This is a genomic window from gamma proteobacterium SS-5, from assembly GCA_009497875.2.
Taxonomy (GTDB): domain Bacteria; phylum Pseudomonadota; class Gammaproteobacteria; order Chromatiales; family Chromatiaceae; genus Magnetovirga; species Magnetovirga frankeli.
The window spans coordinates 3,639,228-3,696,898 of the sequence record CP032508.2; the positions used below are offsets into that span (position 1 = coordinate 3,639,228).

General features: G+C 63.8%; 52 protein-coding genes (2 of these 52 cut by a window edge). 19 read left to right on the plus strand and 33 right to left on the minus strand.

Annotation, left to right across the window (positions count from 1 at the left end):
- Positions 1 to 134: the 5' end (the start) of a DUF1538 domain-containing protein gene (locus tag D5125_04945; protein QFY88874.1), read on the minus strand. 604 nt of this gene lie to the left of the window's left edge; 134 of the gene's 738 nt are visible here — the first part of the coding sequence; it begins with the start codon at positions 132 to 134; its stop codon lies off the left edge, out of view.
- Between the two features lie 542 nt (positions 135 to 676).
- Here D5125_04945 and D5125_04950 point away from each other — a divergent pair.
- The 7 genes from D5125_04950 (at position 677) to D5125_04980 (ending at position 8,533) form a co-directional block, all read left to right on the plus strand.
- Positions 677 to 1,675, plus strand: coding sequence for an ankyrin repeat domain-containing protein (locus D5125_04950; GenBank protein ID QFY88875.2), 999 nt, complete (start codon positions 677 to 679; stop codon positions 1,673 to 1,675).
- 361 nt (positions 1,676 to 2,036) lie between these two features.
- The gene (locus D5125_04955; protein ID QFY88876.1) at positions 2,037 to 2,717 is read left to right on the plus strand and encodes a TIGR00730 family Rossman fold protein; all 681 of its coding nucleotides are present in this window, start codon (positions 2,037 to 2,039) and stop codon (positions 2,715 to 2,717) included.
- 8 nt (positions 2,718 to 2,725) lie between these two features.
- Positions 2,726 to 4,303 carry a 2,3-bisphosphoglycerate-independent phosphoglycerate mutase gene (locus D5125_04960; protein ID QFY88877.1) on the plus strand — a complete coding sequence of 526 codons (1,578 nt, stop codon included), beginning with the start codon at positions 2,726 to 2,728 and terminating at the stop codon, positions 4,301 to 4,303.
- Between the two features lie 224 nt (positions 4,304 to 4,527).
- A complete protein-coding gene (gene ovoA, locus D5125_04965; protein QFY88878.1) occupies positions 4,528 to 6,684 on the plus strand; it encodes a 5-histidylcysteine sulfoxide synthase in 2,157 nt (718 codons plus the stop codon).
- A 23-nt stretch (positions 6,685 to 6,707) separates the two neighbouring features.
- A complete protein-coding gene (locus D5125_04970) occupies positions 6,708 to 7,106 on the plus strand; it encodes a phosphate-starvation-inducible PsiE family protein (GenBank protein ID QFY91059.1) in 399 nt (132 codons plus the stop codon).
- A gap of 387 nt (positions 7,107 to 7,493) precedes the next feature.
- Entirely contained in the window at positions 7,494 to 7,826 is a 333-nt protein-coding gene (locus D5125_04975) for a sulfur globule family protein (GenBank protein ID QFY88879.1), read from the plus strand.
- A gap of 155 nt (positions 7,827 to 7,981) precedes the next feature.
- The gene (locus D5125_04980; GenBank protein QFY88880.2) at positions 7,982 to 8,533 is read left to right on the plus strand and encodes a cell wall hydrolase; all 552 of its coding nucleotides are present in this window, start codon (positions 7,982 to 7,984) and stop codon (positions 8,531 to 8,533) included.
- A 19-nt stretch (positions 8,534 to 8,552) separates the two neighbouring features.
- Here D5125_04980 and D5125_04985 read toward each other — a convergent pair whose 3' ends face one another.
- The 7 genes from D5125_04985 to D5125_05020 form a co-directional block, all read right to left on the minus strand.
- The gene (locus D5125_04985) at positions 8,553 to 8,972 is read right to left on the minus strand and encodes a DedA family protein (GenBank protein ID QFY88881.2); all 420 of its coding nucleotides are present in this window, start codon (positions 8,970 to 8,972) and stop codon (positions 8,553 to 8,555) included.
- A 42-nt stretch (positions 8,973 to 9,014) separates the two neighbouring features.
- Positions 9,015 to 9,689, minus strand: coding sequence for a gamma-glutamyl-gamma-aminobutyrate hydrolase family protein (locus D5125_04995; GenBank protein QFY88882.1), 675 nt, complete (start codon positions 9,687 to 9,689; stop codon positions 9,015 to 9,017).
- Positions 9,662 to 10,657, minus strand: a complete 996-nt coding sequence (locus tag D5125_05000; protein ID QFY88883.1) for an amidoligase family protein — start codon at positions 10,655 to 10,657, stop codon at positions 9,662 to 9,664. Before D5125_05000 ends, D5125_04995 begins: the two co-directional genes overlap by 28 nt.
- Positions 10,658 to 10,903: 246 nt before the next feature.
- Positions 10,904 to 11,722, minus strand: coding sequence for a class I SAM-dependent methyltransferase (locus tag D5125_05005; protein QFY91060.1), 819 nt, complete (start codon positions 11,720 to 11,722; stop codon positions 10,904 to 10,906).
- Between the two features lie 630 nt (positions 11,723 to 12,352).
- Positions 12,353 to 13,411, minus strand: a complete 1,059-nt coding sequence (locus D5125_05010) for an AI-2E family transporter (protein ID QFY88884.1) — start codon at positions 13,409 to 13,411, stop codon at positions 12,353 to 12,355.
- Entirely contained in the window at positions 13,389 to 13,976 is a 588-nt protein-coding gene (locus tag D5125_05015; GenBank protein QFY88885.1) for a CDP-alcohol phosphatidyltransferase family protein, read from the minus strand. The genes D5125_05010 and D5125_05015 overlap by 23 nt, the downstream gene beginning before the upstream one ends.
- Positions 13,977 to 13,982: 6 nt before the next feature.
- On the minus strand, positions 13,983 to 15,092 hold the full coding sequence (locus D5125_05020; protein ID QFY88886.1) for a DUF2066 domain-containing protein: 1,110 nt from the start codon (positions 15,090 to 15,092) through the stop codon (positions 13,983 to 13,985).
- A gap of 97 nt (positions 15,093 to 15,189) precedes the next feature.
- Here D5125_05020 and purM point away from each other — a divergent pair, with 97 nt between their 5' ends.
- Positions 15,190 to 16,245 (plus strand): phosphoribosylformylglycinamidine cyclo-ligase, encoded by a 1,056-nt coding sequence (gene purM, locus D5125_05025; protein QFY88887.1) that lies wholly within the window; start codon positions 15,190 to 15,192, stop codon positions 16,243 to 16,245.
- Positions 16,245 to 16,946: a phosphoribosylglycinamide formyltransferase gene (gene purN / locus D5125_05030; protein ID QFY88888.1), complete on the plus strand. Its 702-nt coding sequence runs from the start codon at positions 16,245 to 16,247 to the stop codon at positions 16,944 to 16,946. Before purM ends, purN begins: the two co-directional genes overlap by 1 nt.
- Positions 16,947 to 16,967: 21 nt before the next feature.
- Here the strand turns inward: purN and D5125_05035 are convergent, their stop codons facing one another.
- From D5125_05035 to D5125_05045, 3 genes are all read right to left on the minus strand, one after another.
- Positions 16,968 to 19,028, minus strand: coding sequence for a response regulator (locus D5125_05035; GenBank protein QFY88889.1), 2,061 nt, complete (start codon positions 19,026 to 19,028; stop codon positions 16,968 to 16,970).
- Complete coding sequence (locus tag D5125_05040) at positions 19,029 to 19,778, minus strand: substrate-binding domain-containing protein (protein QFY88890.2); 750 nt, start codon at positions 19,776 to 19,778, stop codon at positions 19,029 to 19,031. It abuts the gene before it with no gap.
- A gap of 194 nt (positions 19,779 to 19,972) precedes the next feature.
- Entirely contained in the window at positions 19,973 to 20,539 is a 567-nt protein-coding gene (locus D5125_05045) for a dCTP deaminase (GenBank protein ID QFY88891.1), read from the minus strand.
- A gap of 254 nt (positions 20,540 to 20,793) precedes the next feature.
- Here D5125_05045 and D5125_05050 point away from each other — a divergent pair, with 254 nt between their 5' ends.
- The 7 genes from D5125_05050 (at position 20,794) to D5125_05080 (ending at position 30,840) form a co-directional block, all read left to right on the plus strand.
- Positions 20,794 to 21,819 carry an ABC transporter substrate-binding protein gene (locus tag D5125_05050; GenBank protein QFY88892.1) on the plus strand — a complete coding sequence of 342 codons (1,026 nt, stop codon included), beginning with the start codon at positions 20,794 to 20,796 and terminating at the stop codon, positions 21,817 to 21,819.
- Positions 21,816 to 24,515, plus strand: coding sequence for an EAL domain-containing protein (locus D5125_05055; protein ID QFY88893.1), 2,700 nt, complete (start codon positions 21,816 to 21,818; stop codon positions 24,513 to 24,515). The genes D5125_05050 and D5125_05055 overlap by 4 nt, the downstream gene beginning before the upstream one ends.
- Positions 24,516 to 24,671: 156 nt before the next feature.
- Positions 24,672 to 25,781 carry a response regulator gene (locus D5125_05060; protein QFY88894.2) on the plus strand — a complete coding sequence of 370 codons (1,110 nt, stop codon included), beginning with the start codon at positions 24,672 to 24,674 and terminating at the stop codon, positions 25,779 to 25,781.
- 307 nt (positions 25,782 to 26,088) lie between these two features.
- Positions 26,089 to 27,699 carry a methyl-accepting chemotaxis protein gene (locus D5125_05065; GenBank protein QFY88895.1) on the plus strand — a complete coding sequence of 537 codons (1,611 nt, stop codon included), beginning with the start codon at positions 26,089 to 26,091 and terminating at the stop codon, positions 27,697 to 27,699.
- A gap of 186 nt (positions 27,700 to 27,885) precedes the next feature.
- Entirely contained in the window at positions 27,886 to 28,248 is a 363-nt protein-coding gene (locus D5125_05070) for a hypothetical protein (protein QFY88896.1), read from the plus strand.
- A 558-nt stretch (positions 28,249 to 28,806) separates the two neighbouring features.
- On the plus strand, positions 28,807 to 30,024 hold the full coding sequence (locus tag D5125_05075) for a hypothetical protein (protein ID QFY88897.1): 1,218 nt from the start codon (positions 28,807 to 28,809) through the stop codon (positions 30,022 to 30,024).
- 3 nt (positions 30,025 to 30,027) lie between these two features.
- Positions 30,028 to 30,840: a mechanosensitive ion channel gene (locus tag D5125_05080; GenBank protein QFY88898.1), complete on the plus strand. Its 813-nt coding sequence runs from the start codon at positions 30,028 to 30,030 to the stop codon at positions 30,838 to 30,840.
- Between the two features lie 70 nt (positions 30,841 to 30,910).
- Here the strand turns inward: D5125_05080 and D5125_17370 are convergent, their stop codons facing one another.
- Complete coding sequence (locus tag D5125_17370; protein ID QPB72213.1) at positions 30,911 to 31,072, minus strand: hypothetical protein; 162 nt, start codon at positions 31,070 to 31,072, stop codon at positions 30,911 to 30,913.
- A gap of 165 nt (positions 31,073 to 31,237) precedes the next feature.
- Here D5125_17370 and D5125_05085 point away from each other — a divergent pair, with 165 nt between their 5' ends.
- Positions 31,238 to 31,633, plus strand: a complete 396-nt coding sequence (locus D5125_05085; protein QFY88899.1) for a hypothetical protein — start codon at positions 31,238 to 31,240, stop codon at positions 31,631 to 31,633.
- Between the two features lie 119 nt (positions 31,634 to 31,752).
- The gene (locus D5125_05090; GenBank protein QFY88900.1) at positions 31,753 to 32,817 is read left to right on the plus strand and encodes a glycosyltransferase; all 1,065 of its coding nucleotides are present in this window, start codon (positions 31,753 to 31,755) and stop codon (positions 32,815 to 32,817) included.
- Between the two features lie 9 nt (positions 32,818 to 32,826).
- Here the strand turns inward: D5125_05090 and D5125_05095 are convergent, their stop codons facing one another.
- From D5125_05095 to D5125_05125, 7 genes are all read right to left on the minus strand, one after another.
- Positions 32,827 to 33,549 (minus strand): methyltransferase domain-containing protein, encoded by a 723-nt coding sequence (locus tag D5125_05095; GenBank protein ID QFY88901.1) that lies wholly within the window; start codon positions 33,547 to 33,549, stop codon positions 32,827 to 32,829.
- Positions 33,546 to 34,262 carry a class I SAM-dependent methyltransferase gene (locus D5125_05100; GenBank protein ID QFY88902.1) on the minus strand — a complete coding sequence of 239 codons (717 nt, stop codon included), beginning with the start codon at positions 34,260 to 34,262 and terminating at the stop codon, positions 33,546 to 33,548. The genes D5125_05095 and D5125_05100 overlap by 4 nt, the downstream gene beginning before the upstream one ends.
- Positions 34,247 to 35,314 (minus strand): glycosyltransferase, encoded by a 1,068-nt coding sequence (locus tag D5125_05105; protein QFY88903.1) that lies wholly within the window; start codon positions 35,312 to 35,314, stop codon positions 34,247 to 34,249. Before D5125_05105 ends, D5125_05100 begins: the two co-directional genes overlap by 16 nt.
- Positions 35,314 to 36,087, minus strand: coding sequence for a glycosyltransferase family 2 protein (locus D5125_05110; protein QFY88904.1), 774 nt, complete (start codon positions 36,085 to 36,087; stop codon positions 35,314 to 35,316). Before D5125_05110 ends, D5125_05105 begins: the two co-directional genes overlap by 1 nt.
- Entirely contained in the window at positions 36,084 to 37,304 is a 1,221-nt protein-coding gene (locus D5125_05115; protein QFY88905.2) for an O-antigen ligase family protein, read from the minus strand. Before D5125_05115 ends, D5125_05110 begins: the two co-directional genes overlap by 4 nt.
- The gene (msbA, locus tag D5125_05120; protein ID QFY91061.1) at positions 37,297 to 39,045 is read right to left on the minus strand and encodes a lipid A export permease/ATP-binding protein MsbA; all 1,749 of its coding nucleotides are present in this window, start codon (positions 39,043 to 39,045) and stop codon (positions 37,297 to 37,299) included. Before msbA ends, D5125_05115 begins: the two co-directional genes overlap by 8 nt.
- A gap of 402 nt (positions 39,046 to 39,447) precedes the next feature.
- Positions 39,448 to 40,023 (minus strand): hypothetical protein, encoded by a 576-nt coding sequence (locus D5125_05125; protein QFY88906.1) that lies wholly within the window; start codon positions 40,021 to 40,023, stop codon positions 39,448 to 39,450.
- 196 nt (positions 40,024 to 40,219) lie between these two features.
- Here D5125_05125 and D5125_05130 point away from each other — a divergent pair, with 196 nt between their 5' ends.
- Positions 40,220 to 41,437 (plus strand): SPOR domain-containing protein, encoded by a 1,218-nt coding sequence (locus tag D5125_05130; protein ID QFY88907.1) that lies wholly within the window; start codon positions 40,220 to 40,222, stop codon positions 41,435 to 41,437.
- Positions 41,438 to 41,649: 212 nt separating this feature from the next.
- Here the strand turns inward: D5125_05130 and D5125_05135 are convergent, their stop codons facing one another.
- The 14 genes from D5125_05135 to hscB form a co-directional block, all read right to left on the minus strand.
- Positions 41,650 to 42,513 (minus strand): DUF3108 domain-containing protein, encoded by an 864-nt coding sequence (locus D5125_05135; protein QFY88908.1) that lies wholly within the window; start codon positions 42,511 to 42,513, stop codon positions 41,650 to 41,652.
- Positions 42,514 to 42,515: 2 nt separating this feature from the next.
- On the minus strand, positions 42,516 to 43,907 hold the full coding sequence (gene der, locus D5125_05140; GenBank protein ID QFY88909.1) for a ribosome biogenesis GTPase Der: 1,392 nt from the start codon (positions 43,905 to 43,907) through the stop codon (positions 42,516 to 42,518).
- A gap of 5 nt (positions 43,908 to 43,912) precedes the next feature.
- On the minus strand, positions 43,913 to 45,100 hold the full coding sequence (gene bamB / locus D5125_05145) for an outer membrane protein assembly factor BamB (protein ID QFY88910.1): 1,188 nt from the start codon (positions 45,098 to 45,100) through the stop codon (positions 43,913 to 43,915).
- Entirely contained in the window at positions 45,097 to 45,726 is a 630-nt protein-coding gene (locus tag D5125_05150) for a tetratricopeptide repeat protein (GenBank protein QFY88911.1), read from the minus strand. Before D5125_05150 ends, bamB begins: the two co-directional genes overlap by 4 nt.
- Positions 45,727 to 45,910: 184 nt before the next feature.
- Positions 45,911 to 47,188, minus strand: coding sequence for a histidine--tRNA ligase (gene hisS / locus D5125_05155; GenBank protein ID QFY88912.1), 1,278 nt, complete (start codon positions 47,186 to 47,188; stop codon positions 45,911 to 45,913).
- Between the two features lie 11 nt (positions 47,189 to 47,199).
- Positions 47,200 to 48,600: a DUF4115 domain-containing protein gene (locus D5125_05160; GenBank protein ID QFY88913.1), complete on the minus strand. Its 1,401-nt coding sequence runs from the start codon at positions 48,598 to 48,600 to the stop codon at positions 47,200 to 47,202.
- On the minus strand, positions 48,597 to 49,385 hold the full coding sequence (gene pilW, locus D5125_05165; protein QFY88914.1) for a type IV pilus biogenesis/stability protein PilW: 789 nt from the start codon (positions 49,383 to 49,385) through the stop codon (positions 48,597 to 48,599). The genes D5125_05160 and pilW overlap by 4 nt, the downstream gene beginning before the upstream one ends.
- Positions 49,382 to 50,476: a 23S rRNA (adenine(2503)-C(2))-methyltransferase RlmN gene (gene rlmN / locus D5125_05170; protein QFY88915.1), complete on the minus strand. Its 1,095-nt coding sequence runs from the start codon at positions 50,474 to 50,476 to the stop codon at positions 49,382 to 49,384. The genes pilW and rlmN overlap by 4 nt, the downstream gene beginning before the upstream one ends.
- Positions 50,477 to 50,781: 305 nt before the next feature.
- Positions 50,782 to 52,896: a bifunctional (p)ppGpp synthetase/guanosine-3',5'-bis(diphosphate) 3'-pyrophosphohydrolase gene (locus D5125_05175; protein ID QFY91062.1), complete on the minus strand. Its 2,115-nt coding sequence runs from the start codon at positions 52,894 to 52,896 to the stop codon at positions 50,782 to 50,784.
- 100 nt (positions 52,897 to 52,996) lie between these two features.
- Positions 52,997 to 54,241, minus strand: coding sequence for a DUF1015 domain-containing protein (locus D5125_05180; protein QFY88916.1), 1,245 nt, complete (start codon positions 54,239 to 54,241; stop codon positions 52,997 to 52,999).
- Between the two features lie 312 nt (positions 54,242 to 54,553).
- The gene (gene iscX, locus D5125_05185; GenBank protein ID QFY88917.1) at positions 54,554 to 54,754 is read right to left on the minus strand and encodes a Fe-S cluster assembly protein IscX; all 201 of its coding nucleotides are present in this window, start codon (positions 54,752 to 54,754) and stop codon (positions 54,554 to 54,556) included.
- Between the two features lie 117 nt (positions 54,755 to 54,871).
- Positions 54,872 to 55,210 (minus strand): ISC system 2Fe-2S type ferredoxin, encoded by a 339-nt coding sequence (gene fdx / locus D5125_05190; GenBank protein QFY88918.1) that lies wholly within the window; start codon positions 55,208 to 55,210, stop codon positions 54,872 to 54,874.
- Positions 55,211 to 55,394: 184 nt separating this feature from the next.
- Positions 55,395 to 57,266: a Fe-S protein assembly chaperone HscA gene (gene hscA, locus D5125_05195; protein ID QFY88919.1), complete on the minus strand. Its 1,872-nt coding sequence runs from the start codon at positions 57,264 to 57,266 to the stop codon at positions 55,395 to 55,397.
- Between the two features lie 236 nt (positions 57,267 to 57,502).
- Positions 57,503 to 57,671, minus strand: partial view of a Fe-S protein assembly co-chaperone HscB gene (gene hscB / locus D5125_05200; GenBank protein ID QFY88920.1) — the 3' portion only. It continues 374 nt past the right edge of the window; 169 of the gene's 543 nt are visible here — the last part of the coding sequence; its start codon lies off the right edge, out of view; its stop codon occupies positions 57,503 to 57,505.

The following is a 57,671-nucleotide window of genomic DNA, read 5'->3' on the forward strand; positions in this document are numbered from 1 at the left end:
GCCAGCTCCAGCAGGTTGGGGATGGGCTGGCGCAGCACCAACAACTCGAACACCCCGATCACCAGGACGATGGGCAACAGGTCCCGACCGCTGTCCAGCAGGGATTTAAGGGCATTTTTCAGCAGCTTGGTCACAAGGGTTCAGTGGCTTTGATTTTTGGGATTCGGGACTTGGCCGCCCCTGAGCCGATCCCTATTGTGAACCTATATTCCTCAGTTAAGCCACAGAGACACAGACCACAGAGTTGTTTCAAAGAGTTACATATCAGACCAGGCTCACCTGGAAGGTGTTGAATGCGTGCTTTCCAACACATTGATTTTTCTCTGCGCGCTCGGCTCTGGCTCCAGGCTTCGCCCTACCTCCTCCGTCGGGCCTACAGGGAGGTAGGTCATGCCAAACCGATGACTGGATCATCGGTGGCCCTGGAGTCGTCTGTGGCTCTGTGGCCAAATGCCCTTTTTAGGGTGAAGATACAGGGGACACCAAGAAGCGCAGAGGCCACAGCGTAAGAACCAGCCAAAGCGACAACTCCCAGGCCGGAATTAGACCCTCACCCCCAGATCATTGCAAGGGGCCAGTGAGGGCCATGGGGCCGGGGTCGCAAAAAAGTCATCCACTCCGCCGCCCGGTTCCAGTAAAGTACGCCCCTGTTCACGGATTCAAAGGAGCAGCAAAGGTGTCGGTAGATTGGCTATCCAAGGGTGTCTGGTTTTTGCTCGTGCTCATGCTGGCAGGTCAAGGGCAGGCCCGCTGTCTGGGCGGCGAGCCTGAACCCCCCCGTTTTCTCATCCCCCTCAACTCCGCCACTACCCTGATCCAGGTGCAGCAGGCGCTCAAGGCCAAGGGCCTGTATCAGGGCGAGACCCAGGGGCAGGCGGACGAGGCCAGTCAGGCGGCAATCAAGGCCTTTCAGAAAAAAAACCGCCTGTTTGAGGATGGGCAGATCTCCGAGGCCCTGCTCGCCCTGCTGATCTACCAGCCCCAGGCCGAGGCAGACAGCCTGTTCGCCCAGGCCGGCCAGGCCAGGGGAAATTTCAAGCCGGCCCAGCTGAGCGATGCGCAGCAGGTCAACCAGACCGACGCCCAGGGCTGGACGCCGCTGCATTACGCCAGCCTGACCGGCTCGGTCCAGCGCGTGGCCAGCCTGCTCAAGGCCGGGGCCGAGGTGGATGCCGCCAGCCACTACGGCACCACGCCACTGATGCTGGCGGTACGCATGAACCGGCCCGATGTTTTGCGTGAACTGCTCAAGCACTGGCCCTGGCTGGACCGGCGCGATTACCAGGGCGAGATCGCCGAGGAGATCGCCTTTCGGCAGAACCGCCACGGCCTGCTCAACCGCTTCCGCCGCCAGCGCTACGCCATGCTGGATGCCCGCCTGCCGCGGCTGCCGCCGTTTCGCCTGCGCATGGTGACCTGGGACGATCAGGAGTGCTACGTGGCGCGCAAGAGCCGCCTGCCGGTGGACTGTGATGTCCAGCCCGACTGCCGCTTGCAGCGCAACCAGGTGGTTCTCTGTGACGCCAAGGGCGAAAGGCACCTGCAACGCATCGCCCAGGTGGTACGCAAGACCTGGGGCGGCCGGCCGGAGATAGTGGATGGTCGCAGCCAGGACGGCGAAGCCCCCCTGGGCTGCGGCCCCGAGGATGTGATGCTGATCGGCGTACGCCACTAAGGGAGGTAGAGAATCGGCCTCCCCCTTTGCAACAGGGGGATTGAGGTTATCCTCCCCCTTTGTAAAAGGAGGATTGAGGTTATCCTCCCCCCTTGTAAAAGGGGGATTGAGGTTATCCTCCCCCCTTGTAAAAGGGGGGTTGAGGTTATCCTCCCCCTTTGCAAAAGGGGGATTGAGGGGGATTCCCGGACGCTGGCAGTTACGCGGGCACTGAAGCCCCCCTACCCCCCTTTGATAAAGGGGGTGGAATTTGACTCTCTTTTCTTCCGGGGTGGTGCTCTCCACTCCATGTCAGTTAGTTTATCCCCCAGGCCGGTATCGCCCGCGCCATGGGCCTTGCAATCAACTGGTGACCGACCCGATGGAAGACCTACAGGCCTCTGAAACCTGGCGTATTTTTCGCATTCAAGCGGAGCTGATCGATGGTATTGAGACGCTCAACGGGCTGGGCCCGGCGGTGTCCCTGTTCGGCAGCGCCCGCACCCCGCCCGACAGCCCCTGGTATCGCCTGGCCGAGGAGGTTGCCCGGGGCCTGTCCGACAGGGGCCTGAGCGTCATCACCGGTGGCGGTCCGGGCATCATGCAGGCCGGCAACCAGGGTGCCCAGGCCGGTAGGGCCAAGGCGGTAGGGCTGAATATTCGCCTGCCCCACGAGCAACATGCCAACCCCTTTCAGGATCTGAGCATCGACTTTCGTTATTTCTTCGTGCGCAAACTGATGTTTGTCAAGTATGCCGTGGCCTACGTCATCTTTCCCGGCGGCTTTGGCACCATGGATGAACTGTTTGAGTCCCTGACCCTGATCCAAACGGGTAAAATACGCCGCTTTCCCGTGGTCCTCATGGGCTCGGCCTACTGGTGCGGTCTGGTGGACTGGATGCGCCAGCAGATGCTGGCCGAGGGCAACATTGCCGAGGAGGACTTTGACCTGTTTCACCTGGCCGATACGCCGCAGCAGGCACTGGAGGTCATCGATGACTTTTGCCGTGAGCTGGAATCGACCGACACCAATCTGCGCCGTATGACCGATCAAACACCCTAGGAAACCCCATGGCAGAAGAACATGGCGCCCCGCGCCACCCCGTCGTACTCATTATTCTGGATGGCTTTGGCGTCAACCCCTCCAAGCTGAACAACGCCGTGCAACTGGCCAAGACCCCCAATCTGGATTACTTCATGGCCAGCTTCCCGCACACCACCCTGGACGCCTCCGGTCTGGCGGTGGGCCTGCCGGTGGGGCAGATGGGCAACTCCGAGGTGGGCCACCTGACCCTGGGCGCGGGCCATGTGGTGCGCCAGGATCTGGTGATCATCGACGACTCTATCCGCGACCACAGCTTCGAGCGCAACCCAGTGCTGCTGGATGCCATCAAGCAGGCCGCCAGCGAGGGCCGCCCCATGCACCTCATGGGTCTGGTCTCCGATGGCGGGGTGCACAGCCACATCCGTCATCTGTTCGCCCTCATCAGTCTGTGCAAGCAGCACGGCGTCAAGCCCTTGTTGCACCTGATCACCGATGGCCGCGACACCCCGCCAAAGTCGGCCCTGGATGGCTTGAAGTCGGTCTGCGAGCGCATGGAGCAGGCCGAGGGCAAGGTGGCCACGGTGACCGGTCGCTACTTCGCCATGGACCGCGATCGGCGCTGGACGCGCACCGAGAAGGCCTGGCGTGCCGTGGTGCTGGCCGAGGGCGAGCGTGCCCAGACCCCGCGCGAGGTGATCGAGCAATGCTACGCCAAGGAGGTACACGACGAGTTCATCCCGCCCACGGTGATCGGCGACTATGCCGGGCTTGCCGATGGTGAGCACATGATCTTCTTCAACTTCCGCAAGGACCGACCGCGGCAGATGGTCACCGCCCTGTATCGCGAGGACTTCGAGGACTTCGAGCGGCCGCGCTTTCCGCGCATCAACCTCACCTGCATGATGGCCTACGACCGCCAGTTCGGCTTGCCCTTCGCCTTCGCCCCCGAGCAGCCTCGCGCCAGCCTCAGCCAGATCATCGCCGATGCCGGCATCCGCCAGTTCCACTGCGCCGAGACGGAAAAATACGCCCACGTTACCTACTTCTTCAACGGCGGACGCTCCGGCAAGCTGCCTGACGAGGTGCACGAGCTGATCCCCTCGCCGCGGGTGGGTACCTACGACCTGATGCCGGAGATGAGCGCCCAAGCGGTGGCCGATACCGTCGAACAGGCCATCCGCAGCGATGAATACGGCTTCATCGTGGTCAACTTCGCCAACGGCGATATGGTCGGCCACACCGCCGTGCGCGAGGCGGTGATCCAGGCGGTGGAGACCCTGGATCGGGCCGCCGGTCAGGTGATCCAGGCCGCCATCGAATGCGATTACTCGGTGCTGCTCACCGCCGACCACGGCAACTGCGAGGAGCTGATCGACCCGGTGACCAAGGCACCGCACACCCAGCACACCGCCTACCCGGTGCCCTGCCTGATCATCGACTCACGCAACTGGCAGCTGGCCACCGGCGGCGGCCTGGTCAACATCGCCCCCACGGTGCTGCAGCTGATGGGCCTGGGCAAGCCGCCGGAGATGGTCGATTCCCTGCTGCTGCGCCCCCTGGGCAAGATCGACCTGAGCACGGTGAACAAGCCCAGCTCGACTTAATCCGGACGCAGAGGGCGCGAAATCCGGACGCAGAGGGCGCAAAGGAGCGCAGAGAACGCGGAGTTTCTCTATTTCTACTCGCAGGCCAAGGCTCCTCTCTCCCCAACCCCTCTCCACTAAGGGGCGAGGAGCTTAAGATTCGCGCTAAATTATTTCTCCGCGGTCTCTGCGCTCCTCAGCGCCCTCTGCGTCCTGCTTTACTCAACCAACCCAAAGGAGCTGCCATGCACCCGCTAAGAAGCCGCAGCGTTTTGCTGACAGGCAACGACCCGGAAGCCAAGCGCCAGGAACTTCACGATTACTTTCAGCGTACCTCTGACATCTACCAGGACCTGTTCCGTCTGCTGCCGGACGATCAGGCCTTCTACCAGCGCCCCGAGCCCCTGCGCCATCCGCTGATCTTCTACTTCGGCCACACCGCCACCTTTTTCGTCAACAAGCTGATCCTGGCCAAGGCGATCCCGGCGCGGATCAATCCCCGCTTCGAGGCCATGTTTGCCATCGGCGTCGATGAAATGAGCTGGGACGACCTCAATCAGGCCCACTACGACTGGCCGCCAGTGGCCGAGGTGCGCGCCTATCGCAACCAGGTGCGCGTGGCGGTACATCAGGCCATCGACCGGCTGGAGCTGAGTCTGCCGATTCGCTGGGAGGATCACCCCGCCTGGGCCATCCTCATGGGCATAGAGCACGAGCGTATCCATCTGGAGACCAGCTCGGTGCTGATCCGCCAGCTGGATATCCGCTGGCTTGAGCCCCTGCCCCAGTGGGCGCCTTGCTCAGATGGGGGCGAAGATACCGGCGAGGCCCCGGCCAACCCGCTGCAGCCAGTACCTGCCGGCCAGGTGCAGCTGGGCAAGGCCCGCGACAGCCGCCTCTACGGCTGGGATAACGAATACGGACCCCACGCGGTCGATCTGGCCGAGTTCCAGGCCAGCCGCCACCTAGTGAGCAATGGCGAGTATCTCGGCTTCATCCGGGCCGGCGGCTACCAGCGGCCCGAGCTCTGGACGGACGAGGGCCAGCGCTGGCTGGCCTACAGCCAGCGGCAGCTGCCCCTGTTCTGGCGAGCGCAGGGCGAGGACTACCGCCTGCGCTGCCTGGCGCAAGAGATCCCCATGCCCTGGAACTGGCCGGTGGAGGTCAACTATCTGGAGGCCAAGGCCTTCTGCAACTGGCAGGCAGAACAGACCGGCCAGCCGATCCGCCTGCCCACGGAGGAGGAATGGTACCGGCTGCACGATTGGCTGGAGATCGCCGACGAGCCCGAGTGGCCTGCTCTGCCGGGGCAGGTGGAATGGAACATCAACCTGGAGCACGGCGCCTCCTCGGTGCCGGTGGATCGCTTCGGCAAGGGCGGCTTCTTCGATGTCATCGGCAATGTCTGGCAGTGGACCGAGACGCCGATCCACGGCTTCGATGGCTTCGAGGTGCACCCCATCTACGATGACTTCTCCACCCCCACCTTCGACAACCAGCACAACCTGATCAAGGGCGGCAGCTGGATCTCCACCGGCAACGAGGCCACCCGCGATGCCCGCTACGCCTTTCGCCGGCATTTTTTCCAGCACGCCGGCTTTCGCTATGTCGCCGGCGCCGAGTTGCCGCCGCTGAAGGAACTGCCCAACCAGAGCTACGAGACCGATGCCGCCGTGGCGCAGTACTGTGAATTCCACTACGGCCCCAGCTACTTTGGCGTGGCCAACTTCCCCCTGGCCCTGGTGGAACTGGCGCTGGCCGCCCATCAGGGTCCGCGCCGCAGCGCCCTCGACCTGGGCTGCGCTGTCGGCCGGGCCAGCTTTGAGCTGGCGCGCCATTTCGACCAGGTCAGCGGCATCGACTTCTCCGCCCGCTTCATCCGCCAGGCCATTGGCCTGCAGGAGAACGGCCAGCTCAGCTATGCCATCAGCAGCGAGGGCGAACTGACCGAGAAGCGCGAACTGAGCCTGGAGCAGCTCGGCTTTGCTGGTCTGGAGACCAAGCTCAGCTTCTGGCAGGGGGATGCCCACAACCTCAAGCCGCAGTTCAGCGGCTACGATCTGGTCATAGCCGCCAACCTCATCGACCGCCTCTACCAGCCGCAGCGATTTCTCGACGAGATACCCAAGCGGATCAACCCCGGCGGCACCCTGCTCATCGCCTCACCCTACACCTGGCTGGAGGAATACACCGAACGGGCCAACTGGCTGGGCGGCTTCGAGCGCGATGGCCGGCCGCTGCGCACCATCGAGAGCCTGCGGCAGCTGCTGGCGGAGCAGTTCGAGCCCATCGGCGAGCCGGTGGACCTGCCCTTCGTCATCCGCGAAACGGCACGCAAATACCAGCACAGCCTGAGCCAGGTCAGCCTGTGGCGGCGCAAGGATCAGGCCGGAGCGATTTGATGTCTTACCCAAGCCCCAACCCCATGCGCAGCAAGCTGCGCCAATCCAGCCATCAGATCATCGCCTATGCCGAGGATCTGGGGCTGCTCATCATCGCCCTCTCCACCCTGATCGCGGTGGGCTTTGAGATAGCGCACATGATCAACTCCCGCACCGTCACCCTGGCGGACCTGCTGCTGTTGTTCATCTACCTGGAGGTACTGGCCATGGTGGCGGCCTATCTGGAATCGGGCAAGCTGCCGGTGCGCATGCCGCTGTACATCGCCATGGTGGCGCTGGCCCGCTATATGATTCTGGACATGAAGAACCTGGACACCTGGCGTCTGCTGGGCATAGCCGCCGCCCTGCTGGTGATCGCCATAGCGGTACTGGCGCTGCGCTACGGCCATAACCGCTTCCCTTACCGGGAGAGCGACAACTAGGAGCCTGTCGGGTTTAGGTGCCCGTAGCGAGCAAGGTGGGAGAACGAGAACAAATTTTCACGATTTTGAGGCGCATAGTTTCCCTACGCAACGAAAAATCGGGGCCAATGTTTAAAACAATTCTGGGCCGTTCTTCCCACCGGCGCAGTAGGAGCATCCTAAATCCGACAGGCTCCTAGGGGTGCCTGATGACCTACAAATCTCAGCCAATCGAATAGGGCGGCCCGTGGCCGTCGGCTGGTCTTGACTGTCGCGGGCAAACGAACACTTTGCGACTCAAGTGAAAATAGGCCTTGCTTTTATTAGAAATCGCTAATAAACTTATCCCCGATCTGCAGCCATTGGGATCCCAAACCCAGACCTCCTCCATCTTAGGAAATCATGAATATGAAAAATCTGATCAAAGCCGCCTCCATCGCCGCCCTGCTTGCCGCTTCCGCTTCCGCCAGCGCTTGGGGCCCTTGGGGTGGCAACAATGGCTACAACGACGGCAGCTGGTTCGGCGACGGCTTCGGCGACTTCAGCATGAACATGAGCGGTCGCGGCAACGGCCGTGGCAATGGCTACAACTACTACCAGCCCTACAACTACGGTCCTTACGGCTACGGCTACCCGGCCTATGGCGCACCCCAGGGTGCAGCCCCTTACGGCGCCCCCGGCCCGCGTGGTCCTTACGGCGCGCCCATGGCCCCGCAGGCCCCGGCTCAGCCTGCCAACTAAGATCCCCTTGGATCTTCATGGCGCAGGGAGGCGCCAGCAACCCGCTTCGGCGGGTTTTGTTTTGTCCGTGGCTAAATGAACTTATTTGCCTAACGGACATGGAGCGGACAGCGACACCCTTGAACATGAAACCTATTACTACAGAGGAATTGCCCATGCCTTTCCGAGCAATCGCCCTCGCCGCCGCCCTTGGCTGCGGCCTGCCCACCAGTCTTCAGGCCTCCTTCATCGATGCCGACCTGATTTACTCCAGCGGCAAGTCCGCCGCGCCGAAAAAGACCCAGCGCCATCGGTCGGCGCGGGCACGGGCGCGGCCCAAGTCTGAGCTGGAATGCATGGCACGCAACATCTATTTCGAGGCCGGGGTGGAGGACGCCAAGGGCAAGATCGCCGTGGCCAATGTCACCATGAATCGGGTCAAATCCAAACACTACCCCCGCTCCGTCTGTGGCGTGGTATTTCAACGCGGGGGCAAGAGCTGCGCCTTCAGCTGGACCTGCGACGCCAAGGGCAACAGGCCGCCGCGCAACAAGCTCTATCGACAATCGCTGCAGATCGCACGGCTGGCCCTGTCTGGGGCGCTGAAGGATGTCACCGGCCAGGCCGACCACTACCACGCCGACTATGTGCGCCCCGGCTGGCGCAAGCCCGACAAGCTCAGCGCCCGTATCGGTCGGCATATCTTCTACAAGATGCTGGACGGTTGAGCCCACCGGCCCGGGTCGGCTACCAGCTGGCCAGATAGACCACCGAGATATAGCGCAGCGCCTTACCCCCGCCCACCAGCAGCAAAAACAGCCAGAGACGCACCTTCATGATACCGGCGATCAGGGTCAGGGCATCGCCCCCCACCGGGGCCCAGGCCAGCAGCAGGGACCAAAAGCCGTAACGCTGAAACCAGGCCTGGGCCCGCTCGATCTGCGCCGGGCTGAAATAGAACCAGCGGCGCTGCTGAAAATGTAACAGATAGCGCCCCAGATACCAGTTGACCACCGCCCCCAGGGTGTTGCCCAGGGTAGCCACGGCCACCAGTAGCACCGCATCACCCCCCTCGCGCAGCAGGGCGAACAGCACCACCTCGGAATAAAAGGGCAGCAGGGTAGCGGCAAGAAAAGCGGAGCCGAAGAGAAGCAGGAGATCCATGATTCAGAGGACAGAAGACAGAGGACAGAGGACAGAGGACAGAGGTCAGAGGTCAGGGGTCAGAGAGCCGAGCAGCCAGCGAAACAGCCGCATCTGCGCGGGCAGGTAGAACAGGTATTCCGGGTGCCACTGCACCCCAAGGATACAGCGCCCGTCCTCCGCCTCTATCGCCTGGGTGATCTCATCCCGGTCTCGGCCGACCACCCGCAGCCCCTGGCCGGGCCGGTCCACCGCCTGATGATGCAGGCTGTTGACCCAAAGCCTGCGCCGATTACAGATCGCGGCCAGGCGCGAAGCCGGTTCCAGCCGTACACCCTTGGTGGGCAGCAGGCCGGGGCGATTGTGGGTATGCAGGCGCAGGTGGCGTATATCCTGATGCAGGCTGCCGCCAAGGATGACGTTGATCAGCTGCGCCCCGCGACAGATCCCCAGCAGGGGCAGCCCCTGCTCCAGGGCGGTGCGAATCCAGTGGATCTCCAGCTTGTCCCGCTCCGGGTCCAGCTTCACCTTGGCGTTGATGTCGCCGCCATAGTGCTCCGGGCCGATATCGTTACCGCCGCCGATGACCAGGCCCTGTAGCGGCGCGCCACTGGGCGCGTGACGCAGACTGATGCGCTCAGGGATGGCCCCCGCCAGGCGCAGGGCCAGCGCGGTACACCACCAACTGGGTGCCCAGCGCCGCTGGTTGCCGGTCACGCCAATGCGTGGTCGCGCAGCCATGAATCGATAAACGCCAGCCAGTCCTTGCGATTGATCCCCAGCAGGGGCCGCCCCGCGTGCAGGAATCTATCCCCCAGCTCGGCCAGCTCATCGGGCCTGGCCGCCAGCGCTTCCACCACGCACCAGGTATTCCAGGAGTCGGACAGGGACCAGTCGGCCCGTTCGATCTGACAATTGGGCAGCCGGTAATGGAAGGCCGGGCGGGGTTTGATCTTGGCGTCATCGATGCGCTCGCGCACCCGCTTCTCATCGATCTCGGCCAGCAGGGGCAGCAGGTCCAGGGCGCGGTTGCGGCTCGGGTTGTGCTGCAAATAATCGGCGAAGATATCATCCAGGCCGGGGTGGGCGCGGGAGAACAGCTGGCGCACATAGGCCTCGGGGTAGAGGTCCACATAGGGGCTGATCTTGCGTGCCAGATCCACCTCATGGGCATCCACCAGCCACCACTGCAACAGGGCAAAGGCACGCAGGTAGGCTGCCAGGGTGGCGGCATCCAGACGCGGGATCTCGGCGTTGATATGCACCCCATAGGCGGCAATCAGCGACTCCTCGGTGCCCTGGGCACCGGCCCGACGCAGGGCCTCGACCATGGCGTCCAGGCGGGGTAGCTGGCTCAGCGCCAGGGGCGGGCAGACCACCTCTACCGGCACCAGCAGGGCGGCGGCCTCGCTCAGGGGCTTGACCCAGCCCTCGACCTGTTCACCCCCGGCCTGGCGCTTGAGAAAGGCCCAATCCAGCTCGACATTGAACCGACCCAGGTCGGCCACCTCCACACCCAGCTCGGCCGCCGATTGGGGCTCTATCTGCCCCCCCAGGGCACCGCTCAGGGCGGCCCCGGTCTGCTCCAGGGAGATACCGGAGAACTCCAGCTCAAAGCCCACCCGGCGCTCTTCACCAGCGGCATTGTGGGAAACGGTGGGGGTACAAAAGCCGGCCTCGGCCAGCCCAGTGATTGTTGTCTGGTTCATGCCAGCAGACCTTAGCAGATCGGAACAAAAATAGCTCTAACCGGGCCGCATCTGCTAAAGTTGCGCATTACTGAACACCCCAGGAGGGCCCATGAAGAGAAAAAACCCCGTGGCCCAGCATGGCCGCAAATTCAACCGGGCCGCCGTATTCCGCGACCGCAAGCAAGAGGCCAAACGCGGCCTGCGCAAACACAAGAAAGCCCCACTCGGTGGGGCTTTTTTTTTGCCAGCAGCCTGGAGATCGGCCTACTTGAGCGCCGCCAGGTAACAGATCCAACCGGCATCGGCATCCGCCGAGGTCACCGGCCTGAAGATGCCATCGGCCTCGTCGTTCTCATCCCAGCCCTGCCAATAGACCACCACCCGGGCAAAGCCCGCCTCAAGCAGCAGTTCCTGGATCTCCGGCAGGGTCCACAGCCGCCAGGCGTAGCTGAAGGCCCGCTCCTGCCGTGATCCATCGGCAAAGGCAAAATGGATCTGGCAATCCAGGCGGCCATCCACCGGGTTATAGCGCTCCTGCTGCCAGATATAGGTAAAGCTCAGCCCGACATCCTCCACCTGACGCTCTTCGGACAGCTCGCGAAAGGCATCGTAGCCACCGAAGGCATCCAGAAAGAACACCCCATGGTCCCGCAGGCAGTGCCGTACCTGGGCAAAATAGGCACGCAACTCGGGGCGCGTATGCAGGCACCAATAGCTGAAGTTCATCGCGCTGACCAGGTCCATCCCCTCCCCGCCCAGCTGTCGCACATCTGCCTGCAGCCACTGCATGCGGGTCCGCTGATCGGCCGACAGCCTCGGCAGATGATGGGTCCGCGCCCAATCCAGCGGCCCTGGATCAAGGTCCACCGCCAAGGCCCGGTTGCGCCCGTCCTGCCGTACCCAGGCGCAACTCACCGCCCCGGTACCGCAAAAATCCTCCCGCAAACGGTGCGCCACACGGCCTCGCAACCGCTGGAAACTATCTTGCAGGAACTCCACCTCCGCCTGCGGACACTGCACCGAGGCCTCATAAAGGGCAAAGGGATCGGCACGCTGCGCCTGACTGGATGGGGGGCTGGACACCTGGACCACAGCAAAACCTGGACTGAATCAGAAAAGAGAGCGGTCAATTCTACATCGAATGCCCATCAATTCAGCAGGGCCTGCCGCCATCAGCGCAGAACTAACCCAGCACTAACAAAAGAACAGTCGCTTTGTTTGCTTTGTTTGGCGCTTTGTTTGGCGCTTTGTTTGGCTCAGGGAGGGGATTTCAGCTGTCAGCTGGATCAATCTGCTCAAATGCATTGCATAAGTCGAGCGGTGAGAGCAAAAATCGCCCATCAATATGATCTTAATAGGTAACTACTCCCCCACTCTCATCTCTAAGAACAGAGCATCTAATTCCCCCCTTTGCAAGGGGGGGTAGGGGGATTTCTTCAGCCAGAATCCCCCTCAATCCCCCTTTTGCAAAGGGGGAGGTCAATTCTCTACCCATTAAACCCCCTTCAAAACAAAAGAACAGTCGCTTTGTTTTTCTTTTTTGGCTCTCTGCGTCCTTTGCGCTCCTTTGCGTCCTCTGCGTCCCATTAAACAAAAGGACAGTCGCTTTGTTTTTTCCTTTGTTTTTCTTTGTTTTTGGCTCTCTGCGTCCTTTGCGCTCCTTTGCGTCCTCTGCGTCCCATGGTTTACGCCGTTCGGAGCTAAATTCGCTGGTCAGTAAAGCCTGCTGAGCTTGTAGCGGCCCACGGCGTGCCTGAGCCAGACCATGAACACGGCGGCGGCGGGCAGGGCCAGGAGTACGCCGAAGAAGCCGAACAGGTGGCCGCCGGCCATGACGGCGAAGATCACCGCCACCGGGTGCATGCCGATCTGGTCGCCGACGAACTTGGGGGTGAGCACCGCGCCCTCCACCACCTGACCGACGACGAACACCAGGGCCACCCCCAGCAGGGGCTCGATGGCGTGAAATTGCAGCACCGCCGCCACCCCGGCCATGAGTATGCCCAGGATCAACCCCAGATAGGGCACAAAGCTGACCACCCCGGCGATCATGCCGATCAGCAGGGCCAGCTCCAGCCCCAACAGCCACAGCCCGGTGGCGTAGATCATCCCCAGCGCCAGCATGACCATCAACTGGCCCCGGATGAAGGCCCCGAGCATGGCATCCGACTCCTGCGCCAGCCTCACCAGGGTGGGCTCGAAGCGCCGGGGCAGCAGCACCCGCACGCCGGCGGTGAGCAGGTCCCAGTCGCGCAGCAGGTAAAAGGTCAGTACCGGGACCAGCACCAGATTCATCAGCAGCAGCAGCAGCGCCGTACCTGAGCTGGATACCGAGCTGAGCAGCCCCTTGACCAGGCCACCGGCCTCGCGCCAATGCTCGGCAAGCAGTTCCTGCACCAGGCTCAGGTCTTGCAGCTGGCCGATCAGCCCCAGATGTTTCTGCGCCCAGGGCAGGACATGGTTGCGCAGCCATTCCAGATAGCCGGGAAACTGCTTGAGCAGATAGCTGATCTGCGCTTCCAGCTGGGGCAGTACCAGCAGCAGCATGAGCAGCAGGGCGAGCAACAGGGCGATAAACACCAGGCTCACCGCCAGGGTGCGGCTCAGGCCTTTCTCCTCCAGGCGATCACACAGGGGGTCACCCAGATAGGCCAGCAGGGCGCTGATCAGGAAGGGGGCTAGGATAGGCGAGAGCAGGTGCACCAGCCAGCCGCCCAGCAGGGCCAGGGCCAGGTAATACCAGTGTCGGCTATCGCTGCTTTGCGTCGCCATGTACCGCCTCCCGGGCCCGTTTGCTCCATTCCCAGACGTAATCGATGCCGCTGCTCAGGGTGGTGGCCAGGGTTGCCCAGATCAGTGCCGTCAGGGCACCCTCCGGCAGCAGGTCGAGCAGAGGCAGCTGCGCCAGCACCACCGCCAGCACCAGAACGATCTGCATGAAGGTGTTGATTTTACTGACAATAGTCGGCTCGGCTTCGAGCAGGCTGATGTTGAAATTCCACCAGAGGGCGCCGCCGACGATGATCAGATCACGCAGCAGCACCGCCGCCACCAGCCACCAGGGCAGCAGGCCGAGCCAGGCCAGGCTGAGGCTGCTGGAGACCAGCAGCAGCTTGTCCGCCAGGGGATCGAGCAGGGAGCCGAGCCGACTCTGCCAGTGGTAGTGCTTGGCCAGGAAGCCATCCACCCCATCGGACACCCCGGCGATGAAAAACAGCCCCAGGGCCAGCGCGAACTCCTCCCGCAGCAGGGCATAGACCACCGGCCCCACCAGCAGGATACGCGCCAGGGTGATCAGATTAGGGATGTCGCTTGAGTTGAAGCTGGGCTTGAACATGGGCGATCAGAGCCGGGTGAAATACAGGCGCTTGGGCTGCGCGGGGCCTGGCTTGGGGGCCTGGCTGCGGCCGGGCAGGTTGAAGGGGTCCTGAAAATCATGCGCCGGGGGTTTGGGTTTGGGCTTGGCCGGTTGGGGTGGCGCAACCGCTGCCAGCTGACCGCCGAAGGCGAGTGCCTGCAGCAGGTCGTCGCGCCCGCCGATCAGGTCCAGTTGCAGGATCTGCCAAGCCCCCTCCCGGCCCAGGTGTCGCGCCGCCTGCACCAGGCTCAGCCGGTTGAGGTAATCCAGCAGGCGACGGGCCGAGCCGGGGCTATCCAGGCCACCTATGGCCAGCTCCAGGGTCTCGCCCTGGTCGGTCGGCGTGGCCTGCGGGGCCGCGCTCAGGCGCGCCAGGCCCTGACCCAGCAGCGGCCCCAGTTGCGGCCCCTGATCGGCCCACTCACTGCGCTGGCCCTGCTCCAGGCGGGTCCAATGCAGCCGCCAGCCGTCCTCCAGCGGGGTCATGCGGCCAATCAGCAAGGCCCCGACGGCATAGCGCTGGGACAGGCTGATCAGGCTGGCATCGGCCTGGGCCTGTCCCTGATCAGCGGCAAAGGCGGCCCGCTCTTGCAGATCCGCCAGGGGAAGCAGCAGGCGCAGACCCTGCGCCCGCCCCTGCTCGGTCAGGCTTCGATAGGCCGAAGCAGGCTCGTCCGGGTCCACAAGCCAGTATTCCTCGCCCTGTTGCCGCAGCAGCCAGACCAGGGTCTCGGAGGACTCCCGATTCAGCGCCAGGCCGCGCTGGGCGAGGGCCGTGCGCAGGGCATCGGGCCGGAACCAGATGCGCAGGATGCGCCGCTGGCTGGTATCCGCCGGGCTGCGGTAATTGAACTTGGCCACATAGCGCCAGGCCGCTGGCGGCAGATCGGCAAAGGCGGGCTGCAACCAGAGGGGCTGGCCGTTGCCAAGGCGCAACAGCAGGCGGCGCAGGCCCTCGGCAAAAGCCGCGTCCTGGGTGGATTGCTGCTCATCGGCAACGCTCAGCTCAAGGAAATAGTCGCCATCATCGGCCTGCAGGGGCGCGGCAAGCCAGATCAACAACAGCAGGGGCAGGACGCGCAGGGATCTATTCATGGCAAAATTCTACCCCCGCACGGCCTAACCTGTCTAAAATACCCGGCCTCATCGCCCGATTCGGCCCGATCCAACCCGAAATCAATCAGGACACAGCGTGCACCAGAAACCCGTCTCCATCAGCTACCGCGACGCCGGGGTCGATATCGACGCCGGCAACAGCCTCGTTGAACGCATCAAGCCCATGGTCAAAAACACCCACCGGCCCGGCGTATTGGGCGGTCTGGGGGGCTTTGGCGCCCTGTTCGAGCTGCCCCTGGAGCGCTACCGCCAGCCGGTGCTGGTATCCGGCACCGATGGCGTCGGCACCAAGCTCAAGCTGGCGCTGGAGCTGGGCCGCCACGACAGCATCGGCATCGATCTGGTGGCCATGTGCGTCAACGACATCCTGGTCGCCGGCGCCGAGCCGCTGTTTTTCCTCGACTACTATGCCACCGGCAAGCTGGACGTGGAGGTGGCCACCCAGGTAGTCAGCGGCATCGCCGAGGGCTGCCTGCAGGCCGGCTGCGCCCTCACCGGTGGCGAGACCGCCGAGATGCCCGGCCTATACGCCGCCGGCGACTATGATCTGGCCGGCTTTGCCGTGGGCATTGCCGAAAAGGACCGGCTGCTGCGCCCAGAGCGGGTGCAGGCAGGAGATCAGATTCTCGGCCTGGCCTCCTCCGGCCCGCATTCCAACGGCTACTCCCTGATCCGCAAGATCATCGAGGTGGCCGGGCTGGACCTCAACGCGCCCTTTGAGAACACAAGCCTGGGCCAGGCCCTGCTGGCGCCCACGCGCATCTACGTCAAGCCCCTGCTGGCCTTGCTGGATCAGCTGGAGGTACACGCCCTGGCGCACATCACCGGCGGCGGCCTGCCGGAGAACCTGCCGCGGGTGCTGCCCCAGGGCCTGGATGCGGAGATTGACCTCGGCAGCTGGCCGCGCCCAGCGCTGTTCCGGCTGCTGCAGGAGCAGGGCAATGTGGTGGAGTCAGAGATGCTGCGCACCTTCAACTGCGGCATCGGCATGCTGGTGATAGTCCCGGCGGAGCAGGCCCAGCAGGCCACCGCCCTGCTGGGCCAGGCCGGTGAGCAGGTCTATCGCCTCGGCCAGATCATAGCCAACGGCGGTCAAGCGCCGCAGGTGCGCCTGCAGGGGGCCGCCAACTAATGTCCCAGCCCATTGATTGCAGGCTGGTCGTGCTCATCTCCGGCAGCGGCAGCAACCTGCAGGCCCTGATCGATGCCCAAGCCGCCGGTGCGCCCTACCGCATCGCCGCCGTGATCAGCAACCGCGCCGATGCCTACGGCCTGCAACGGGCCGCCCAAGCCGGAATCGACACCCTGGTGCTAGATCACCGCGACTACCCCGACCGCGAGAGCTACGATCAGGCCCTGATCGCCGCCATCGACCAGTTCCAGCCCGGCCTGGTGGCCCTGGCCGGCTTCATGCGCATCCTCAGTGATCAGTTTGTCCGCCACTACAGCGGCCGCCTGCTCAACATCCACCCCTCCCTGCTGCCCAAATACAAGGGCCTGCACACCCATCGGCGGGCCTTGGAGGCGGGGGATCGGGAACACGGCTGTAGCGTCCATTTCGTCACGGAAGAACTGGACGGCGGCCCGGTGATCGTGCAGGCCAAGGTGGTGGTCCAGCCAGACGACAACGCCGAGGCCCTGGCCGCCCGAGTGCTCAAGCGCGAGCATTTCATCTACCCCCTGTGCCTGCGCTGGTTCGCCGAAGGCCGACTGCGCCTGGGCCAAGGCCAGGTCGAGCTGGAAGGTGCCGCCCTGGCGGGGCCGGTGGTGTTCGATACAGAAGACAGAAGACGGAAGACAGATTTTTGCGTCGCTGCGCGACAGATTAAGTAAAACTGGCGCGAAGCACCTCTGTCATCCGTCCTCTGTCTTCTGTATCCACTGGGCCATGGTGCTGTACAGCTGGAACAGGTTGATGGGCTTGCCGATGAAATCGTTCATGCCCGCAGCCAGGCACTTCTCCCGGTCACCGCGCATCATGTTGGCGGTCAGGGCAATGATCGGCAACTGCTTGAAGCGGGCCTGTTGACGCAGGCGCCGTGTTGCCTCCAGGCCATCCATCACCGGCATCTGGCAGTCCATCAAGACGCCGTCAAAGGCCACCTGGTCGAGCAGTTCCAGCGCATCGACCCCATTGCCGACCACCTCCACCAGCATACCCTGACCGCTGAGCAGCTCATACACCAGCTCCTGATTGATCAGGTTATCCTCCGCCAGCAGCACCTTGGCCCCACGCAGTTGGGCGATGGCCGCGCTGGGGTCGCCGTTAACCCGCACCCTGGGGTCTGCTGCGGGCTCGCCGTGCAGCCGCTCCAGGCCCAGGGTGAAGTGAAAGGTGCTGCCCTGACCGGGTAGGCTCTCCACCCAGATACTGCCCTGCATCAGCTCCAGCAGGTGCTTGCAGATGGAAAGCCCGAGACCGGTGCCGCCGTATTTGCGCGTGGTCGAGGCATCCGCCTGGGCAAAGGGCTGGAACAGCCGTGCCTGCTGCTCCGGGCTGATACCGATGCCGCTATCGCGCACCCAGCCGTGCAGCTGCAAGGACTCGCCTGTTTCTTCATACCGTTCCAGACCGACCTCCACCTGGCCGCCCTGGGGGGTGAACTTCACCGCGTTGCCGGCCAGGTTGATGAGCACCTGGCCAATGCGCAGGGGGTCGCCCCGCAGGGACTCGGGCAGGCGCTGGTCCAGACGGCATTCCAGACTGATGGACTTTTCCGCGCACTTAAGACCGATGATGTGGCGCACGTTGTCCAGCACGTCGTTGAGGCGGAATTCGGTCTCTTCGATCTCCAGTCGGCCCGCCTCGATCTTGGAGAAATCCAGGATATCGTTGAGTATCCCCAGCAGGTTATGGGCCGAGCTGTGCGCCTTTTCGATGAAGTTGCGCTGGCGCGGGTTGAGCTGGGATTGCAGGGCCAGGTGGGTCATGCCGATGATGCCGTTCATCGGCGTGCGCAGCTCGTGGGACATATTGGCCAGAAACTGCCCCTTGGACTGATTGGCCGACTCCGCCGCCGCCTTGGCCTCGGCCAGCTCGGCGGTACGCTCCTCCACCAGCTGCTCCAGGTGCAGGCGATAGTCCACCAGCTCATCCACCAGCCCGGTCTTTTCGGCAATGCTGGCCTGCAACCGCTGATTGACCCGCAGCAGGTCATCATGGGTGGTCGCCAGCCGCTCGACCATGCGATTGAAGGCATGGGCCAGCTCGCCGATCTCATCCCGGCTATCGGTCTGGAACCGGAAATCCAGCTGCCCGCCGCCCACCTTGAGGGCGGCGTCACGCAGCTGCGCCAGGGGCCGGGACAGACGCTTGGCGATGTACAGACTTACCAACAGGGTGAACCCCAGCAACAGAATGCTGCTCAGCGCCAGCCAGCGGCGGGACTGCGGCCCCACCTTCTCGATATCGGCCACGCGCCTATAGCTGTAGGCCACATCGGCGCGGATATGGGGGATTATTTCGCGGTCGAAGTCCTGCACCAGGCGGTGCAGCCGCTGGGCCGTCTTCTGCCGCTGCGGCTCGGCAGCGGGGTCGCCACTGAGCAGCAGATACTGGGTCACCAGACGGCCATAGGCCTGGGCATAGTGTTCCACCTTCTCGGCCAGATCGTCATCGGTATGATACATACCGTGTTCCAGCTGAAAGCTGGCCAGCTGGGCCAGGCCCTGTTTGATCCTGTCACGCTGGCGCTCGCTGGGCTCGGCGGCAAAGTCCACCAGCAGGCGCTCGACGCGGTACAGCTCCGCGGCCAGCTGGGCAGCGGCCATGCTACCGGGAAGCACATGCCCGCCGACGCGCTCAAACACCGCCACCGCCTTGTTCTGCACATAAAGCCCTATGCCATAACTGATCCCCAGGGCCACCAGGGAGACCGAGAAAAAGGCCGCAAGGAGCTTCAGTCGAATGGGCATCTAGCGCTCAAAACCGTGCTGGCGGAAGATCTCCTTTCCCCTGGACTGGATGAAGTCATACAGGTCCGCCGCAGCATCGGGCGCGGTGCTGGTGGAGAGCAGGATGGCGGGCACCTCCTTGACCAGATTGACCGGCTCCGGCAGGGGCACCTGACCCAGACCCCGCCCCTGAGACCAGCGCAGCATGTCACGCCAGATCAGGGCCGCATCCACCTGGCCTGTGGCCACCAGGTCGATCAACTCGTTCACCGTCGAGGCCCGTACCCGGATATTCTCCGCCAGGCCCTGCTCGGCAGGCATCTGTTGCAGCAGGCTGTCGGCAACGCGGCCGATGGCGGCCATCTGGCCGTTGCCTATGGCAATACGCACCCCAGGTGCCAGCAAGTCTTCATAGCGGCGCAATCGGTCGATCTTGCCGGTGCTGATGGCGAACACGGGCACATGCCAGGCGATGGCGCTGGCGCGCACCACCAGGTCATCGGCCTGTTGCAGATAGGTCTTGGAGCCGGGGATGTAGATATCGCCCCTGTGGGTCTTGCGAATGGTGGCCAGCAGGGTATCGCTGCCGGCATAGACCACCTGCACCTGCACGCCCTTGATTTGCTCGTATTGGCGCCTGATTTCCTCCACCGGGTACTTCAGGCCCTTGCCGGCATACACCAGCAGGGTTGCGGGCTCATGACCGCAGCCGCTCAGGACGAGCAGGAGCGACAACAGCAGGGCGTGCGCAGACAGGGTTTTCAGGCTCAAGGCTTCACTCCGGTGGCAGGCCCCTGCGGCTTTGTCTTTGCGTGCCGCTTGACCGTCAACAGGGCTTGACGGGGAGCCTGAGACCAAGTCTAGCGCAAATCGAAAAGGATGCTATAGCCCCGCAGAGCGCAAAAAGCCCAGGCTGTCTCAAACTGTCAAGCCCGGCTCCCTTGCATCATCCTGGTCGAGTAGCCTCAGGGCCGGGGCAGGGTCACCCCCTGCTGGCCCTGGTACTTGCCGCCGCGATCGCCGTAGGAGGTCTCACAGACCTCGTCGGACTCGAAGAAAAGGATCTGCGCCACCCCTTCGTTAGCGTAGATCTTGGCCGGCAGTGGCGTGGTATTGGAGAACTCCAGGGTGACATGGCCCTGCCACTCCGGCTCCAGCGGGGTGACGTTGACGATAATGCCGCAGCGGGCATAGGTGGATTTGCCCAGGCAGATGGTGAGCACATTGCGCGGGATGCGCAGATACTCCACAGTACGCGCCAGGGCGAAGGAGTTGGGCGGGATGATGCAGATGTCGGACTGGAGATCGACAAAGCTGTTGGCATCGAAGTTCTTCGGATCGACCACCGCCGAATTGATGTTGGTGAAGATCTTGAACTCCTCGGCGCAGCGGATATCGTAACCATAGCTGGAGGTGCCGTAGGAGATCACCCGCCCCAGCTCGCCCTCGCGTACCTGATGCGGCTCAAAGGGCTCGATCATGCCCTCCTGCTCGGCCATGCGCCGAATCCACTTGTCTGATTTGATACTCATCTCGCCCCCTCGTCTGCCGGACACCATGCCAAGCCGGGGATAGTACCCGCAAGCCCAGCTCAGACAAAATCCCATCGCCCTTCCAGAAGACAGAGGCGCTGCGCGTCAGGTTTACCTAATCTGTCGCGTAGCGACGCAAAACCCTGTCCCCTGTCCCCTGTCCTCTGTCCTCTGATCTTGCTAGACTCGGCAAGGTTGCGATTTCGCAATTCAGCCAAAGCCGCTCGGCATAACCCAAATCAGGAGACAAGCGTTTGAACCGGCGTCAGTTTCTGCAAATGATCACGGCCCTGGGGCTGACCGGCGGCCTGGCTGCGGCCAGGGGCGATGAACCCGCGCCCCTGCTGATCCGCATCAATGTGCCCGGCCCCCACCTGCTGCCCTTCATCCCCATCGAGCTGATCCCCCAGCTGGGCCTGGACCGGGCCCTGGGGGCGCAGTTGGTGATACGCCACATGCCCAGCGGGGTGCCGGCCCTGGAGCGCGTGGTGGCGGGCGATGCCCAGTTTGCCGCCGTCGGCTTTCCGGTGTTGGCGCGTTTTGCCGGCAAGGGCAAGCCGGTGGTGGCCCTGGCCTCGCTGAGCAGCGGCATGCCGCCCTATGTGCTGCTGGTACGCAAGGACCTGGCCGGGCGCATCACCCGCATGGAGGACCTCAAGGGGCGCAGCATAGGCGCCCCGCTGGGCAGCGAAACGGCCAAGTCCTACCCGCGCACCCTGCTGGAGCTGTGGCTGTCGGCCCACGACATTGGTGCCGATCAGGTGCGCTGGGTGCCCACCAGCATCGATTTCAGCGGCATGTACGGTGCCCTGGCCAGCGGCGCGGTGGACGCGGTGTTCTGCGAGGAACCCCTCTCCAGCGCCCTGCTGCGCGCCGGCCATGGCCAGCTGCTGGCCAGCCTGAACGATGCCGAGCAATGCCAGAACATCTCCGCCCGTGGCCACCTGCGCGCGGTCATCGCCAGCACCCCCAAGACCGTCGCGGCGGAGCCGCAACGCACCCGGCTGCTGATCCAGATGCTGCTGCGCGCGCTGGACTGGATGCGGGACAAGTCCCCACGCCAGATCATCCAGCAACTGCCCATCCCGGACACCAGCTGGGCGGACGACCTGAGCGCCGCCCTGACCCGGCTGCCGTCGATCTACTCGGCCAACGCCGCCTTCACCGAGGGCGAGATCGAGGCCAGCCGCAACTTTCTGCAGGCCACCGGCACGAGCCTGCCCGAGGGCATGGACCTCCGCCAACTGATCGATGGGCGCTGGACTGGGATACAGCCTTGAGCCCGTCACCCCGTCCTCAGCGCGGTGCCCTGCGCGGCCAGGCCAAGCGCCGCCTGCTGCTCATCGGCCTGTTGGTGACGCTGTTGATCTTTGCCGTCACCTCCCTGTCCTACCGCGTGCTCAAGCAGAGGGATCTGGAGCAGCGCCGCGAGCAGGTACGCGCCCACTACAACCAGCTGTTGCCGCGGCTGGGCAGCCAGCAACTGTCCCAGGGCCTGCAACTGGCCGCGCGGATTGAATTCTCGCGTATCCTGGAGCGCCCGTCGGCAGAGCGCTGGCCCATGCTCACCGCCTTTCTCAACGCCCAGTGGAGCTTCAGCACCTTCTCTAACCTGGTGGTGCTGGACCCGGCGGGCAAGCCCATCTATCGGCACGGGGCCGAAAGCGACAGCCTGTTGTTACAGGCCAGCCAGGCCCCGCACTGGCTGTATGAGCCGCAGTACCACCAGCTCTACCGCATCTACCGCATCCCCCTGTGGCTGGGCAGCGAGGGTCAGGGCCAGTTGGTGCTGTTCAAAACCCTCTCCCACTCCAGCCTGAGCGAATGGGCCATCCCCCAGACCCAGCTGGAGCTGACCCATGAAGGACGTCTGGTGGCCCGCTCCAGCGCCGAGCCAGTGGACGCCCTCGATGACCCGGCCCGCTACCTGCGCCTGGAGATACCCTGGCCTCGCGATGAGGCGGCCGAGGGGCAGACCTACCCGGTGCTGCTGGCCTACCGCGACCTGGGCGACCTGCTGCCCCATGGCCAGTTCGTGGCCCGTCCGGTGGCCCTGGCCCTGCTCATTCTCGGCCTGCTCTGGTACGGCCTGGGCCGTTGGCTGGGGGGCACGGTGCGGCGCATCGAATCCCTTGGCCAGGGGGCGCGTCGCTACGCCCGCCAGCACGACCGCAACCAGCTGCTGCCGGCCCTGGCCCCGGCCCTGGAGCGGGACGACGAGATCAAGGACACGGCGCTGGCCTTCGAGCACCTGGTGGCCGCCATCGAGGAGCGCGAACAGGAGCAGCTCAGCTATCTACAGACCCTGGAGCTGCTGGAGGAGGCGGTGATCGAATTCAATGCCGAGGGCCGCATCCTGCGCGCCAGCCCGGCCTGGAGCGCTCTGTGCCATCAGGAAGACGGCCAGTGCGACTGCATCCACAGCCAGATCCACCCGGATGACCTGCCCCTGCTCAAGGCCCAGGCCGAGCAGCTGTTTCAGGGCCAGAAGCAAGGCGTTACCCTACGCCTGCGCCTGCATGCCAAGGGCCGTGGCCGGGCTGGCCATGATCTCTGGATCGAGGCGCGCCTGCTGGCCTTTGCCGACCGCCACGGGCGGGTGGAGAACGTGCGCGGGGTGCTGCGCGACATCACCCAGACCTACACCCATGAGCAGCAGATCAGCCACATGGCCCTGCACGATGCCCTCACCGAGCTGCCCAACCGGGTGCTGCTGGAGGACAGATTCAAGATCGCCCTGCGTCTGGCGGCGCGCAATGAGGAGATGGTGGGGGTCTGCTTCATCGACCTGGACCACTTCAAGCTGGTCAACGACAGCCTCGGCCACAAGGCCGGCGACCGCCTGCTGCTGAGCTTTGCCGACCGCCTGCAACAGAGCCTGCGCAAGGGCGACACCCTGGCCCGCTGGGGTGGCGACGAATTTGTCCTGCTGTTGCCCGAGATGCAGGACGAGAACGATATACGCACCGTGGCCGGCAAGGTGATCAGCGCCCTGCAGCAGCCCCTGGAGGTCATGGACAACGAGATCCGCATGACCCTGAGCATGGGCGTGGCGGTCTATCCCAATGACAGCGAGGAGATGGAGACCCTGTTCTCCCAGGCCGACCGGGCCATGTTCTTCGCCAAGGCCCAGGGGCGCAACCAGCTCTGTTTCTTCCACGATATGAGCAGCAAGGGGCCGGGCAAGCAGGAGCTGTACATCCAGAACCGCCTGGCCGCGGCGGTGGAGCAGGGCCTAATCCAGGCCTGGTTCCAGCCGGTGGTGGACAGCCGCAGCCATGCCTGCACCTCGCTGGAGGTGCTGGCCCGCTGGCAGGATGCGGAAAACGGCTGGATCAGCCCCGCCACCTTCATCCCCATGGCGGAAAACCTGGGGCTGATCGGTGCCCTGGGTAACAAGATCCTGCTCGACAGCCTGGACGCCCTGTGCCGCCTCAATCAGCTCGGCTACGACCTCTGGGTGGCGGTAAACATCTCCAAGCGTCAGCTGTTCATCCCCGGCTTTGTCGAGTGGCTGCTGCAGGAACTGGCCGAGCGCGGCCTCAGGCCCGGACAGCTGATCCTGGAGATCACCGAAAGCGTCGCCCTGAGCGATGTGGAAAGCGGGGCCGATACCGTGCAGCGTCTGCGCGGGGCGGGCTTTCACCTGGCCATAGACGACTTCGGCACCGGCTATTCCTCGCTGTCCCAGCTGCATGAGATGCAGGCCAATGAGCTGAAGATCGACATCTCCTTCATTCGCCGCCTATTCCAGCCCGACGGCAAGACCATGGTGCAGGCCATCATCCGCATGGCCCAGGCGCTGGAGATGAAGACCGTGGCCGAGGGGGTGGAGACCAGCGAATGCGCCGAACTCCTCGCCCAGATGGGGGCCGACTGCCTGCAGGGCTATCTGTTCGGCAAGCCCATGCCCCTGGCCGAGTTCGAACTCTGGCTGGAGCGCAACCGGCAGGAACCACGGATAGCAACGAGCTAGTGCGTTGCAACCCCCTGAAAGCTCCGGACGCCTGCCCGGAGGCGGTCCTGGGAGGCCGGCCCTGCCGGGCGACCTGGCACGCGGCCAATGACCCACTATATGACTGGGGCAAGACGGGGTAAACTCCTCCCCGCTCAACCCCAACCAGGAAACCCGATGGAAAAGACCTACATTCTCTACGCCGATGACGAGCCCCTCAACCGGGTGCTGATGGAAGACCTGTTCAGCGACCAGGAGGGCTTTGAGCTGGGCCTGGCGGACGACGGCGACAGTTGCCTGGAACTGGCCGCGCAACGCGCCCCGGCGCTGATCCTGCTGGATGTGAACATGCCGCGCCTGGACGGCTACAGCGCCTGCAAGGCCCTGCGCGAGGTACCGGCCACCAGCCAGGTACCAATCATCTTCGTCTCCGCTCTGACCAGCCGGGATGACCGCCTGGCCGGCTACGAGGCCGGTGGCGATGACTACATCACCAAACCCTTCGATGGCGAGGAGGTGCTGCGCAAGGTTATGTTGCAGGTGGCCGAGTATCAGCAGCGCCAACAGTCGCAACAGGCCCTGAGCAAGGCAGAGCACTATGCCCAGGGGCTCAATCATGTGGTGGACTTCATCCGTGGCAGCTTCGGCAGCCAGAGCCTGGAAGACCTCTGCGACACCGCTTTTGACTGCCTGGGCCGGTTCAAGCTGGAGGGCAGCATCCTGGTCAACTGCTTCGAGGAGCCGATGAGCTTTTTCAGCGATGGCCGCGAACGCCCCCTGGAGCAGGAGGTCCTGCTCAAGCTCAATGCCAAGGGTGGCATCCTCAGCTTTGGCCAGCGCTATTCCCTCAACGTGCCCCAGGTAGTCTCCCTGCTGGTGCGCAACCTGCCCGAAAACTTGGAAGACGCCAACCTTCTGTCGGACCACCTGGCCCTGCTGCTGGACGTGCTGGCGGCCCGTCTGATGGAAATGCGCGAGCACAAGGAGGCCATCAGCAGCCGACTGGAGGCCAGCGCCATCATGCAGGCCAGCCAGACCACCCTGGAGAACCTGCACCAGCAGCGCAACGAACAGCTCTCCCAGTCCCGCGCCATTATGGGCAATCTGGAACAGGACATCGAAAACCTGTTCTTCACCCTCGGCCTGACCGAAAACCAGGAAGAGGCAATCAAACGCTTCATCCGCGACAGCAGCCACCGGCTGGAGGAGTTGTTCGAGGAAGAGGAGAAGATCGAGACCCAGTTCCAGCAGGTGATGAGCCGCCTGATCAACTCCATGACCCCCTGACCGGCCCGAGCGCCCGGCTTCGGCCTAAGGCACATGGAGCGACCCCACGCCTATCCGAGCTAGGCGTGGGGCACCCCGAAACCTGAAGCATCTTCCGGACGCTTCGGGACTCGGGACTCGTAAATTGCCACGGATGTTTCACAGCAACGCCCGCACCCCGCCTAACCTGGCACAGTTTCTGCATTTCACCCACCACAAGACCACAGCGCCAAAAAGCTACCGCGTTTCAATAAATAACTCAGCTTTTTTCCAAACTGGTCGAAATAACTCTCAACCCCCTCAACACCGGATGCCGAGACCTGCGAGCATGAAAAAACTGACCATCAACAGCGGCGTAAAGATCCAGCTGATCGTGATCCTGCTGTGCGCCATCGCCACCATCTACAGCAACTGGCACGCCACCGACAGCATCGAGCAGAACAACGATAAGCTGAATCAGAAGATCGGCCCATTCCAGATCGAGGCGCTCAACTTCCGCTTTCATGTGGTGCAGATTCAGCAATGGCTCACCGACATCAGCGCCACCCGCGGCCTGGATGGGCTGAACGACGGCTTCGACCAGGCCGCCAGCCATTACGAAACATCCCGCCAACTGATCGCCAGGCTGCGTGAACTGGACCCCGGCAACCAGAGCTACTACGGCCAATTGGGCCAGGCCCTGGATAACTACTACGAAACCGGCAAAAAAATGGCCAAACTCTATGTCGAGCAAGGCCCGGCCGGCGGCAACGCCTTCATGGCCACCTTTGACGAGGCCGCCGAGCGCATGACCAAAAACGTCGAGACCCTGCTGGAGCGCACCGATTCGGCCAAAACCAAGACCACGCAACTACTGTCCCAGGCCATTGACCACTCCCGCCTGGTGGTACTGATCGGCACCGCCGCACTGGCCCTGCTCAGCCTGGTGGGAATCCTGTTCGTGCTCAGCGCCCTCAAGCCCCTGAAATACCTGGTTCAGCGCGCCGCCAATATCGCCCAGGGCGACCTTCAGGAACCCAGGGAGCAGATCCGCTTCCATGCCGAACTGGCGCAACTGGATGCGGCCATCGGCGATATGCGCGGCCATCTGCGCAACTCGCTGCAAGAGATAGAGACCGGCGTGGGCTCCCTGCACCAGGCCGTGGCCAGCATCCGCACGATCTCCGAGACCTCCAGCAACATCGTTGCCGAGGAACGCTCCCAGATCGAACAGGTGGCCACCGCGATCAACGAAATGGTCGCCACGGTACAGGAGATTTCACGCAATACCACCCACACCGCCGATGCCGCCGGCCGCGCCGATGAGGAGGTAACCAAGGGTCAAAAGGTAGTCAACGAGACCATCAGCGCCATCGACCAACTGGCCACCGAGGTGGTCAATGGGGTGGATGCCATCAACCGCCTCAAGGCCGAGAGCGAGACCATAGGCTCGGTGCTCGATGTGATTCGCGGCATCGCCGAGCAGACCAACCTGCTGGCGCTCAATGCCGCCATCGAGGCCGCCCGGGCCGGTGAGCAGGGCCGTGGCTTTGCCGTGGTGGCGGACGAGGTACGCACCCTGGCCTCGCGCACCGCCGAGTCCACCAACGAGATCCAAAAGATGATCGAACAACTCCAGGCCGGGGCCAGCACCGCCGCCAATGTCATGCAAAACGGCAAGCAACGGGCCCAGGCCACCACCGAATACGCCGAAAGCGCCGGCCGCTCCCTGCAGGATATCCGCAAGGTGGTCAGCACCATCCACGACATGACCGCACAGATCGCCACCGCCGCCGAGGAGCAAAGCGCGGTGTCCGAAGAAATCAACCGCAACATCCACGCCATCAGCAGCGCCGCCGATCACTCGGTGGATGTCTCCGACCAGGCCTCGGAAACCGGCACCCAACTGGCCCATCAATCCGACCAACTACGGACCCTGGTGGGGCGGTTTAAGCTGTGATTCAGGGAACAGAAGACAGGGTTTTCGCAATCCGATATAGAAAAATCTGCCGTTAAGTGCTATGTTTCTAGGTAAGCAAGGCCAATAGTTGGGCATCAGGGTGTTGGCCCGGTAATTGCTCATAAGATCCTACCGAACCACCAAACCCAACAAACCGCAGAAATTTGACGTATCAGGAGCCGTACCATGCTTACCCCAATCGCCGCCAACAATGACATGGCCAACATCGCCAGTCAGCTGCGTGACCTCAACGGCCAGCAGCAGCCCCTGGGCGCTGAAGTGGCCGCGCCTGCTGAGTCCGAACGGCCAACCCCCGCCGCCAACCCAGGTGCCGCTCCCAATAACGAGCCCCAGCTCAGCGCGGGCGGCCAGCGTGCCGCCGCCGTAGCGCCCGAGACCACCACCCTGCAAACCCAGGCAGATGCCCAGCAGGCCCTGAGCAGTGTGCGTGAGAGCCTGTACAGCAATCCAAGTCAGGCCCTGATAGCCCAAGGCGAGGTCCAGCGCGACCCGGCCGCCGCCCTGCTCGGTACCTCGCCCTCGGCCTGACCCCATCTCCTGAGCCCGGCCCAGGTGCCAAAGATAAGGCCGCTGCCCTCGGGCAGCGGTCTTTTTGCTGGGGCCTTACTGTGAAACATCCGTGGCAACTCGCGAGTCCCGAGTCCCGAGTCCCGGAGCCGCCAAGAGATGTTTCATGTTCCGGGGTGGCGCTGTCCGCTCCATGTCCGTTGGTATGAAAGTCGCGAAGCGCTCGCTTGCTCCCTCGACAGCTGTTCCAGACGCTGTTCTACCTCCAGCATCCCTCCGGGAGGGGGTTGGGGGGAGGGCGGCGAGTGCTCCCGGCAACACCGGCACTTCCGCCATCTGGCCTACAGGGATGCAGGTCATGCCAAACCGATGACCCTAAAAAGAGCATTTGGCCACAGAGTCACAGACGACTCCATGGACGGAGGAGGTAGGGCGAAGCCTGGAGCCAGAGCCGAGTACACAGAGAAAAATCAATGTGTTGGAAAGCGTGTTGGAAAGCGAACACTCAACACCTTCTAGGTGAGCCCAGTCTGATAGGTAACTAACCGCTGAACCCAGTGATGCAATAGGGCTAACTCCATGTCAGACACCCCGCCCGATCTGTGGCAATTTGTCCCCCTGCGGGATTACCAGCTGCCCGGCCTGCCGGCCCGCAGCGCCGCCAACAATGCCTGGGGCAGCTTCAAGCAGCTGTTTCGCCGCCCCAAGGCAGACCCCGCGCCGTTCAAGCAAGACAAGGAGCTGAGCAGCCTGGCCGAGGTGCGTCTGGCCCATCTGGTGGCCCCCATCCCCAACGCCGCCCTGGCCAAGGCCCTGGAACTGGCCCTGCACGACTGGCTGGAGGAGAAAGCGGCCAACAGGGCGTGCCGCTTTGTGATCAGCCAGCCCTTTTGCCCCCAGCAGCAAACCCTTCAGTCATTGGCCCAGCACCATCAGGCCCCCATAATTGCCGCGCCAACCCACCATCAGATCCTTGACAACGACCCCAGTTGGTTCAATGCCTGGCCAAGCGAGGCGGGGTTCTGGGTCCTGCCGCACCTGGAGCATTGCTACCTACGCCAGGCTGCCGGCCTGAACCTGCTGCGGCAGTTGTTTCATCGTCTGGACCAGGGCGAGCTGGGCAAGGGGCTGATCGCCTGCGACAGCTGGGCCTGGGCCTATCTGCAACACATACTGCCTCTGCCCAGGGGCCAGGCCCTAACCCTGCAGGCGTTTGACGCGGAACGCCTGCAGCGACTGTTCAGCCAGATGGTACAGCCACAAGCGGGCCGCCAGGTGCGCTTCAGCAATGCCACCACCGGCCGCGATATCATCTGCGTGCCCAGTGAGCAGGCCCGGCCGCCGGGGGAAGAGCTGGTACAGTTGGCCGCCTACTGCCGGGGTAACGTCGCCCTGGCCCTGCATTATTGGCGCGAACGCCTGCGCTCGGAGCCGGATGCCTCCCTGGATACGGACGCGAAAGACGCCGCCAATGCCGATCAGGACAGCGCGAGCAGCCCCCTGTTCGAGGAGAACCTGTGGGTCACCCAGATGCTGCCGGAGCCCAACCTGCCGGTGGGCAATAGCGAGGAGCAGATACTGATGCTGCACGCCCTGTTGCTGCACGGCGGGCTGGATGCCGCCATGCTGGCCGGGGTGCTGCCGCTGTCGCCCAACCGCAGCGCCGCCGTGCTCAGTCAGCTGTACCGGGCCGGGCTGATCGGTCGTCAGGGCCCAGGCTGGTATCTGCGTCCATCCGCCTATGCCTCGGTACGGCGCCTGCTGCGGGTGCAGGACTATCTTGTCGATGAGTTTTAGCCCATGCCAGAATCAGAAAACATAGTCCGGGTATTCAAGACCCTGGACAGCGCCACCCTGTGGGAGTTGGCCGCTATCGGGCTGCTTGCCAGCCTGTTCGTGGTCCTGGTGCAACGCCTGCTCCCCTGGCTGGCAAATCGCCTGCCCGGACGCAAGCGCCTCTATCTGCTGGCCCTGGCCCCCTTCATCCGCTTGCTGATCATCCTTGTCGCCTTGAGCATGGCCCTGCCGCTGATCATAGAGCCCACGCTGCAGAATATGATCCTGGTGCTCAGTTCGGTGGGCCTGGCCCTGGGCTTTGCCCTGAAGGACTACGCCAGCAGCCTGCTGGCCGGCATTGTCGCCATTGGTGAGCAGAATTATCGCGCCGGTGATTGGGTGCGCCTGGGCGAGCACTACGGCGAGGTACGCCATATCGGCATGCGCTCGGTGGAGTTGGTCACCCCGGATGACGACCGGGTGCTGGTCCCGCACAGCCTGCTCTGGTCACAGCCCGTGGTCAACGCCAACAACGGTAACGCCCGCTTGCAGTGCTGTAGCGATTTTTACCTGCATCCCGGGCACGATGCCGCCCTGGCGCGGCAGGCCCTGGAGGATGTCGCCCTTACCAGCGCCTACCTGGCCCTGAATGAGCCCATCGCCGTGATCATCAGCGAACAACCCTGGGGAACCCACTATCGGCTCAAGGCCTACCCAGTGGATTCCGCCCAGCAATTCCGCTTCAGCACGGACCTGTGCATACGCGGCAAGGCCGCCCTCAGGGCGCTGGGGCTGCGCTTTTGCAACCTGACGGCGACCAGCCTCCGGCCTGAGTGAACGTTGCCTGATCCTTACAAAACAAAAGACCCGCCAAGGGCGGGTCTGACGAGCGTGCCTGTGCAGGGTCTCAGCAGAGCTTTCTGCCACTGCCCTTGACGCAGGACTTGTCACCGGTGACTACCTTACCGTAGCTACTGGCCACATTACCCTTGGCCGAGGCATTCACCGACACCATGCCCAGGGCAATGACGAAGAGCGCGGACATCAGAATTGCAGATACTTTTTTCATCTTAAAGGCTCCATTGGTTGTGCAAAACGCCAGCTAAGTTTCCCCAATTCCCCCGCCCTTGGCAAGGGGCAATAGGCCCCACGCGCCAGGCCTGCCCCTGGCCCGGTATCGCATCCGGCGCAACCGGGGTATGCTGAGCCCTTTCACAACCGAGGACAAGGCAAATTGGACAGCATCAACAACCTGAAAATCATCGGCCTGGACCCCAGGCGGCCACCCATTGTGCGCAAGGAGCCCTACATCGATCTGATCTTCGAGCTTTCTCACCCGGCACCTGAGGATTGGTGCGATGACTTCAATAATCTCAATCGTGGTGCCACCCCGACGGTGATGATCAAGAAAAACCCAGGCCTGTTCATCGAGACCTATGTGCGTGAAATGGGTCATATCCCCCGGCAGCTGGAATTGATCAAGGCCAAGGTGAAGCAGTGCAGCGCCGAGTATCTGGAAAAGATTCGCCTCAAGGCCATCGAAGAGGCCGCCAAAAACGGCAGCCTGAGCGGTGCAGGGGGAGAGCAGGGCAAACTCAACGCCATACTCGCCGAACTCGATTACGATTGAAGATTGACCCGCTTCGACTTTATTGGATTTGTCCGAGCCATCCCGGTGACCCCTTGAGCAGGAGGGTTTGCGCCCAACGACTCGCCCCCTCCGCTGAGGTTAAAACCTAATCTGCCGCCATGCGTATCTCTCTACTGATCCTTTCCCGCTGCTTTGGTGGTGCCGAGCGGCATGTATTGGACCTGGCCCGGCAGTTGCGGGGGCATGGCCTGCAGGTGCAGTTGATTGGCCGCCACGACGGCTGGCTGGAGCCGACCGCACTGGTCGATAGCGGAGTGCGCGTCGATCTGCTGCCGACTCTGCTCAGGGGTCGGGCGCTGCGCCGCCTACTCCGGGATTTTGAGCCACAACTGCTGCACTGCCACCTGGGCAAGGCGGCACGGCTCAGTTCCAGCGCTCGACTCGGGCTGCCCTGCATCGCCAGCCTGCACGGGCACTACAAACACAAGGACTATCGGCATCTGCACGGGCTTATCTGCGTCGCCCCCTGGCAGCGCCAGGGCATCCACCGGGATTACCCTGGCCGGGTGGCGCTGATCCCCAATTTTCTGCACAGCGCCAGGCCGCACAGCCAGGCGGGCCAGGACATCAGGCAGCGCCTGGGCATACCCGCCGATGCCCTGGTCATCGGCAGCGTTGGCCGCTTTGCCCCGGAAAAGGGCATGGATTTGCTGCTCCAGGCCTTTGCCCAGGCCCAGCTGGATAATGCCTACCTGCTGCTGCTGGGTGATGGCGGCGAGATGCCCAGGCTCAGGGCCATGGCCCCGCCCAGGGTGGTCTTTACCGGCTGGGTGGCGGATCCCCTACCCTATTATGCCGCCTTTGATCTGTTTGCCTCCGCCGCCCGGGCCGAGTCCTTTGGCCTGGCCCTGCTGCAGGCCATGCAGCTGGCCCTGCCGGTGATCGCCACGCGCACCCCAGGCCCGGCCTGGCTGCTGTCCCAGGGTGGCGGACGGCTGACCCCGCTGGAAGACCCCCAGGCCCTGGCCGAGGGCCTGCGCCAATTGGCCGCCTCCGCCGACCTGCGCCAGCAGCTGGGTGAGCAGGCCATCGCAGCGGCAAGCCGCTTCAGCCCCGGCCAGATAGTCCCCCGACTGATTGAGTTTTACCAAGAGGTCAGCGGACAGCCTGCGCCGGACCCTACTGGGCAGAACACTGGGCTTAGGGATAGACTAAGCCCATGAGCCTTAGGTTTATGCCTCAGTGCGCCCCTTATGGCGCAACACATAGATGATTACATCGCCAAACAGCGGGATCACGCCGCGCATCGGCTCGGGCAGCTTGCGGCTGAACAGGGGTACCAACAACCGCGCCAGCCAGGGCCTGCCGGGGCGATTCACCGCCATGTCCACCACCTCCAGACCGGCCCTGCGTGCCGCGCCATGGAAGAACACCATGTCGATCGGGCACTGGTGCCCTGCCGCCTTTTCATACAGGGACAGGGGGTTGAAGAAGCGGGCATAGCCCTTGAGAAACTGACTTTTGCGTGAGCGCAGAGCATCCACGTTGGGGGTACTGATGAAGACCAGCCCATCGGCCTTGATCACCCGGGCGCATTCGCGCAGAAACTGGGTGGGGTTCTCGAAATGCTCTATGCCTTCGATGGAGACCATGGCATCCAGGCTGGCATCGGCGCAGGGGATGCCCCGGTCGGCATCCGCCAGCTGCAGCCGGTCGGCATGATAGTAGAAAGGCTCATGCTGCATGATATCCACCGGGACGGGCTCGGCCCCCAGGCTGGCCAGGCGTACCGAGAAGGATCCGGCTCCACAGGGCAGATCACAGATTCTCTTGCCGTTGAGATCACCCAGATACTGTTGCAGCAGGCGCTCCACCGTGGCATGGGTGTTGCGGTTGGCGAACTCGGGCAGGCTGCGGTAGTCCGGCAGGGGCCGGACAGGACTTGCTGGGTTCATAGATCCGGGGCTCCCTCATCAGGCACGCGCAGAATGCCGATGCCAAAGCCGGACTGCTGGGGGTCGTGGATAAACTCCTCCACCTCGGCCAGGGGTTTGAGCCGCCGCCACAGGTACTGTACCTGATTGCTCGCCAGGGGCTGTTTTTCACAGATATCGTGAAAGGCGATCAGCCCGCCGGGGCGCACCAGGTGCTTGTAATCCCGATAATCCGCCGTCACGCCGGCCTCGGTGTGGTCGCCATCGATGAACAGGAAATCCACCGGACGCCCGTCCAGAACCGCCTCCACCTGGGCCCTGAAACCGGGCTCGTGGGAATTACCGCTGAGCAGGCTGACCTGACACTGGGAACCGGGCGGGGGAAAGCGCGAGAACAGCGGGCGCTGCGGGGTCATGTCCTTGATATCACAGCTGATCAGCGCCTCGCTGGCGAGATAGGACCAGATCAGTGCGGTGCCGCCGCTGGCGGTGCCTATCTCCAGGATCAGGCGCGGCTGGAGCGCCTGTACCGCCTGGGCCAGGGCGGTGATCTCGGCGGGTTTTTGCATGGTCTTGACGCGCATGTAACCGCCACCACCAAAGTTCATCGCCCAGTCCACCACCTGCTCCAGGCTACGCGGTTGGGTATGGTATGCACGCAGACGGGCAAAGGCGTATCTGCTGTTAAAGGGGTGGCGCAGACGTCGGCTGAGTTTTTTCAAGAAGGACGGCATCGGAATTCCTGGATAGCGTCGAGCGCATGGCTCAGTTGGGCACGGATCAGCCCTTGGCTGAAGTGCATTTTATACAGGGCATGGGCATTTTGCGCCGCCTTCTGCAGGCGCTGGCCGTTCATGCAAAGTAGTTGTACCGCCTCGCTCAATAGCAGGGAACTGGAGGGCGGGATGCGCACCAGCCCCGGCGCATCCGGGGCAATCCCTTGATATACAGGGGCCTCGCGGGTCACCACAGGTCGGCCACAGGCCAGGGCCTGATAGACCTTATTGGGGATTACCCGCCCGGCCTTCTCTCCCGGTGAAAACACCCCAAGCAGGACATCGGCCTGGCCTATGCGCTGGGCCAGCTGGGCGTAGGCCAGGGGCGGCTCGAAGCGCAGATTATCCAGGCCCTGGGCCAGCTGCTGGCAGCGGGCCAACAGCGGCCCCTGGCCGAGCAGGGTCCAGCGGATGGAAGGATCGGCGCAGCGTCGAGCCGCCTCGACGATCACCTCAGGCCCCTGCAGTTCGATAAAGCTGCCGTAAAACAGCGCCTCGCGCATGGGCTTGTTTGCCTCCGGCAGGGGCTGAGGCAAAAAAACATCCTCCTCGGCGCCAACCGCCACAACCCTGAGTCGGTCGGCGGCCAGGGCAAAGGTTTCGACAAAGTAGTCCCCATGGGCCTGGGTATCGGCCAGCAGCAGGTCGGCGGCCTGGAACAGGCCCTGTTCCCAGCGGAGCAGGTGCCTGGCCGCCTGGCTGTCAGCGGCGAACTTGGCCCGCTCGAATACCTGCTTGTCATAGGCCGATATGAGCGGATCGAAGATGAGCGGCAGGCCCTGCCGATGGGCCCAGCGCCGGGCTGCGGCCAGGTCGCGCTGGCGGAAACAGGGCACCCAGAGCAGATCGGGCCGGGGGATGCCCGTCAGGCGCGCCTGCCAATCGGCCAGGGCGCTGATAGGCGGTCGAAAGTCGCGTACCTGCCAGCCCAGCTCGTTCAGCAGCCGACGCAGGATGCGATTGCGCGCATACTCGGGGTCAAAGCGGCCCCACCAGAGCACACTGGGCATCAGCCCTTCTTTCGCAAGCGGTGCAGCTCGCGTAGCTTGGCCAGACGAATGAAGCGCTGAAAGGCGTACATGTGACTGACCACAATGCCATCGACGCCGTTGACGAACTCCCGTCGTAACAGATATTGCTTAAAAAAGGCCAGCAGTGGAATCAGCAGCAGGGCCAGCAGGCTGGGTCTGCGCCCCTTGGCCAGCAGCACCTCGGCCTGGGCGCTGGAGTAGCTGTTGACCTTGTCGATGTGATGACTCAGGGAACGGAAGGAGCGGTGGATCAACAGGCCGCGCAGGTCACCGATTTGGCCCTGATGCACCCGCACCGAGTCATGTACCCGTTCGGCCTTGAAGCCGGCGCAGTCGCGTCGATACAGCCGTACCGGATGGTGAAAGGCGGTCCAGGGATGACCCTTGTTCTGAAAGGGATAGAGCGGCAGCACCGGGATGCGATAGGCCACGACCTCGGGGCCTGCGCCCTGGAACAGGTCCTGGATCTCGGCCGCCAGTTCGGCGGAGACCTCCTCATCGGCATCCAGGTTCAGCACCCAGTCGTTACGGCACTGGGCCTCGGCGAAACACTTCTGCGGCCCATAGCCCGCCCAGGCATGGAACAGCACCCGCGCCCTCAGGGCCTCGCTCACCGCTGGGGTGTCGTCCGTACTGCCGGAATCCACCACAATCACCTCATCCACCCAATCACGCACCGCCTGGATACAAAGCGGGATACGGTCGGCCTCGTTCTGGGCGATGATGAACACGGATAGAGGTAAGTGTTTCATGCGGGGCCGGGGCTCTCTTTACCCTGTTGCAGGGCAGCCAGCAGCCCAGTCAGCAGTAACAGCGGCAGGGGAAACCACCACATGCTGAACAGCACTGGTTGGGAGCTGACGGGAAAGGCGATCACCGCCAAGGAGGCGGCATAGGGCGCGGCCCGGGCGCGGGCCACTGGCGGGGCCTGTAGCATCCAGCGCAGGATCAGCCCAGCCAGCAGGAGCAGGGCCAACAGGCCGGGCAGGCCGGATTCGGCCAGCACCGAGACGTACATATTATGGGCATGATAGGGCCTGTGCTTGAGGAATAGGTCGTCCTCCGGGGCAAAATGGGGATAGGCCTCCTCAAAGGCCCCCGCGCCCACCCCGGTCAGGGGCCGCTGCCGGGCCATGCGCAGGCCCGTATTCCAGATGCTCATGCGGCCAGACAGCACATGGTCCAGGCGCTGGAACAGGCCATGCTCGGAGCCTTGGGCCATGGCCGTGAAGCGATCCATGCGCTCATTCATCACCGGCGACAGGGCAAACCCGGCTAGCAGCACCAGCACCAGGCCCAGGGCCAGGGACAAGCGATACCTCCAGCTGAACAAGGGCAGCAGCAGGGCCAGTCCCAGCAGCAGGAAATAGAGATTGGTGCGGGCGCCAGACAGGGCGGCGATGACGCCAATGGCCAGGATCAGCAGCAGGCTGAGCAGGGGCCGCCGCCGGGTCAGATCCCAGAGTACCAGGGGCATGAGCAGAGTAACAAACAGCCCCAGCCGCAGATTATCCTGAAAAGGCCCCAAGATACGCCCATCGGCCAGGATCGGATGGCCCAGCAGGTCCACCCCCAGGGCCAGCTGGACAAAGCCATCCAGTACCCAGGCCAGCACCACCACCAGCAGCCAGCGGTTCAGCCAGGCCAGATCCTGTGGCCGCCGCAGGCCCGCTAGCAGGGCCAGGCCAACGCAGAAGAAGATCGATAGTCCAAGCACCACCAGCAGGCTGCCCTTGAGATCGAAAGAGCCGGGCAGGGAGATCAGCACCGGCACCAGCAGCAGCACAAAGGCCAGGCCCAGGCGCTGCTCCCCGCCGCGAGAGAAATCCACCTGACGCCGCGCCAGCAGCCAAAGCCCGATGCAGCATAGCAGCAGGCTGGGCAGGCGGGGGCCGCTGAAAAAGGGCTGCCAGGCCAGCAGCATGAGGCCGAGAAAGCGGCTGATCAGGGGTAGGCTTATCTCAGGCATTGGCGGCATAGGGTTCGAGTTCAGGTTCAGTCTCCGCTTCGGTTTGATGGCGCTGCAGCAGGCGGCTGTACTGGCCCTGGCGGCGCAGCAGATCGGCATGGCTGCCGCTCTCCACAATCCGCCCGGCGTCCATCACCACTATGTTATCAGCCTGTTCTATGCTGCTCAGGCGGTGGGCGATGATCAGGGTAATGCGCTGGCCCTTGAGGCCATCCAGGGCCTGTTGCACCTGACGTTCGGATTCATTGTCCAGGGCCGAGGTGGCCTCGTCCAGGATCAGGATGGGGGCGTCCTTGAGCAGGGCGCGGGCGATGGCCAGGCGCTGGCGCTGGCCACCGGACAGGCGCACCCCGTTTTCCCCGATGACCGTGGCAAAGCCCTGCGGCATCTGCTGGATGAACTCCAGGGCGTTGGCCGCCTCGGCCGCCGCCTCGATCTGCGCCTGGCTGTAGGCCTCCGGGCGACCGTAGGCGATGTTGGCGGCGACGCTGTCGTTGAACAGTATGACATCCTGGGAGACATAGGCGATGTTGCGCCGCAGGGCCGCTAGGCTGAGCTGGCGAATGTCCTGCCCGCCGAGCAGGATGCGGCCGCCGCTGAGTTCATAGAAGCGGGGTATCAGGCTGGCGATGGTGGATTTGCCGCTGCCCGACTGGCCCACCAGGGCGGTGCTGGTGCCCGCCACCAGCCTCAGGTTCAGCCCCTGCAGGATCGGCTGGGGCTGGCCGGGGTGCTGGAAGCTGACCTCCTCGAACACCAGGTCCTGGCCTTTGAACTCGGCCTCCTGCTGGCCCTCGTCCGGCTCCGGCAGTTGGTCGATGGCGGCATAGACGCTGTGCGCCGCCGCCAGCACCTGCTGCACCTGGGCGTTGACCTTGGTCAGATTCTTCACCGCCGGCAGGAGCAGGACGAAGGCGGTGAGAAAGGCCATGAACTCGCCCACGGTCAGGCTGCCCTGGCCGGGGTTGGCGCTGAGGTAGATGACCAGGGCCATGATCAGGGCGCCGAGGATCTCCACTATGGGCACATTGGCCGCCGAGGTGACCAGGATCTTCATGCTCGACAGACGCAGGCGGTTGGCCGAGGCATCCAGCCGTGCCGCCTCGTAGTCCTGCCCGGCGAAGACCTTGATCTCGCGCTGGCCCTTGATGGTCTCCTCCAGGGTCTCGGTGAGCTGGCCGTAATGGCCCTGCAATTCGTCGTTGAGCCGCCGCAGACGCCGGGCGATGAAGGCGATGACCAGGGCGACCACGGGGAACAGCAGGCCCAGCAGCAGGCTCATCTGCCAATCCAGATAGATGATGTAGGCCACCAGCCCCAGGGCGGTGAGGGAGTCGCGCACCAGGCTGATCAGGGCCTGATTGGCCGACAGGGTGACCTGATTGGCGTCGTAGGTGACCTTGGAGATCAGCCGACCGCTGCTGTTTTGGTCAAAAAAGTGGCACGGCAGCTGCAGATAGCGGCGAAACATGGCCCGGCGCAGGTCCAGCACCACCCGTGAGGCCACCCAGCCAAAGCCCAGGGTGCTGGTGAAGTTGGCCAGGGAGCGCACACTGAAGAGCAGGATCAGGCCGATGGGGGCCCAGAACAGGTAGCGCTCGTCGCGCTCGACGAAGGTGCCGTCCAGCAGGGGCTGCAGCAGGGCCGGGATGGAGGCCTGGCTGAGGGAAAAGACAAGCATGGCCAACACCGCCAGGGCAAAGCGCCGCCAGTAGGGGCGCACCTGGCCCAGCAGGCGCAGCAGCAAGATCTTGTTGCTCAATGGGCTACCTAACCCGGCGAAGCCGGAACCAAAAAGGACGCAGAGGATGCAACCGACTGCATGGAAAGGAGCTGGATGCCAGCGTCGAGAAACGCGCAGAGGGCAGAATTGTAAAGGTATTCCTGACTACCCACAAATCTCGGCCAATCGGATAGGGCGGCCCCTGGCCGCCGCGCAACCACCAGGGGCAGGCTTCATTGCCGTGGCTTGGCGGCGGGCGCGGCCCGCCCTATGCCGCACGGCAAGGTCGGCCTCTCAACCCAGGACGTACAGGGCCAGCCAAGCCGGGATAATGGCTGAGACACATAAGTAATCAGGTCCGATTTTGCTAAATGGTGGCTGCTCGCCCCCGTCGTCAGGCTGAATGTAACCAGGTACCTGTCATTGCTTCAATTGCTCTATGGCCTTGGCGGTCCAGAGCCCGCCGCCGGGTACGCAGATATCGGCCTCGTTCCAGAGTTCGGCGATCTGCTCTTCGGAGAGGAAATTCTGCTCATACTGCTCCAACTCGCGCTTGAGCATCATGCCGTAGGCCTTGACCCCAGCCACCCGCGCCAGGGCGACGGAATCTATCTCTATGCCGTGGTCTCGGCTCAGGGTCTCCAGCACCTCTTCCACGCTCATCTGGCCCACCATGCCCGCCACCAGCTTCTCCAGGCCGGGGATGTCCCTGAGTTTTTTCTCCGCCAGCGCCTCTTTCTCGATCTGTGCCTGGGCCTGAGCCTGGGTTTGAACCGACTCTTGCGTTTGCGGCTGCGGCCTTGCGCTGGGGGCAGGGCCGCTCTTGCCGAGCATCTTGCGGACAAAATTCGACGCCAGATCGGGGAAGCGCCGGTTCATGCGTTCCAACTGATCCCGCGCCTGATCCAGGCTGTCGCGCTTTTGCCGCAGTTCCTCCTGGCTGATACGGTTGTTGCCGAAACGCGCCAGACCATCCGTCTTGTTTTCTTCACTCATCGCTGTTCGCCTCATCGACACCAATGGCACCTATTTCAGGCCCTCTGTAAACAATGGCATAATTTCTGCTCAATTCAAACCGGTATTGGCCGAAATAGAATAGGATTCTCAGGACAAAAAACCGACCCCATGATGGCATTGCAAAAACTTAGCACAAATCATACCCACCCATGCCCCTAAGCAGACAGACAGGACTATGGACGACGAGTTGGACGAAATAACCCGGAAACTGGCCGATGATGCCGGCGAGTTGGACCTGGACAGCGAGGCCGACCTGGGTTTGGACGACGACGTCATTGACCTGTTGGATGACGCCCCGTCGCTGCCGCCCAGCGGCCGGGGCCTGGACTATGACGAACCGGACCTGGGGGCAACGGCAAGCTTTGCCGAGACCTTGCAGGCGCAACAGCAAACGGCCGCACCGTCGGCCGACCCGATAACAGATACACAACAGCAGGGGCCAGACAGCGCTCTGGATGACGACGACCCCCTGCTGCTTCTCGACGAGGAATTGGTGATGGATAAAGACGCGAACGACGGCGGCATACTGACCATAGCCGCCCTGGTGCTGGCCCTGCTGGGCATCTCCGTGGCCGGCTTTGCCACCTTTCAGAACAGAGAGACCGGGGCCCAGATCGAGGCCCTCGGCAGCCAGCTGGAAAACCCGCCGCCAGACCCCAGGCTGACCGAACTGGAGGCGGTGGTGGTACAGAACGACAAGAAACTGACGCAGATCCAGGCCCAGCAGGACACGGATGCCAGCCACCTCAAGGACCTGGATACGCGCCTGGAGCAGCTCCTGGAGGAGACCCGCAAGGACGATACCGCCGCCCAACTGAAGACCATCGGCCAGGAACTCAAGGGGCTGGGCAGCAAGCTTGGCCGCCTGGAGCAACGCATGGAGAGCAATCAGGGCCGATTCGAGCAGCAACAGGAGGCCCTGCGCAGCGAGTTCAGCGACCGCCTGAACAAGCTCTCCACCGATCCGCCACCAAGCCAGGCGACCGCCTCCACCGACCCCAGCGCGGTGCGGATCCTCGGCCCGCAGACCGGCGCCCCGCCCGGCCCGACGGGCTCAGTACCCTCATCCGCCCCCCCACCAGGCGAGCAGCCCCAGGCCGCGCGGCCGGGCACGGCGGCAGCGGAGCCCGCCCCGCCCAGCGATGTCGGCGGTCAGGGGCTGTGGGTGGCCAATCTCGCCTCGTTCAACTCCGACCGGGATGCCTCGCGCATCCTCAAGCAGTTGCAGGGCCACGGCATCTTCCCGAAGAAACGCCAGGTCCAGGTCAAAGGCAAGACCTGGTACCGCCTCTACGTCGAGGGCTTTGCCAACGCCACGGCGGCAAAGCGCTATGTCAACAAGGTAAAGGACAAGCCCGGCCTGAGCCGCGCCTGGGTGGGCAGGGCACCCTGAAGTCGGGCAGGAGGTAGAGGCTGATCTGTCAGAAGCAAACGATCATGGGGCGAGACGGCCACCCCTTGCCCCGGATGGGATGAGGCATAGGGCGGGCCACGCCCGCCGCCATGCCAACCTCTGTATGCCCTGTGGCTGCGTGGTCAGAAACTCCTGCTGGGTAATCCGCTGACTTTGCTTCCTGGGCGTGCCGATCATTCTGGATTTCAGAATCAGCGAAACCCCGCCCATTCCCAGCAGTCCACCTTGTGGCTGCGGCTTTTGGCGATGCGGGTGAGGCGGGCGTCGATGCGGCCGAAGGGGTAATTGCCGAGCAGGCGCAGGGGCAGGCGGCGGTTGTCGCGACTGATCCAGACGTCCACCGGCGGGTGTATCGGACGGTCCTTATCCGGGTGCAGGTCAAAGGTCTCGAAGGTGATCCGAAAGGCAGGCCAGGTCTTGCCCATGATGCCCGGCAGGTTCTCTTCGGCGATGCTGGCCCAGTATTCCAGCTCCCGCTCGCCATCGCTTACCGGCACGTTGATCACCAGGCCCTGGCTCAGGCGCATCTTGCGCAGATGCTGCAGCATGGAGAGACGATCGAGCATGACCTGGCTCAGCTTCTCGGTACTGCTGCGGCGCTTCCAGCGGATGGGGGCGCGCACCACCCCGCCCATGAGGTCAAAGGGATCGCTGCGGGCATTGTGCATCTCCGCCTGGGCCTGCTCCCGGCGCAGGCTCATGTCCTGCCAATTGAATTTTACCTTGATCGATTCCAGCTCGCGGCCGACGCGCAAGAAGCTGTGAAAGCCCAGGGTGCGGCGTTGCTTGGGGCTGTAGCTGGCCTTGTGACACAGGCGCAGAGGGAACAGGGATTCCAGCTTGGCGTGGTCCTCGCTGCTCAGCCTCAGGCTCAGCTCGCCCTGCTGCTGCGCCACGGCGGGCCTGGCGCTCCATACCGCCCGGGCTATCTGGATCTCCTTGTTGGAGGAGAAGGAGCCCCGGTAGCCGATACCGAACTCCAGGTATTCGTAGTCCTGCCCCCAGGCCTGGCCCAGGCTGAGAGCGCACAGCAGCACGAGCCAGGGGCGGGGCATGACTACTTCCTTTTGACGAAGCGCGCCAGCCGCTTCTTCTTGTGTACCTGGCGCGGGGTCAGGGTGTTCTTGCGCCCGGCAAAGGGGTTCTCTCCGGTCTTCAGTTCCAGCCGGATAGGGGTGCCGCGAATCTGCAGGGCCTGGCGAAAGTAGTTGTTCAGGTAGCGTCTATAGGCGTCCGGCAGGGCCTCGGTCTGGTTGCCGTGGATGACGATCACGGGCGGATTGCGACCGCCCTGATGGGCATAGCGCAGCTTGATGCGGCGGCCGTGCACCAGCGGCGGCTGGTGGTCGAACACCGCCTGCTCCAGCAGCCGGGTCAGCTCCGGGGTGGCCAGGTCGCGTACCGCGTTGCGGTAGGCCTCGTCCACCAGGCCCGGCAGATGCCCCACCCCGCTGCCGTGCAGGGCGGAGATGTAGCGCCAGGCGGCAAAGTCCAGAAAGGGCAGCTTGCGTTGCAGGGCGGCCTTGACCTGATCACGCTCCTGATGACCCATGCCATCCCACTTGTTCACCGCCACCACCAGGGCGCGGCCGCTATCGATGATGTGGCCGGCCAGGGTGGCGTCCTGTTCGGTTACCCCATCCCGCGCATCCAGCACCAGGATCACCACATTGGCCGTTTCTATCGCCTGCAGGGTCTTGATGATGCTGAACTTCTCTACCGCCTCGCTGACCCTGGCACGGCGCCGCACGCCGGCGGTGTCGATCAGGGTGTAGGCCTTGCCTTCGCGCTGGAAGGGGATGAATATGCTGTCTCTGGTGGTGCCGGGCTGGTCGAAGGCGACCACCCGCTCCTCGCCCAGCAGGCGATTGACCAGGGTCGATTTGCCCACGTTGGGCCGCCCCACCACGGCGATCTTGATGCCTTCCTCGCTGGCCGACGGCTCATCCCCTTGCGGTTCGGTCAGGCCCTCCAGCACCCGGTCGATCAGCGAGCGCACCCCGCGCCCCTGGCTGGCGGCTATGGCCACCGGCTCGCCCAGGCCCAGGCCGTGGAACTCCAGCCCGGCGACATCCGTATCCATGCCATCGGACTTGTTCACCACCAGGGTGACCGCCTTGCCCAACCGGCGCAGGCTATCGACTATGCCCAGGTCACCTGGGGTGCAGCCGGCCCGGGCATCGGCCAGCAGGAGGACGTGGTCCGCCTGCTCGATGGCCAGGCGGACCTGGCGCTCCATCAGAGGGTCTATCCCCTCCGCCTCGCCGCTGATACCGCCGGTATCCACCAGCACATAGGGGAAGGCCCCCATCTTGCCGATGCCGTACTGGCGATCCCGGGTCAGACCCGGCAGGTCCGCCACCAGGGCATCGCGGCTGCGGGTAAGGCGGTTGAACAGGGTCGATTTACCCACATTGGGGCGGCCCACCAGGGCGATGACCGGCAGCATGGGCCTCAGTTCCCCAGGCCGATGACGGCAAAATCGCCGCCATCGCCATAGACATAGAGCCGGTTATCCCGCACCTTGGGGCGGGCGGTGATGGCCGAGCTGCCCAGCCGGGTACGGGCCACCAGGCTGCCATCCTCGGGCCTGAGCCAGTGCAGATAGCCCTGATAATCCCCGGCCACCACATAGCCGCCGAAGGGGGTCGGGGCGCTGAGGCGGCGGTATTGCATCTTGCTCTGCTTCCACAGGTGATTGGAGCTTTGCGGATCGAAGGCGCGTACCTGATCCTGGGCATCGGTGACGTAGAGTTGGTGGCCATCGCCACCCAGGCCGGAATAGGAAGACAGTTTCTGCCGCCAGAGCACGGCACCATCGCTGACCGAGAGCGCCGCCAGATCGCCCTGGAAGGTGACCACGTAGATGCGGTCCCCCAGCACCAGGGGGTCGGCGTCTATATCGGTCATCCGGTCCAGCTCGGTGCGGCCGCTTGCTATGCCCACGCTGACCTCCCAGTTGAGATTGCCCGAGGCCAGATCCAGCGAGGCCAGCTTGCCGTTGGCGAAGCCACAGATGACGCTGCCGTCGTGGATCACCGGTGAGCTGTTGCCGCGCAGGCTGAGCACGGGAACCTCGTGACCGTACTGCCAGCGCTGTTCGCCGCTGGCGGCATCCAGGGCAACCAGCTTGCCGTCCAGGGTGTGTACCACCACCAGACCCCGGCCGATGCGCGGCACCGAGAGCACCTCGCTACTGACCCTGGCCTGCCAGCGCTTGGTGCCCTTGGCCGCATCCAGGGCGATGACCTCGGCCTTGTGCGTGCCGATCACCACCAGGCCCTCGCCCGCGCCGGGGCCGCCGGAGGCGGGGCTGTTGGTGTCCAGCCGCCAGTGCAGGGCACCGTTGGCGGCATTGCGCGCCTCTACCTGGCCCTGGGCGTTGGCCAGATAGACGCGGCCATCGTGGATCGCCGGTTCCAGCTTGAGCAGCTTGTCATCGGCACCGCCGCCGATGTTGGCCTGCCACAGCACCCGAGGCTGGATCTGATTGGCCACCTCGGTCAGGGCCGCCGGTGGCGTGGCCGGTTTCTCGCTATCAAACCAGCGCATGGGGTTGACCGAGACGCAGCCTGCCAGCAGTGCCGATAGCGCCAGCAGGGCCAGGGATCTGAACACAGGCAAGGCCCGACTCATGTTCATTGACTGGCCTGGGTCCCGGCCAGGTCATCCAGCTTGAGACGGATCATATCGGTATCGGCCAGGCCCTCCGCCAGGGCGCGTTCATAGGCCTGTCGGGCGGCCTCTAGGTCGCCAGCGGCCAGGGCGATATCGCCCCGAATGGACTCCACCTCGGCGGCATAGGCCTTGCCGATGCTATCCAGCAGGGCACGGGCCTCCTCCGCCCGCTCCAGGCTCAACAGCAATCGGGCCAGGCGCAGCCGGGCCAGGTCGGTCAGGGCCGGGTCGCGCCGCTGCTCGATCACCCGCTGCAGATGGGCCAGGGCGGCGGCCTCCTCGCCCCGGCCGACCAGGGCCGCGGCCAGGTTGAGGCTGGCCAGATCGGCATAGAGGGTATTGGCGTATTCATCGATGATCTTCTGCCCCTGCACCAGGGCCTGATCCGTTTCGCCCTGGCCGCTGATCTCTAGCATCTGCCCCAGCGCCTGGGCCGCGCTGGCGTTGACATCGGCCCGGTGCTCCTGCCAGCCGCGCCAGCCGAATACCCCCACCAGGCCGATGACGATGCCAAAGATCACCTGCTTGCCATTCTCCGCCCACCATTGCTTGAGGGCTTCGGCCTGTTGTTCGTCTGTCTCGTATGCCACGGAATCTCCTCGTAGTTTAAATTAGCGGTCAGCGGCCAGCCGTCAGCGGAGTGTAGCCCGGATGGAGCAAAGCGGAATCCGGGGAGGCCCAGCCTCACGCTGGGGCATCCCGGCCATTACAGCCCTCCCGCCCCATCCATTCTTCTCTGCGTCCTTTGCGCTCCTTAGCGTTCTATGCGTCCCATCAGTCAGGGGCCAAAAGCCCGGTCAGAAACTCCACCAGCTCGACCTGGTTCAGGCTGCGCTGTTCGCCCGCTTCGCGCAGGGGCTTGAGCGCCAGCCTGCCTGCCGCCCATTCGTCATCACCCAGGATCAGGGCGTAGCGGGCACCGCTCTTGTCGGCCCGCTTGAACTGACTCTTGAAGCTGCCGCCCGCGCAGTTGACCTGCAACCTGAGCCAGGGCAGCCTATCGCGCAGCCGCTCGGCCAGGGCCATGCCGGTGCCGTCGGCGGCCTCGCCCACCAGCACCATGTACAGGTGCGGACTCAGCTCGGTACCCCCGCTGCCCTGCTCCTGCAACAGGGTAATCAGACGCTCGCTGCCCATGGCAAAGCCCACCGCTGGAGTGGCGCGGCCACCGAGCTGTTGCACCAGGCCATCGTAACGGCCGCCGGCGCAGACCGTGCCCTGGGCACCGAGCCGATCCGTGACCCATTCGTAAACCGTGCGGTTGTAGTAGTCCAGACCACGCACCAGGCGGGGGTTGATCTGGTAGGCGATGCCATTGGCCTCAAGCCCTTGGCAAAGCTGATCAAAATGGGCCCGGCTGGCCGCCCCCAGATGGTCCATCAGAACCGGCGCTGCGGCGATCAGTTCCGTCATCTCCGGGTTCTTGCTGTCCAGCACGCGCAGGGGATTGGTCTCCAGCCGCCGTTGGCTGTCTTCGTCCAGCCGCCCCTGGTGCTGGCGCAGATAGGCCTGGAGTAGCTGCCGGTAGGCAGCGCGCTCCTCGGCATCGCCCAGGCTGTTGATCTGCAACTGGAGATGGTCCAGCCCCAGCGTCCGCCAGATGCGCTGGCAGATAAGCAGGGTCTCCAGGTCGATGTCCGGGCCTTCCAGGCCAAAGGTCTCCACGCCAATCTGATAGAACTGGCGGTAGCGTCCCTTCTGCGGCCGTTCGTGACGGAACATGGGGCCCTTGTACCAGACCCGCTGGGTCTGGTTGTGCAGCAGGCCGTTTTCCAGACAGGCGCGCACGCAACCGGCGGTGCCCTCGGGGCGCAGGGTCAGGCTGTCGCCGTTGCGGTCGGCGAAGCTGTACATCTCCTTCTCGACGATGTCGGTAACGTCACCGATGGCGCGCTTGAACAGGGCGGTCATCTCCACCACCGGCAGGCGCATCTCCTGATAGGCGTAGCTATCCAGCACGGCACGCACGCCGTCTTCGAGAAAACGCCACAGTGGGGCGTCTTCCGGCAACAGGTCGTGCATGCCTCGGATGGCCTTGATCTGTTTCGACATGGCTGTAGGGATCAGGGATTGAGGCTGAAGCGGGCCACCGCGCCCTGCTGCAGCCGAGAGAAATCATAGGGCTGGCCATCGACGTACAGCTGCACCATATTGCTGCGGCCAAACAGCACCCGGTAGGGCGGCACGCCGCCAAAGTCATGCACCTCGCCCTTTTTCAGCTCACCCACCAGGCGGTATTCGCCGCTGGCGTCCTCCACCTCGACCCAGCTGCTGCCCTGCATCTCCAGTCGCACCTGGGGTGGCCCAGCCTCATCCACCACCGCTTCCGCAGCGGTCATCTCCTCCACCGGCTCGGGCTCGTACAGGGATGCGGTCAGGCCGGAGGGCTCAAGCAACTGGGCATCCTCAGACAGGGGCCGCGCCGGCGGTAGCGACAGCGGGGCCGGGGCCGAGGGGGCCTGATAGCCCTGGGGGGCGGGGATGGCCGGGGTGGTTGGCTCGCCAAACAGGCGCGACCACTGGCTCTTCAGATTCTGCATTACCGCCTCGGGCGAGCGGATGCGGATCTTACCCAGCTGACCTATGCCCCAGTAGAGCAGCAGGCCGATCAGCAACACCGCCAGCAGGGACAGGCCCCAGCGCAGCAACCGGGCACGCGACGGCAGTCTTGGCCACGCCAGCCTGGACCTGCCCCTGCCCTGTCCTGTCTGAGCCTCCATTCGGGTCTGCGCCCGACCCTCCTTGCCTCCAGATCTCAGGCCAAAAGGCTTCAGGCTGATGGGGCCTTCAGACTGGGCCAGAGGTGGCTTCTCTATGGTATCCAGTACACTATCCGGGCGCTTACCCATGCCCGAAGTGGACGGGCTGCTGGTACTGGCCACATCCTTTTTGCTGGCCGGGCTCTTTTGGGGCGGGCCATCCGCCGATGCGGGGCCTGATCCGGCCCGCTCCGCCTTGGCCCCTGCGGGTGTCTGGGCCGGGACAGCAGGCGACTCGACCTTGGGCTTGGGCGCAACCTGTGCCGGGGCCAGGTCGGAACCTGCCGCAGGTGCTGGGGCAGAAGTGGTGCCAGGGCTGGATTTGCTCTTGGTCTTGGGTTCGATCTCGATCGGGGCCTGATCCTGCTCCCTGCCCTTGCCTGCATCCGCCACCCCGTCCGCCTTGGCAGAAGCCAACTCCGGCCCCCGTGGTGCCACGGAGTCGTGGTATTCCTTGAGGATCTCCTGCTGTGGCAGGCCGAGGATATCCGAGTAGGTGCGCAGATAGCCCTTGATGAATACCGGCGGCGGCAGGTTGTCGTAATCGTTGCGCTCCAGCGCCTCGATCACGGACTTGCGCAGGCGCAGCTGGGCGGCGACCCATTCGATATCCTGCCCGGCCTTGATGCGGGCGGCCTTGATGCGCTCGCCCGGGCCGCGCCGCGCCGAGGTCAGGGATTCTTTGGGGGGGCGGGGTTCAATCATGAGCCTTTTTCCAGGTCACGCAACATCCTTACCTGGATGGCATCGGGGAACGCCTTGCGCAGCTTGTCGGCATAGGCCTTTTGCGCCTTGGCCTGACCCAGGCGCTGGTGGATGCGCACCCCGGCCCAGAGGGTCTTGGGGTTGTGCTGCGCCACCTGTTCATAGCGCAACAGGTAATCCCGCGCGGCCTGGTAGTCACCACGGTCGTAGTTGAGTTCCGCCATCTGCGCCAAGGCCGGGGCATGGCGGCTGTTGTTGCTCAGGGCGCTGCGCAGATAGATGTCGGCCTTGTCCTTGTCGCCGGCCCCGTAGGCGCAGATGCCGGCATTGGCCAGGGCCACCTCGCGGCTGCGGTTGAGCGGGTTTTTTACGGCCTGATCGAACTGCGCCAGGGCCTGATCGAAGCGGCGCAACTGGCACAGGAAGCTGCCGTAGGCGTTCAATGCGTAGAAGTTATGCCCGTCAATGGCGATGGCGCGCTTGAAATGCTTCTCCGCCAGTGCGTTCTGACCCAGGCGCTGATAGATCAGGCCCATCACATTCTGCGCATTGGCGTTGTCGGGGTCGGCGGCTATGGCCTTTTTGCCCTCCTGCAGGGCGATATCCAAACGGTTTTCACGCAGGTAGGACACCGCTAGATTGGTGTAGATTTCGGCCCGTCCATCGCTCGGCTTGCTTGCCCTTCCGGCCTGACCGGTCTGGTCGTCCACCGCCTTTGGCTGATTGGCGACGCAGGCACTGAGCAGGGGCAGCAGCAGGAGCAGGGACCATACAGGGCGGATCATACCCGACCCTCCAGCCAGGGATTGGGCGCGGTCACCGGCAGGGCGCGACGGCTCTTGTCCCGGACCTTGCCCACCAGCTGGCCGCAGGCGGCGTCTATGTCCTCGCCCCGCGTCTTGCGAGTCATGGCGAAGATGCCGGCCTTCATCAGGATCTGGCGGAAGCGCTCGATGCGCTCCGGCGATGAGCAGTGATAGCTGGAACCGGGAAAGGGGTTGAAGGGGATCAGGTTGAGCTTGGACGGCACCCCGGCGAGCAGGCGAATCAGCTGGCGGGCCTGTTGATCGCTGTCGTTGACGCCATCGAGCATGACGTATTCCCAGGTCACCTTGCGCCGTTTGTCGCCCTCGATGAAGTCCTTGCAGGCGGGGATCAGCTGCTCCAGGGGGTATTTTTGGTTGATCGGCACCAGCTGGTCGCGCAGTGCGTTGGTCGGCGCATGCAGGGAGACCGCCAAACAGATATCGCTCAGCCCATCCAGGCGTTTCAGGGCCGGGACTATGCCCGCAGTGCTGATGGTGATCTTGTGCTTGGACAGACTGTAGCAGAGGGTATCCTGCATGATATCCATGGCGCTGACGACCTTGTCCAGATTGGCCAGGGGCTCGCCCATGCCCATCATCACCACATTGCTCACCGGCTTGCCGAGGCCGTGGATCAGGGTCCAGAGCTGGCCGATGATCTCGCCACTGGTGAGATTACGATTGAAGCCCTGGCGGGCGGTGGAGCAGAAGCTGCACTCCAGGGCACAGCCCACCTGGGAGCTGATGCACAGGGTATTGCGGTTCTCTTCAGGGATATGCACGCACTCGATGCGGTTGTGGCTATCCACCTCCAGCACGTATTTGTGGGTGCCGTCGCTGGCGGCCTGGTCGGTGACCACTTGGGGAACGCGAATCTCCGCCTGCTGCTTGAGGGTCTCGCGCAGTCGCAGGCTGAGGTCGGTCATGGCGTCAAACTCGGTGACGCCGTGCTTGTGAATCCATTTAATCAGATTGCGCCCATGAAAGGGCTTGTGCCCCAGCGACTGGACAAACTGCTCCATGCCCTTGCGGTCAAGGTCCATCAGATTGGTTTTTTCTGTAATTGCCATGGGTTGGGGAATCAGACGGCTCGCCGGGGATCAGGTCATAGGACGGGCAAGTTTACCCCAGGAGAGGGGGATTGAGAAATGCCGCTGTTTTGTAGCCATTGCGGTCTGGCCGGGGTGGCGCTGAGCGCCCCATGGGCATTACTGTGAAACATCCGTGGCAACTCGCGAGTCCCGAGTCCCGGAGCCGCCAAGAGATGTTTCATGTTCCGGGGTGGCGCTGTCCGCTCCATGTCCGTTGGGGATGGATTAGTGTAAAACGGCCTTGGCCATTGCCGATCATCCAGGGGACCCCAAACCCGCATCGATCAAACCCTTCGCCGTACCGCCATCACGTCCGGCAGCTGGGCGATCTTGTCCAGCACCCGGCTGAGCTGGCCCATGCCGCCGACCTCGACGGTGAAGCGGAATTCCGCCAGATCCCTTTTACGATTGCTTTGACTGGCCACGCCGAGCACATCCACGTCCTCGTTGGAGAGGATGCTGGAGATATCCCGCAGCAGGCCTCGGCGGTCGCCGGCGCTGACCAGTATGTCCACCGGGTAGAGTTCACTGGCCTCCTGCTCGCTCCAGTCGGCGCGGATCAGACGGCTGGCGTCGTCCTCGGCAAGCTTGCGCAGCACCGTGCAATCATCGCGGTGCACGGTGACGCCACGGCCACGGGTGATGAAGCCGGTGATAGGGTCATAGGGCACCGGCTTGCAGCAGCGGGCCATGCTGTACATCAGATCTCCCACCCCTTCCAGCACCACGGCGCTGCTAAGCTTGGCCGCCTTGCCTCGGCGTCCGGGCCTGCGTGCCCCCATCCGGGGCGGGATCTCGGTCGGCTCCTGGCTCGGCGTCCGCTGCCCTGGCTTGACCCGCTTGCCCAGGCTGTTGGCCACCTGTACCGGCGAGACCTCGCCGCTGCCGATGGCGGCGAGCAGGTCATCGCCCTTCTTGAAGTTGAATCTCTGGGCTATTTGATGCAGATCCAGGCGTTCCAGGCCGAGGCGTTCGATCTCCCGCTCCAGGCTGGCCTTGCCGATGGCCAGGTGCTGGTCGTAGTCCTGCTGGCGGAACCATTGGCGCACCCGGTTGCGCGCCCGCGAGGTCTTCAGATAGCCGAGATGAGGCGAGAGCCAGTCACGGCTGGGACCGCCTTCCTTGACCGTGAGCACCTCGACGGTGACGCCGCTTTGCAGCGCCTGGGTCAGGGTAACGATGCGCCCATCCACCTTGGCACCGCGACAGCGATGACCCACGTCGGAGTGGATGGCGTAGGCGAAGTCCAGCGGCGTGGCCCCGCTGGGCAGCTCGATCACCTTGCCCTGGGGGGTGAGCACATAGACCTGTTCGGGCTCGAATTCGCTCTTGAAGCGCTCGATGAAGTCGCTCTCGGCGGCCTCTTCCTTCAGCTCCAGCCAGTGGCGCATCCACAGCAGGCGGCGCTGGAACTCGGCGTCCGGGCCACGGTTTTCCTTGTAGGCCCAGTGGGCGGCAACACCGCGCTCGGCATGTTCGTGCATCTCATGGGTACGGATCTGCACCTCCAGCGGCTTGTCTTCCGGGCCGATCACCGCCGTGTGCAGGGAGCGGTACATGTTGCCCTTGGGGGTGGCGATGTAGTCGTCGAACTCGCCCGGGATGTAGCGCCAGAAGCCGTGTACGAAGCCGAGCACCATGTAGCACTCGGCCACCGTATCCACCACCACCCGCACCGCCAGCAGGTCGAAGATGCCGTCGATGTCGCACTGCTTGCGCTTCATCTTCTTCCAGATGCTGTAGATGTGCTTGGGCCGACCGGCGATCTCGGCGGCTATGCCCGCCTCGGCGCACTTGGCGGCGAGCAGGTCGATCACGTCCTGGATGTAGCCCTCGCGCTCGGCGCGGCGGCCGTCCAGGCTCTTGGCGATGCGCTGGTACTCGGCCGGTTCCAGATAGCGCAGGATGAAGTCCTCCAGCTCCCACTTGACCCGCCAGATGCCCAGACGATTGGCCAGGGGGGCGTGCAGGTCGCGGGTTTCCAGCGCTGCCAGACGCTGGGTTTCGCTATCCGCCTGTTTGAGCAGACGCAGCCAGTGCAGGCGCTCGGCGAGGATGATGACCACCACGCGCACGTCCTCGGCGATGGTGAGCAACATGCGGCGCAGGTTTTCCGTGTGCTCCTCCACCCCCTCCAGGCTCATGCCGACGTGCAACTCGGCCAGGGCCCCGATCTTCTCCAGGTCGGCCAGCATGTCTGCCACCGCCTTGCTGTACTCGGCCTCCAGGGCCTCCGCCGGCGGGGCCTGGTGGGTCAGATGCAGCACCGCCGCGGCCAGGGTTTCGTCGTCCATTTCCAGATCGTGCAGCACATCCGCCACCGCCAGGGCGTTGTGCAGGACCTGATGCTCCACCTCGGCAGCCAGGGCGCAGGCCTTACGCAACAGCGCCAGGGGCATACCACCACGCTCCCGCTGCAGCAGCAGAATCCAGTCGTTTATCGCCTCCCCATCCAGCTGGGCTTGCTCCGGCAGACGAGCAGTGGCGCTGACCACTCAGTTAGCCATCCAATACATGACTGACCAGGCCGTCCGCCAGCTTGGGCTCGAACCAGGTCGATTTGGGCGGCATCACCTCGCCGGCGTCGGCCACCGCCATCAGGTCTTCCATGCCGGTGGGGAACAGGGAGAAGGCCAGCTGCATCTCGCCGCTATCCACCCGCGCCTGCAGACCAGCAAGGCCACGGATACCGCCGACAAAGTCGATGCGCTCATCCCGGCGCGGGTCGGAGATACCGAGCAGGGGCTGGATCAGATTGGCCGCGAGCAGACTGACGTCCAGCCGCGCCACCGGGTCATCCACGGGGATCAGCTCGGGCTTGAGGTTGAGTCTATACCAGGACCTGCCCAGGTACATGCCGAACTCGGCCGGTCGGCTGGGTTTGACCGGGCTATCGCTGGGGCTGAGGCTGAAGGCGGCCTGGATCTTTTCCAACAGCTCGGCCTCGCTGTGGCCGTTGAGATCCCGCACCACCCGGTTGTAGTCGAGAATCTGCATCTGGTTGTGGGGGAAGATGACGCTGAGGAAGTAGCTGTAGGGCTCGGCACCGCTGTGCACCGGATTGGCCGCAGCACGGCTGGCGGCAATGCGTGAGGCGGCGGCAGAGCGGTGGTGGCCGTCGGCCACATAGAGGGCATCCATGTTATCGAAGGCGGTGGTGAGACGATCGAGCAGGGCCTCGTCATCCAATACCCAGAGCTCATGGCGCACGCCATCGGCAGCGGTGATATCGACCTCGGCCGGGGTCTGGGTGGTGGCGAGGAGAATGCCATCCACCTCCGCCTGACTCGGATAGACCAGAAACACCGGCCCGGTCTGGGCGTTGAGGGCGTCGATCTGGCGCACCCGGTCATCCTCTTTGGCCGGACGGGTGAATTCGTGCTTCTTGATCCGATTCGCGTCATAGGCCGCCACCGAGGCCGCCGCCACCAGGCCGGTCTGCTGGTGTTCGCCCATGGTCAGGCGATAGACGTAATAGGCCGACCGGGCATCACGCACCAGCATGCCCTGATCGATCTGATGCTGCAGGTTCTGCGCCGCCTTGGCATAGACCTCGGGGGCGTAGGGGTCTATGCCCTCGGCCAGGTCCACCTCGGGGCGGGAGATGTGCAGAAAGCTCCAGGGCCTGCCCTCGACCATGGCGCGGGCCTCGGCGGCGTTCATCACATCATAGGGAGGGGCGGCGACCTCGGCGGCGCGACCAGGGGCCGGACGCAGGCCACGAAAGGGGATGATCAGGGGCATGGGGTCTCCGAATTAAGGCAAGAAGATAGTTTTTAGAATTTTAGTAGTTAGCAGTTTAGTGTCCTAGTGGTTAAGCGCCTACTCAAACAATTATCCTAAAAAGAGCATTTGGCCACAGAGCCACAGAGCGCACAGAGAAAAATCAATGTGTTGGAAAGCGAACATTCAACACCTTCTAGGTGAGCCCAGTCTGATAGGTAACTCTTTGAAACAACTCTGTGATCTCTGTGTCTCTGTGGCTTAACTGAGGAATATAGGATTATCTAAACCACTAAGACACTAAGATTCTAGGACACTTAACTTCTATCTCCTTCATTCCTCGTCTTTCTCTTCAATCCAGGCCATTTGTATCGCCTCCAGGATCTTCTCGCCGGAGCGGTCGGGGTCGTCGTCGAATTCGTCCAGCTCCAGCACCCATTCGCGTAGATCGACGAAGTTGATCCGGCGCGGGTCCACCTCGGGGCGTGCCTCGTCCAGGGCCAGGGCGATTTCCAGACTATGGGTCCATTTCATTGCGCTTACCTCTTAAATTACGGGACTCGGGACTCGGGACTCGAAGCGCCGGAATATACGCCGCTCTGCATTCGGACCACATCGAGAGACCGAGTCCCGAGTCCCGATCAAATTCAATCAATGGCTTTCCGACACCATGTTGATGGTGTATTTGGGAATCTCGATCACTAGGTCTTGCTTGCCCACCTTGGCCTGACAGCTGAGGCGGGATTCCGGTTCCAGGCCCCAGGCCTTGTCCAGCAGGTCGTCTTCGGTCTCGTCGGATTCGGCCAGGGAGTCGAAGCCCTCGCGCACTATGACGTGGCAGGTGGTACAGGCGCAGGACATCTCGCAGGCGTGTTCGATGTGGACATCGTTACGCAGGGCAGCGTCGATGATGGTTTCGCCGCTTTCGGCATCGAGCACGGCCCCGTCCGGGCAGAGTTCTTCGTGGGGCAGGATGATGATCTGGGGCATGGGTACCTCCCGGTTAACCTAAAAAGCGCATTTAGCCACAGAGCACACAGAGAGAAATCAATGCACTACTTACCAATCCCGGATTAGGCTGGGCTGTGTCCGTGCTACGCATATGCAAACTTTGTAACCCGTTGCGTTCTTTGCGATCCGGTTTTTCAGCTCTCTGGCGTCAACCTAGCTATGGCTAGTGTTCAAAATCTTCCAGCCGCTGGCCGGCCATGGCCTGGCGCACGCTGCTGTTCATGCGCCGCTCGACGTAGAACTCACAGTCACGCTCCAGGGCCTCGCGGGCCTGCTTGATGCCTTGGTAGTCCTGACTGCTCAGCTGCCGCACCAGGCCCTGCAGGGCGGCCTGCACCTGCTCGCGCTCGGCGGCGTTGAGCAGGCTCTCGCCATCCTGGCGCAGGGCGGCGTTCAGCGCCTCGACCACCCGCTCGGCCTCTACCTGCTCTTCGCGCAGGCGGCGGGCGGCCATGTCCTGCTCGGCGTGGCTGATGGAGTCCTTGAGCATGCCCTCGATCTCGCTGTCGGTCAGGCCGTAGGAGGGCTTGACCTCGACACTGGCGGCGACGCCGCTGGTCTCTTCCCGGGCGGTGACCTGGAGCAGGCCGTCGGCGTCCACCTCGAAGGTGACGCGGATACGCGCAGCACCCGCCACCATGGGCGGGATGCCGCGCAGCTCGAAGCGGGCCAGGGAGCGGCAGTCGCTGACCAGATCCCGCTCGCCCTGGACCACATGCACCGCCAGGGCGGTCTGGCCGTCCTTGAAGGTGGTGAATTCCTGGGCACGGGCCACGGGGATAGTGGTATTGCGGGCGATGATGCGCTCCACCAGGCCGCCCATGGTCTCTATGCCCAGCGACAGGGGCAGCACATCCAACAGCAGCATCTCGCCATCGGGCTTGTTACCGGCCAGCACATCGGCCTGGATCGCCGCGCCTATGGCCACCACCCGGTCCGGGTCTATATCCACCAGGGGCTCGGTCTGAAACAGCTCGCCGACGCGCTCACGCACCCTGGGTACCCGGGTCGATCCGCCGACCATGACCACTTCTTCCACTTGGTTTACCCCTACCCCGGCATCACGCAGGGCCCGGCGACAGGCGGCCAGGGTCTTGCTGATCAGAGGGTCAATGATTTGATTGAATTGCTCCCGGCTGAGCTGGCCCTGCCAGGGCTCGCCGGAGGGCAGCTGAAACTGGATATCCACGCTATCTTGCCCACTGAGCTGTTCCTTGGCCTGATTGGCCAGGCGGATGAGCTGGCGCTGCATGGCCGCGTCCAGCTCGCGCCCCAGGCCGGCCTGGGCCATGATCCACTGCGCCAGGGCGTGGTCGAAGTCGTCCCCGCCCAGGGCCGAGTCACCGCCGGTGGCCATGACCTCGAACACGCCGCGATTGAGGCGCAGGATGGAGATGTCAAAGGTGCCGCCGCCCAGGTCATAGACCGCGTGTACCCCCTCCGAGCCACGATCCAGGCCATAGGCAATGGCCGCCGCAGTGGGCTCGTTGAGCAGGCGAAAGACATTGAGACCGGCCAGCCGTGCGGCATCCTTGGTGGCCTGACGCTGGGCATCGTCAAAATAGGCCGGCACCGTCACCACCACGCCGGTGAGCGGCCCGCCGAGGGTTTCTTCCGCGCGCTGGGCGAGTACCCGCAGGATCTCCGCCGACACCTCCACCGCCGTGACCGCGCCGCGCGGGGTACGGATGCGCGGCACCCTGCCGCTGAGGTCAAAATCGTGCGGCAGGGCATCGCCGAGGGTCTTGAGGTCAGTCACCGCCCGCCCCATCAGGCGCTTGATCGAGGCAATGGTGTTGAGCGGGTCGGCCAGGGCCAGGGCCTTGGCCTCCTCACCCAGCCGCAGGCCATCGGCGGCATAGTGCACCACCGAGGGCAGCAGGTGTCGGCCCTGGGCATCGGCCAGGGTCGCCGCCTCGCCGCTGCGCACCGAGGCGACCAGTGAGTTGGTGGTGCCCAGGTCGATACCCGCAGCCAGTTTATGCTGATGCGGTGCCATGGACTGGCCAGGCTCCGCAATCTGTAACAATGCCATCAGGTCTTATCTCATTCGGTCAGTTGGGACGCCCAGCTAGGACGCACTCAGTCAGGACGCAGAGAACGCAAAGAAGCGCGGAGAGCGCAGAGTTGAAAACAGTAACTCCCAGCAACCCTTCCGCCTTCCTTGGTGATTAGTGCAGCAGGCACATCGAGCCTCTCACCCTAACTCACTAAAAAACTCTGCGTACTCTGCGCTTCTCAGCATTCTCTGCGTCCCCTGCATTTCAAAAATCACAATTCATCCAGTTCCCTTTCGACCCGGTCCACTTCCTGGGCGAGTTTTTGCAGGAACTGCATCTTGCGCACGATCTCCCGTGCCTGCTCCAGTTGCTCGGTACTGGCCGTTTCAAAGTACATGGCCATGCGCGCAATCAGGCTATTGGTCTGCTGTTCGATCCGA

Bases quoted from the DNA above. Each gene is read 5' to 3' on its own strand.
- D5125_04955 (QFY88876.1), top strand. From the start codon at position 2,037: ATGGAAGACCTACAGGCCTCTGAAACCTGGCGTATTTTTCGCATTCAA.
- D5125_04960 (QFY88877.1), top strand. From the start codon at position 2,726: ATGGCAGAAGAACATGGCGCCCCGCGCCACCCCGTCGTACTCATTATT.
- ovoA (QFY88878.1), top strand. From the start codon at position 4,528: ATGCACCCGCTAAGAAGCCGCAGCGTTTTGCTGACAGGCAACGACCCG.
- D5125_04970 (QFY91059.1), top strand. From the start codon at position 6,708: ATGCGCAGCAAGCTGCGCCAATCCAGCCATCAGATCATCGCCTATGCC.
- D5125_04975 (QFY88879.1), top strand. From the start codon at position 7,494: ATGAAAAATCTGATCAAAGCCGCCTCCATCGCCGCCCTGCTTGCCGCT.
- D5125_04980 (QFY88880.2), top strand. From the start codon at position 7,982: ATGCCTTTCCGAGCAATCGCCCTCGCCGCCGCCCTTGGCTGCGGCCTG.
- D5125_04995 (QFY88882.1), bottom strand. From the start codon at position 9,689: ATGGCTGCGCGACCACGCATTGGCGTGACCGGCAACCAGCGGCGCTGG.
- D5125_05000 (QFY88883.1), bottom strand. From the start codon at position 10,657: ATGAACCAGACAACAATCACTGGGCTGGCCGAGGCCGGCTTTTGTACC.
- D5125_05010 (QFY88884.1), bottom strand. From the start codon at position 13,411: ATGGCGACGCAAAGCAGCGATAGCCGACACTGGTATTACCTGGCCCTG.
- D5125_05015 (QFY88885.1), bottom strand. From the start codon at position 13,976: ATGTTCAAGCCCAGCTTCAACTCAAGCGACATCCCTAATCTGATCACC.
- D5125_05020 (QFY88886.1), bottom strand. From the start codon at position 15,092: ATGAATAGATCCCTGCGCGTCCTGCCCCTGCTGTTGTTGATCTGGCTT.
- purN (QFY88888.1), top strand. From the start codon at position 16,245: ATGTCCCAGCCCATTGATTGCAGGCTGGTCGTGCTCATCTCCGGCAGC.
- D5125_05035 (QFY88889.1), bottom strand. From the start codon at position 19,028: ATGCCCATTCGACTGAAGCTCCTTGCGGCCTTTTTCTCGGTCTCCCTG.
- D5125_05045 (QFY88891.1), bottom strand. From the start codon at position 20,539: ATGAGTATCAAATCAGACAAGTGGATTCGGCGCATGGCCGAGCAGGAG.
- D5125_05060 (QFY88894.2), top strand. From the start codon at position 24,672: ATGGAAAAGACCTACATTCTCTACGCCGATGACGAGCCCCTCAACCGG.
- D5125_05065 (QFY88895.1), top strand. From the start codon at position 26,089: ATGAAAAAACTGACCATCAACAGCGGCGTAAAGATCCAGCTGATCGTG.
- D5125_05070 (QFY88896.1), top strand. From the start codon at position 27,886: ATGCTTACCCCAATCGCCGCCAACAATGACATGGCCAACATCGCCAGT.
- D5125_05075 (QFY88897.1), top strand. From the start codon at position 28,807: ATGTCAGACACCCCGCCCGATCTGTGGCAATTTGTCCCCCTGCGGGAT.
- D5125_05080 (QFY88898.1), top strand. From the start codon at position 30,028: ATGCCAGAATCAGAAAACATAGTCCGGGTATTCAAGACCCTGGACAGC.
- D5125_17370 (QPB72213.1), bottom strand. From the start codon at position 31,072: ATGAAAAAAGTATCTGCAATTCTGATGTCCGCGCTCTTCGTCATTGCC.
- D5125_05090 (QFY88900.1), top strand. From the start codon at position 31,753: ATGCGTATCTCTCTACTGATCCTTTCCCGCTGCTTTGGTGGTGCCGAG.
- D5125_05095 (QFY88901.1), bottom strand. From the start codon at position 33,549: ATGAACCCAGCAAGTCCTGTCCGGCCCCTGCCGGACTACCGCAGCCTG.
- D5125_05100 (QFY88902.1), bottom strand. From the start codon at position 34,262: ATGCCGTCCTTCTTGAAAAAACTCAGCCGACGTCTGCGCCACCCCTTT.
- D5125_05105 (QFY88903.1), bottom strand. From the start codon at position 35,314: ATGCCCAGTGTGCTCTGGTGGGGCCGCTTTGACCCCGAGTATGCGCGC.
- D5125_05110 (QFY88904.1), bottom strand. From the start codon at position 36,087: ATGAAACACTTACCTCTATCCGTGTTCATCATCGCCCAGAACGAGGCC.
- D5125_05115 (QFY88905.2), bottom strand. From the start codon at position 37,304: ATGCCTGAGATAAGCCTACCCCTGATCAGCCGCTTTCTCGGCCTCATG.
- D5125_05125 (QFY88906.1), bottom strand. From the start codon at position 40,023: ATGAGTGAAGAAAACAAGACGGATGGTCTGGCGCGTTTCGGCAACAAC.
- D5125_05130 (QFY88907.1), top strand. From the start codon at position 40,220: ATGGACGACGAGTTGGACGAAATAACCCGGAAACTGGCCGATGATGCC.
- D5125_05135 (QFY88908.1), bottom strand. From the start codon at position 42,513: ATGCCCCGCCCCTGGCTCGTGCTGCTGTGCGCTCTCAGCCTGGGCCAG.
- der (QFY88909.1), bottom strand. From the start codon at position 43,907: ATGCTGCCGGTCATCGCCCTGGTGGGCCGCCCCAATGTGGGTAAATCG.
- bamB (QFY88910.1), bottom strand. From the start codon at position 45,100: ATGAACATGAGTCGGGCCTTGCCTGTGTTCAGATCCCTGGCCCTGCTG.
- hisS (QFY88912.1), bottom strand. From the start codon at position 47,188: ATGTCGAAACAGATCAAGGCCATCCGAGGCATGCACGACCTGTTGCCG.
- D5125_05160 (QFY88913.1), bottom strand. From the start codon at position 48,600: ATGATTGAACCCCGCCCCCCCAAAGAATCCCTGACCTCGGCGCGGCGC.
- pilW (QFY88914.1), bottom strand. From the start codon at position 49,385: ATGATCCGCCCTGTATGGTCCCTGCTCCTGCTGCTGCCCCTGCTCAGT.
- rlmN (QFY88915.1), bottom strand. From the start codon at position 50,476: ATGGCAATTACAGAAAAAACCAATCTGATGGACCTTGACCGCAAGGGC.
- D5125_05175 (QFY91062.1), bottom strand. From the start codon at position 52,896: ATGCCCCTGGCGCTGTTGCGTAAGGCCTGCGCCCTGGCTGCCGAGGTG.
- D5125_05180 (QFY88916.1), bottom strand. From the start codon at position 54,241: ATGCCCCTGATCATCCCCTTTCGTGGCCTGCGTCCGGCCCCTGGTCGC.
- iscX (QFY88917.1), bottom strand. From the start codon at position 54,754: ATGAAATGGACCCATAGTCTGGAAATCGCCCTGGCCCTGGACGAGGCA.
- fdx (QFY88918.1), bottom strand. From the start codon at position 55,210: ATGCCCCAGATCATCATCCTGCCCCACGAAGAACTCTGCCCGGACGGG.
- hscA (QFY88919.1), bottom strand. From the start codon at position 57,266: ATGGCATTGTTACAGATTGCGGAGCCTGGCCAGTCCATGGCACCGCAT.